The following is a 55900-nucleotide window of genomic DNA, read 5'->3' on the forward strand; positions in this document are numbered from 1 at the left end:
CCTGTGCGCCATGCATGGCTGCGCCTCCGGTCCATGACGGGATCGCGGCAGGAACGCTCTACACAGAAACTTCGTGCAAACTTGTGCTGGCGCTCAAACATGGACGCCGCATTGCCCTCGCACCGATGCTTGCACGATTGATAGCGACCCGGTTGCCTGAATCGGAGCGCGGGGACTGGCTGATCGTGCCGGTCCCGTTGCATCGCTGGCGCCTGTGGCAGCGCGGCTTCAACCAGGCGGCCCTGCTGGCGCGTGAACTTGAGCGTTCAGGGCAGGGCGAGCTCCTCGTCGACGGGCTCAAGCGCATCAAACGCACACCAAGCCTCGGCGGGATGGGGGCAAAAGCACGCGCGAGGATCCTTTCCGGAGCCATCACAGTGCCGCAACCTGAGCGGATCAAGGGACGCGATATCCTGCTCGTCGACGATGTTCTCACTTCGGGCGCAACCAGCACCGCCTGCGTCAAGGCGCTCAAGCGTGCCGGAGCAAGAACGGTCGTCATTGCCTGCTTCGCGCGGGTGCTCGACGAAGCGCTGGGCCATGCCGGATAAACGAAACGCCCGGGATCTTTCGATCCCGGGCGCCACGTGACGAAATACACCGGACCATATTGGTGCAGCCCCCCAGCATACACCAGATCCTATCCCTCATCGTTACCGGGTGCGCCGCATAAAACCCCCATGCGGCTGCGGACCCGGGACCCCCTGAACCTGGCGCTCTCGCGGCACCGTCGTTCCGGTGGACAGGCCACTCATGACCTGTGAGAGCGTTCATCCCGCAAAATGTCCGTTCCTCAAACAGGCTTGTTCCCGTATGTATGATTTTGGGACCAGCTTGTGGTTATCCTGCAACAAGATGTCGCATACCTACAAATCCCGGAGATAACATTGTCCGACGCCAAGACACTTCGCGAAAGCGGAAAGCAATTCATGCCCAAGTTCGACGACAAGGGCTTGCTGACTGCTGTGGTGCTCGACGCCGAATCTTCGCGGGTCCTCATGGTTGCATTCATGGATTCGGTGGCATTGGAAGCGACTATGGAAAGCGGCGAGGCGCATTTCCATTCGCGTTCGCGCGGCAAGCTTTGGAAGAAGGGTGAGACCTCCGGAAATGTCCTGATCGTCGAAGAGATGCTGGTGGACTGTGACCAGGATGCAGTTGTTCTGAAGTGCCGTCCGAAGGGGCCGACGTGCCACACGGGCGCAACCAGTTGCTTCTACCGGGTGCTCGAAGACGGTATTCTCCAACCCGTCAAGTCTTGACGCTTACGTAAACGTTGAGTAGGAAAGCGGCATGACCCAGTCGCTTCCGATTCCAGACAGTGATCGCCGCCATGCAGGGGCGCATCTCGAACGGCCCGACAAGCTAGAGCGCGAGCAATTCTCGATTTCCGATCTCACCAGCGAGTTCGGCTGTACGGCCCGCGCGCTTCGGTTCTACGAAGACGAAGGCCTCATAGCACCCTCGCGTGTCGGACTGACCCGTATCTATTCTAAGCGCGATCGCGCCCGACTTGCTTGGATCATGCGAGCCAAGAACGTCGGATTCTCGTTGACCGAGATTCGCGAGATGATCGACCTTTACGATCTCGACGACGGTCGTGCCGAACAGCGCCGCGTGACGCTTGAGAAGTGCAAGAGGCACGTAGCCAAGTTGAAGGCACAGCGTGCCGACATCGACAGTTCCATCAAGGAACTGACCGAGTTCATTTCGCTTGTTGAAGAACAGGTCGACTAACTCTTTCTTCCCCGGCGAGACGCCAGAAAAACAACCTCTCTCCAAGGACAAAAAATGCCCACCTATACCGCACCCACCCGCGACACGCGTTTCATCATCAATGAAGTGCTCGACCTCGCCAGCTACGGCAACTTGCCGGGCTTCGAGATGGCCACCGATGACGTGACCGATGCGGTCATTAATGAAGGCGGCAAGTTCTGTGCCGAGGTTCTCGCGCCGCTCAACCGCGTTGGCGACGAGCATGGCTGCGTGCGCAATGAAGACGGTTCGGTAACCACGCCTCCGGGTTTCAAGGAAGCTTTCGATCAGTTCCGCGAGGCAGGCTGGGGCACGCTCGCGCATTCGGAAGAATTCGGCGGGCAGGGCATGCCGCATGTCCTCGGCTTCGTGATGGAAGAGTTCATCTCCAGCGCGAACCAGGCTTTCGGCATGTATCCGGGCCTCACCAACGGCGCGATCAGCGCTCTGGTTGCCAAGGGTTCGGAAGAGCAGAAGGCGATGTACCTGCCGAAGATGGTCTCGGGAGAATGGACCGGCACCATGAACCTGACCGAGCCGCATTGCGGTACCGACCTCGGCATGATCCGCACCAAGGCGGAACCGCAGGCTGATGGCAGCTACGCGATCACCGGCACCAAGATTTTCATCTCGGCCGGCGAACACGACATGAGCGAGAACATCATCCACCTGGTTCTCGCCAAGACGCCGGGCGCACCCGACAGCACGAAGGGTATTTCACTGTTCGTGGTGCCGAAGTTCATCGTCAACGAGGACGGTACTCCGGGCGAGCGCAACGGCGTGATGTGCGGTTCGATCGAACACAAGATGGGCATTCACGGCAACTCGACCTGCGTGCTGAATTACGACGGCGCCAAGGGCTGGCTCGTCGGTGAAGAGAACAAGGGCCTCGCTGCCATGTTCATCATGATGAATGCTGCGCGTCTCGGCGTTGGCATCCAGGGCCTGAGCCAGGCTGAAGTCGCCTATCAAAACGCCGTCGCGTATGCGCTCGATCGTCGTCAGGGCCGCGCCCTGACCGGTCCGGCAGAACCCGAGGCACAGGCCGATCCGATCTTCGTCCACCCCGATGTTCGCCGCATGCTGATGGACGCGAAGTCCTTCACCGAAGGTATGCGCGCTCTTGCCCTTTGGGGCGGCCTCCTGGTCGACCTGACGCACAAGGCGCAAACCGATGAAGAGCGCGAGGAAGCAGATCTCCTGCTTGGCCTGATGACCCCGGTCATCAAGGGCTACGGCACCGACAAGGGTTATGAAGTCGCAACCAACATGCAGCAGGTCTTCGGTGGCCACGGCTACATCGAGGAATGGGGCATGAGCCAGTTCGTTCGCGACGCCCGTATCGCACAGATCTACGAAGGTACCAACGGCGTTCAGGCCATGGACCTTTGCGGCCGCAAGCTCGCCCAGAAGGGCGGCGCAGCGGTGCAGGCTTTCTTCAAGCACGTCGGCGAGGAAATCGCTGCTGCAAAGGAAGTCGACGAGCTGAAGGAAATGGCAGAGCAGCTCGAAAAGGCACTCGGCCAGCAGCAGGCCGCGACCATGTGGTTCATGAACAACGCCATGCAGAACCCGAACCACCTCGGCGCGGGCGCGCATCATTACATGCACATCATGGGCATCGTGACGCTTGGCCTGATGTGGCTGAAGATGTCGAAGGTCGCCGCAGCGAAGCTCGCCAGCGCGGGCGACGACAAGGCGTTCTACGAACAGAAACTCGCCACCGCGCGCTATTACATGGACCGTTACCTGCCCGACGCCGGCGCGCTGCGCCGCAAGCTCGAAGCGGGCAGCGACAGCCTAATGGCCCTCGGAGAGGACGCATTCGCGACCGCCGCCTGAGGCAGTAGGCCACGACACAAGAAAGGGCGCCTCCCTCGCGGGTGGCGCCCTTTTCGTTTGGCCTTTCAGCCGGCTCAGTCGCCCGCGAGTTCGACCTCTTCGGGTTTCACGTAGGTGTCGAACCAGTCGATCATTTCGGCCAGCGTGTGGAGCACGCTTTCGCTACCGCGATAGCCGTGGCTCTCGTGCGGGAGCATGACCAGCCTTGCGGTGCCTCCGGTGCCCTTGATCGCCGCGAACATGCGTTCGGACTGCTGCGGGAAGGTACCCGAGTTGTTGTCCTTTTCGCCGTGGATCAGCAGCATCGGCTCGTTGATCTGGTTCGCCGCCATGAAGGGCGAGAGCTTGTAGTAGGTTTCGGGAGTGTCCCAGAAGATCCGGCGTTCGGACTGGAAACCGAATGGCGTGAGCGTGCGGTTGTACGCACCCGAACGCGCGATACCTGCGCGGAAGATGTCGCTCTGCGCCAAGAGGTGCGCCGTCATGAATGCGCCATAGCTATGGCCGCCCACGCCGACACGCTCGCCGTCACCAAAGCCGCGTCGGACGCTCTCGTCGACGGCTGCCTGTGCCGAGGCGACGATCTGCTCGATGAAGGTGTCGTTCACTGTCTCGGGATCGTCACCGATGACCGGCATCGCGGCGCGGTCCATCACGGCATAGCCCTCCATCAGGAAGAACAGGTGGGAATAGCCCCCCACGCGGGTGAAGCGATACTTGGAATCGCGCACTTGGCCTGCCGTTGCTGCGTCGTTGAACTCGCGCGGATAGGCCCAGACGACCACCGGCAGCTTATCACCCTCCTTGTAGCTCGGCGGGAGATAGAGCGTCGCGGTGAGGTCCACCCCGTCGGAACGCTTATAGGTGATGAGCTCGCGCTCGATCCCGCTGAGTTCGGGATGCGGATCCTTGAATTCCGTGAGGAATCTGGCTTCGCCAGCCTCATGGAGGCGGAAGTTGCCGGGGTTCGTCGGGCTTTCGTAATAGGTGAGGAAGCCCGAGGCATCGTCGCCGGTCAGACCGACGACATACTCGAAGTTCTCGCCCGAGTTTCGCCATATCTCGCTCGTTTCGGTCGTGGCCAGATCGAAGCGACGCAGGAACGGACGATAGCCCTCGGGCGTCGCGCCCATGCCGCTCATGGTCAGCTGGCCGTCGTCAACCTTGGCGACGTAGTATCCGGCATCGTTCGGCACCGTGATCGGATTGCCCGGATCGGCGTAGACATCCTGGTAGTTGCGGATGTTGAGCATGCGGGCAGGATCGCTGCCTGTCACGTCGACCAGCGTCTGTCGCACTTCGCGGGTGTCGCGGTCATAGTCGACCACGATCAGGTCGTCGCTGTCCTCGAGGCCGATCCACCCCGAATACCGGTCTTCCAGCTTGGCGATTTCGCGCGGGGCGCCGTCGAAGGGGGCAGCAAGCGTATATACCGCGTCGCGAAGATCGGTTTCCACGCGGGGATCACCGCCGTCCTGAGCTTCTGCCCAGACGAGAAGCGCATCCTCGTTGGGGTGCCATCCCACGGAGCGCCGTCCAGTCGGAACACCCTGCACAGGCAGGTTATCTGCCAAGGGCTGCTCGGCGATTGTCTGCACGAGCTTGCCGTCCGTCGTATAGACCGCCGTCGTCGTCGGGAAACGATAGTAGGGAACCTGGTAGGAGAACGGTTTCTCCAGCCAGCTCGCAAGCAGGTATTTGCCGTCGGGCGAGGGTGCGATGCCGGTGTAGATGCGCGGCGGCAGGATCGCTGTGCCTTTGCCGTTGCGGAGATCGAACAGGCGGGGTTCGCTTTTGACGAGCCATTCGAACAGGCGCTCGTCATAGGCATCCTTCAGCAGGTCCTGATAGGTCCGCGTCTGGGCCTCTTCACCGCCGGTTGCGTCCTGGATGGCCGGGCCGACGGGTGTCAGGCTCTCAACGGGCTTGGCGCCTCGGCCTTCGGGGATGGCTAGCGCCAGCAGCTTGCCGTCGGGCATCCAGCGAGGTTCGGCAAAGATCGCATTGACCCCCTCGCGCATCAGCGTGGTGACTTCGCCGCTCCCAACGTCGAGCACCATGAGCGCCATTCCATCGGCCAGCGTGTTGGTGAAGGCGATCTTGCTTCCGTCGGGCGCCCAATTGATATCCGAAATGTCCGCATCGGCAGGAAGCGTAACACGGCGGGTTTCACCGCTCGCGACGTCCTGCAGCATGAGGCCTACGACATTTCGCGGATTGTGGCGGTCATTGATTGCAGCATCGAGGCGGAGACCGGCGAGACGTTCCATAGGCTTCGCCAACTCGGAGACCGGAGGTAGCGCCTCGCTCTCCATCAGCAGCATCGTGAACCCGTCTGGAGAGAGCGAAACCCCGGGGGAGGGCGCACGCGTCACGATATCGGCAATAGCGGCCGGAGGCGTGTCGTAGGTCGATTGTGCGGCGAGCGGCGCGGCAATGGTCGCAGCAGCAAGCGCTGCGATGCTGGCGAAAGTCTTCATAAAAGGCAGTCCCTCCTCTTCGCGTATTCCCAGAGGGTTAGCGCGCTGCGGGAGGAACTGCCAATGCCTTCGTGGTGAGGTGTAAGCCCTTCGTGGAAAAGCGCTTATTCGGTGGGCAGGAAGTCCGGCACCGAGAGGTAGCGCTCGCCCGTGTCATAGTTGAAGCCCATGACCCGCGTGCCTGCGTCAAGTTCGGGCAGCTTCTTCGCGATGGCCGCAAGAGTAGCACCGCTTGAGATGCCGACGAGCAGGCCTTCCTTGGCAGCGCAGCGACGTGCCCATTCCTTGGCATCTTCGGGCTCGACCTGAATCGCGCCATCGATGGCCTGAGTGTGCAGGTTCTCAGGAACGAAGCCGGCGCCGATACCCTGGATCGGATGCGGGCCGGGCTGGCCGCCGCTGATGACGGGCGAAAGCGTGGGCTCGACTGCATAGGCCTTCATACCGGGCCACGTTTCCTTCAGCATCTCTGCGCAGCCCGTGAGGTGGCCGCCGGTGCCGACACCGGTGATCATCAGGTCGATCGGACTGTCGGCGAAGTCCGCGAGGATTTCCTTGGCCGTTGTCCGCTTGTGGACTTCGAAATTCGACGGGTTGTCGAACTGGCTCGGCATCCATGCGCCATCGATCTGATCGACGAGTTCTTCGGCGCGCTGGATGGCGCCCTTCATGCCACCTTCCTTGGGTGTCAGGTCGAAGGTCGCTCCGTAAGCGAGCATCAGGCGGCGACGCTCGAGGCTCATGCTTTCCGGCATCACGAGGATGAGCTTGTAGCCCTTGACCGCCGCCGCCATTGCGAGGCCGATACCGGTGTTGCCGCTGGTCGGCTCCACGATGGTCCCGCCAGGCTTCAGCTTGCCGGCTTTTTCTGCATCCTCGACCATGGCGAGGCCGATGCGGTCCTTGATCGAACCGCCGGGATTTGCGCGCTCGCTCTTCACCCAGACCTCGTGGTCCGGAAACAGGCGCGAGAGGCGGATGTGGGGGGTGCCGCCGATGGTTTCGAGGACGGACTGGGCTTTCATGGCGTCTGCTCCTGCAGCTTTTCTTCTGGGGTTGGTTCTAGCAATTCTTCAGGCGGATCAAAGGTCCGCGTAGTGCGCAGGACCGGGAAAATCCGGCTCCACAAAGCGACCGTGGCGATTGCCCCGGCGCCGCCGCTGACCACCGCTGCTACGGGACCTATCGCATAGGCGAGGCTGCCGGAAAAGAAGTCGCCGAATTCATTGGAGGCGCTGATGGTCAGCAGGCTGACCGAAGAAACGCGTCCGCGCTTCTCGTCCGGAGTGTGCAGCTGAATAAGCGACTGGCGGATATAGACGCTGAACATGTCTGCCGCGCCGACGATAAACAGCATTGCCAGGCTGAGCGGCATGGAGGTCGAGAAACCGAAGACGATCGTTGCGAGCCCGAACATAGCCACTGCCCAGAGCATCTTGGGGCCAACATTGGCCTTCAGCGGCCTGAAGCTGAACCACAGGGCGGTCAGCGCGGCTCCGACAGCAGGAGCCATGGCCAACTGCGCGAGGCCCGTTTCTCCGACTTCCAGGATGTCGCGGGCGTAGACCGGGAAGAGCGCAGTCGCCCCAGCGAGGAAGACGGCGAAAAGGTCAAGCGTGATCGCGCCGAGTACCATCTTGTTGCGCACCACATAGCGGAGACCTTCCACCATGGCATGGATCGGTCGTTGGTTCTGCCGACGCGGTGGCTGTGGGACCTTGCCAATGAAGGAAAGCGAAGTTGCGGAGAAGAGGAACAGGCCGACCGCTGCGGCATAGGGCAGGGCAGGCACGACAGCGTAGAGGTAGCCGCCAAGTGCTGGCCCGACGATCATGCCGACCTGCCACGAGATGCTTGAGAGCGCGATCGCATTGGGCAGGATCGTCTTGGGAACGAGGTTCGGCGCAAGGGCGGAGAATGCTGGCCCTGCAAAGGCACGCGAGATGCCGAGTAGGATGGCTATGCCGAAAATCCAGGTGAGCGAGATCGTCTCGCTCCAGGTGAGCCAGGCGAGCATGCCTGCGCACAGCAGCTGCAACAGGACCATCAGGCGGCCGAGGTTGCGCCGGTCGAAATGGTCGGCGGCCCAGCCGGAGAACGGGGTCAGGATGAACAGCGGGACAAATTGCAACAGGCCGATAAGCGCAAGCTGGCCCGAAGCCTCGCCCACGCTCATGCCGCCATCGCGTGCGATGTTGTAGGTCTGCCAACCGATGATGAGCATCATCGCATATTGCGCGAGCGTCATCGTCAGGCGCGAAAGCCAGTAGGCGCGGAAATTCGGGATCCGCAGCGGCGATGTTTCAGGGGAAGTGTCGGCGGCGGAAGTCACGCCAGACGCATGGCAGGCGCCCCTTCGCTTGTGAAGAGACGCCTGCTTTTGAATTCAGAACTGAATGTTGGCGATCAGCGCATCTTGCGCAGGCGCGGATTGGGCTGGATCGTGTCGATAAGCGCCAGGAAGTCGTCCACGCGGATGATCCGTTCGAACTGGAAGCCCGCGCGATTGTCGCGGCACCAGATGCAATAGGCCTCGATACGGCCGATGACCGGGAGGCGAACGACGATGCGCTCGCCGCGGTTCACACCGTCGGCGTCATCGATCATGAAACCGTTGGCGGATATGTTCGCGATATGCATGCGCATGTCGCCCTTGCCGAAATGCTCGGCAATGACGGGATGGTCGACCGGATGGCGCGCCATGCGGCGCTGGTCGGTAACGCTGAGTTGTGCTCCGGCACTCATGCGACGTGAACCCTCTTGTTATTTCTCTATGACCCGTTCCCTAATCGCCCAGAAAGGCTGATAATTGGTAAACCGGCAGGTCACTTTTCCTGCGGGGAGGGTATCCCGCGAGGGAAATCAGCGGCGTAGGATGCAGTGCTTCTTCTTGCCGAGAGAGAGCTTCACCTCGCCGCCTTCCTCGATTTCGACGAGGTGGCCGGGGTCCGAAACCGTTTGGCCGCCAAGCTTCACGGCGCCCTCGGCAAGCTTGCGCTTTGCCTCACCGTTCGAGGCCGTGAAGCCGATCGCGGTGAGCGCCGCGCCGATGCGCATGCCTTCCGCGCCGACCGAGAGTGTCGGCAGGTCTTCACCGGCACCACCGCCGGCAAAGGTTTCGGCCGCGGTCTTGGCCGCAGTCTCTGCGGCTTCGCGGCCACGTACGAGCGTGGTTACTTCGTTGGCGAGCACTGTCTTGGCATCGTTGATCTGGGCGCCCTCGAGCGATTCGAGGCGCTCGATCTCTTCGAGCGGCATGTCGGTGAAGAGACGCAGGAAGCGGCCCACGTCGCGGTCGTCGACGTTGCGCCAGTATTGCCAGAAATCGTAGCTCGGCAGCTGTGCCTCGTTCAGCCAGACGGCACCTGCGGCGGTCTTGCCCATCTTCGCCCCGTCTGCGGTGGTAAGCAGCGGTGTGGTCAAGCCGAAGAGCTCGCGGCCGTCCATGCGGCGGGCAAGCTCCATGCCGTTGACAATATTGCCCCACTGGTCGCTTCCGCCCATCTGCAGGCGGCATTCGTAGCGCTGCGCCAGCTCGCGAAAGTCGTAAGCCTGCAGGATCATGTAATTGAATTCGAGGAAGGTCAGCGGCTGCTCGCGGTCGAGGCGCAGCTTCACCGAATCGAAGGTCAGCATGCGGTTGACCGTGAAGTGCGGGCCGACGTCGCGCAGCAGTGCGATGTAACCGAGCTGGCTCAGCCATTCGTCATTGTTGACCATGACTGCATCGGTCGGGCCATCGCCGAAGGTGAGAAGGCGTTCGAACACTTCGCGAATACCGGCGATGTTCGCATCGATATCAGCGTCCGTAAGCATCTTGCGGCTCTCATCCTTGCCGGACGGATCGCCCACCTTGGTCGTCCCGCCGCCCATGACCACGATCGGCTTGTGGCCAGCCTGCTGGAGGCGGCGCAGCATCATGATCTGGACGAGGCTGCCGACGTGAAGGCTTGGCGCGGTCGCGTCGAAACCGATATAGCCCGGCACGACCTGCCGCGCGGCAAGGGCGTCCAGTCCTTCCGCATCGGTAATCTGGTGGATATAGCCGCGCTCTTCGAGCAGACGCAGGAGTTCGGATTTGTAGGTGCTCATGACGGAGCGCCCGCTAGCATGGGTATTTGTAATTGGAAACGCATGAACTGAGCGCGCACCGCGCCTATCCGCCGTTGATGGTCTCGGCGGTCCGCGCGAGTGTCATCACGCGCGACGAGAACTGGCTGCGCCTGCGCTGGCGGATCGAGGGCTCGGGCAAGCTCGTCGTGCCGCCGTTTGCTGGGCGGGGCAGGGCCGACGAATTGTGGCGTACAACCTGTTTCGAGCTCTTCCTCAAACCTGACGGGGGCGAGGCCTACAGCGAATTCAATCTCTCGCCTTCTGAACGCTGGGCGACTTACGATTTCTCCTCGCGCCGTGACGGGATGGAAGATCGGCCCGCTCCCCGCGAGCCCGATTGCACGATGCGCCAGGGCAGCAGCTTCGCAATCTTCGATGCGGCAATCCCCGCAGCGGCGCTCCCTCAGGGCGATTGCGATGCCGGTCTGACCTGCGTTCTGGAGGAGGATGGCGGCATCAAAAGCTTTTGGGCGCTCTGCCACCCAAAAGACGAGCCCGATTTTCACGATCCGGCTTGCTTCACCGCGCGGCTTCCGGCACGCACAACCGCATGAAATTCGGCATAGACCGCCTCCTCACCGAAGACGATCTGCGCGCACCGCTGGAAGGCCGGCGTGTCTCGCTCATCGCTCATCCCGCTTCGGTCACCGCACAACTCGATCACTCGCTCGACGCCCTCATCGAGAAGGGCGTGAACGTGACTTCGGCCTTTGGTCCGCAGCACGGCCTCAAGGGCGACAAGCAGGACAATATGGTCGAGACCGAGGACGAGACAGATCCCCGGTATAACATTCCCGTATTCAGCCTCTATGGTGAAGTGCGCCGCCCGACCGGCCAGATGATGTCGAGCGCGGACGTATTCCTCTATGACCTGCAGGACCTCGGCTGCCGTATCTACACCTTCGTCACGACGCTGCTCTACCTGCTGCAGGAAGCCGAAAAGGCGGGAAAATCGGTCTGGGTCCTGGATCGTCCCAATCCGGCAGGAGGTCCGGTTGAAGGAACCCTGCTGCTGCCCGGGCAGGAAAGCTTCGTCGGCGCCGCGCCGATGGTGATGCGTCACGGTATGACCATGGGCGAGATGGGGCACTGGTTCGTCAAGCACTTCAACCTGGATGTCGATTATCGCGTTATCGAGATGGAAGGTTGGAAGCCCGGCAAGGCGCCCGGATTCGGTTGGCCGCATGACCGGGTCTGGATCAATCCGAGCCCCAACGCCGCGAGCCTCAACATGGCGCGTGCCTATGCCGGCACGGTCATGCTGGAAGGAACAACGCTGAGTGAGGGCCGGGGGACAACTCGCCCGCTCGAGGTCCTGTTCGGTGCGCCCGACATCGATGCCGCTGCGGTCCTCGCGGAAATGAAATCGCTCGCACCGGCGTGGCTACGTGGCTGCCATTTGCGCGAATGCTGGTTCGAACCGACTTTCCACAAGCATGCAGGAACGCTCTGTAACGGGTTGATGATCCACGCAGAAGATCCCTTCTACGATCATCATGAGTTCAAGCCTTGGCGACTGCAGGCGCTTGCTTTCAAGGCGATCCGCAATCTCTATCCCGGCTACGAGATCTGGCGCGATTTCCCCTACGAGTACGAGTTTGACAGGCTCGCGATCGACGTGATCAACGGCGGTCCGGCGCTACGCGAATGGGTGGACGACAGTGAGGCAGAGGCCGGCGATCTCGATGCCATTGCGGGTGCTGACGAGCAGGCCTGGCGCGAGACCATCGCGCCGCATCTCATCTACGGTTGAGCAGAAGCCTTATTTGGCGGGAACGAGTTTCGGCTCGCCGGCGGGCTCTGGGAGCGGGCGGACATCGTCCGTATTCTCGCGCATTACGAGCACGCTGCACCCGTCGATACGGTGGTCGACTGCGGCAATGTGCATTGCCTCGTCGGGTTCACTGGTGTCCTCTTCAAGTTCAGGCTGGCCGGTTTCTTCGCGCACTTGGCGAATACGGTCGCGGCAGTTCTCGTCCTCCGCAGTCGCCTCTTCTATGGTCTCCCACCGGGAAGCGGGTTCTTCATAGGCGGGCATGTCGAGTTTGCTGTGCGCCTCGGGTCTAGGAGCGTCCTGAGCGCTGGCGATACCAGCTGCCATACCGCCTCCAAGCAGCGTCAAAGCGAAAAGTGACAGGTTTTTCATGATGTTCTCCCCGGTGCTTCGCCGAGGCTAAGCCGAGGAAGCTAGACCGAAGATGAATGTCTGGCTCAGCTGCCCTGCTTGCGGCTCAATTCGCGCATGGCGTCATCCAGCCCCTCAAGCGAGAGCGGGTACATCCGGTCGTTGACGAGCTGCTTCATCACCTTGGTCGACTGTGAGTAGCCCCACTGTTTCTCGGGAACCGGGTTGAGCCAGACGGTGGCCGGATAGGTGTTCACCACCCGCTGCATCCAGGTTGCCCCGGCTTCCTCGTTCATATGCTCGACGCTGCCACCCGGATGCGTGATCTCGTATGGGCTCATCGCAGCATCGCCGACGAAGACGACCTTGTAATCGTGGCCGTATTTGTGGAGCACGTCCCAAGTTTTGGTTCGTTCCTGCCAGCGGCGGCGGTTGTCCTTCCACACACCTTCATAAAGACAGTTGTGGAAGTAGAAGAACTCGAGGTTCTTGAACTCGCTGGTCGCGGCGCTGAACAGCTCTTCGGTGATCTTGATGAAGGGGTCCATCGATCCGCCGACATCGAGGAAGAGCAGCAGCTTCACGGCATTATGCCGCTCGGGACGCATGTGGATATCGAGCCAGCCCTGCTTGGCGGTGCCGTCGATCGTCGCGTCGAGATCGAGCTCGTCGGCCGCACCTTCACGGGCGAAGCGGCGCAAGCGGCGCAGCGCCATCTTGATATTGCGAGTGCCAAGTTCCTTCGTGTTGTCGAGGTTCTTGAATTCGCGCTTGTCCCAAACCTTGAGCGCGCGCTTGTGCTTGCTCTCGCCGCCGATCCGCACGCCTTCGGGATTGTAGCCCGAGTTGCCGAAGGGCGAGGTTCCGCCGGTGCCGATCCACTTGTTGCCGCCCTGGTGGCGCTTTTCCTGTTCCTCGAGCCGCTTCTTCAGCGTCTCCATGATCTCGTCCCAGTCGCCCAGGCTCTTGATCGCCTCCATCTCTTCTTCGGAGAGAAACTTCTCGGCGACAGCCTTCAGCCAGTCTTCGGGAATATCGACGGGGTTTTGGCCATAATCGGTGAGGATGCCTTTGAAGACTTTCGAGAAGACCTGGTCGAACCGGTCGATCAGGCCTTCGTCCTTCACGAAGGTCGCGCGGCTAAGATAGTAAAAGCTCTCCGGCGTCTGCTCGATAACCTCGCGATCGAGGGCTTCGAGCAGGGTGAGGTGCTCCTTGAAACTGGCGGGAATGCCCGCGGCGCGCAGCTCGTCGACGAAATTGAAGAACATGAACCCTGCCTAGGGAAAAGCGATGCCGGAGGCCAGTGGCAAAACGCAACTGGAGGCGAGACCAACATTTTGTAGATTTTCGCCAGTCTTAATTCGCTGATAACCATTATCTCGTACTGACCAGCGTGCAAAAAGACCAAAAAGGGGTCAGCACATATGGAACTGAATGCCATCGATGCGCGGGGAGCATCGGCGCTGGATAAAATTCCCGAGGCCTGCGGCAAGGTTACCGTCGGATGTTCGGATGTCGCCGGGATCGTCCAGGCAGTGATCGACAGCTCGGGCGTGCTGCGCGCCGAACACATCGAGCTGCAGGGTACCGTCAAGGAACTGGAAGCGGATCAGCGCAAGGTCGCAGAAGCAAGCGACGAAGCGCGGCTTCTGTCCGCACGCGCCATCGAACGACTGGGGCTCGGCACAAGCCAGATCCAGTCCTCGCTGCAGCAGATCACCGACCTGCTCGACCTCGTCGAAACGCTTGCAACCCATGTCACGGGCTTTGCCGCCGCGATGGACCAGGTGAAGCGCTGCTCGCAGGACATCGAGCAGATCGCGGAAACCACCAACATCCTCGCTCTCAACGCTACCATCGAAGCGATGCGAGCGGGCGAGGCCGGTCGCACCTTTGCCGTGGTCGCCAACGAGGTGAAGACCCTCGCCGGCGAGACCCGCAAGGCTACTGACGAGATCAGCGACGTTATCGAGACGCTCGGCAGCGAGGCCTCGACCGTGATCGAGCGCATCGAGGCAGGCGCGAAGGCATCGAACGAGGCCAAGTCCTCTGTAGCCAGCATCGATGCAACCATCGCCGGCGTCAGCCAGCTGGTGGAAGAAGTCGACCAGCAGAATGACCAGATCACCCGCGCAACCGGCATGATGACGGAGCACGTCGACCGCGTGTCGTCGGTTCTGGACAGCTATGACCGCGCGGCGAACGAGAACGAGGAACGCCTCGCCACTGCACACGACCGCATCGAGGATCTCGAGCTCACGGCGAGCGAGATGTTCGATCGCATCGTCAAGGCAGGCCTGTCGCCTCAGGACAGCCAGCTCGTCGAGCGTGCGCTCGAGCATGCAAAGAACCTGTCGAAGATTGCCGAGGAAGCGATCGCTCGCGGCGATATCACGATGGAAGAGCTGTTCGACACGAATTACGTGCCGGTGCAGGGGACCAACCCGCAGCTCTATCGCAGCAAGGCCAGCGACTGGGCGGATAACAACTGGCGCCCGGTGATCGACGAGGTCGTCTCGGAAGGCGGCGCGATCAAGATGTGTTCGCCTGCCGATATGAACGGCTTCCTGCCGACCCACGTGTCCGAGCGTTCGCGCAAGCCGACCGGCGATGTCACGCACGACACGACCTACTGCCGCAATGGCCGTATCCTGCTCGATACAATCGACAAGAAGGCCAAGAAGAACAATGACGACTACATGATGGCCGTCTACCGCCAGGAAGGCGACGGCACGAACTACCTCGTGGTTCGCAACGTCTACGTCCCGCTGTACATCAACGGACGTCGCTGGGGCGATTCCGAACTCGCTTACAGCTTCGGCTGATCACCAGATCCCCAAGAAAAAGGGCCGGGAAGCACAATCAGCTTTCCGGCCCTTTTTTGTGTGACTGACGCGCGATCAGGTCTGGCGGCGCGCCATGAAGGCAAGGCGTTCGAACATCATCACGTCCTGCTCGTTCTTGAGCAGCGCACCGTGCAGCGGCGGGATGGCGCTGTTGGGATTGCTGTCCTGGAGGACTTCGAGCGGCATGTCCTCGTTGAGAAGAAGTTTCAGCCAGTCGAGCAGTTCGCTGGTGCTGGGCTTCTTCTTGAGGCCGGGCACGTCACGCAGCTCGTAGAAGATTTCCATCGCCTTGGTGACGAGGTTCTTCTGGATATCGGGGAAGTGCACCTCGATAATGTCGCGCATCGTGTCGCGATCGGGAAACTTGATGTAGTGGAAGAAGCAACGGCGCAGGAACGCGTCGGGCAGCTCCTTCTCGTTGTTCGAGGTGATGACCACGATCGGGCGTTCTTTTGCCTCGATCCGTTCATGCGTCTCGTAAACGTCGAAGCTCATGCGATCGAGTTCCTGGAGGAGATCGTTCGGGAACTCGATGTCGGCCTTGTCGATCTCGTCGATCAGCAGGACCGGAAGCTGTTCGGAAGTGAAGGCTTCCCACAGTTTGCCCTTCTTGATGTAGTTCGAGATGTCGTGAACGCGCTCGTCGCCGAGCTGGCCGTCGCGCAGGCGAGCCACCGCGTCATACTCGTAGAGACCTTGTTGTGCCTTGGTGGTGGACTTCACATTCCACTCGATCAGGGGGGCATCGATGGCCTTTGCGATTTCGTGCGCCAGCACCGTCTTGCCGGTGCCGGGTTCGCCTTTCACGAGCAACGGGCGGCGCAGCGTGACTGCGGCGTTGACAGCGACCTTGAGATCGTCGGTCGCGATGTAGGAGCTGGTACCTTCAAAGCGGGTCGGTTCGGACATCGGTTTTCCCTTGCAACTTTACGTTTGCGTTAGGGGCAAGTGCCAGAGCACGCAAGGGCGCTCCGGCACTCCAAGTCTCAGGCGCGGTCGAGAGCACCGATTTCGCGGTCGATCTTCTTCGCGGCAAAGAGGTTCAGCCAGCCCACGAAGATGAAGAATGCAGCGGTGGCGGCGACTTTCATCCAGACCCCGTCGATTGCCACGGCCCAGCCCTGGACCTCCGCAACCTTTGCGGTGACCACGAGGTAGAAGCCGAGCAGGCCGGGTACGAACGGGGCGAGGTACCACTTGGGCACGCTGCGAAGCAGGTCGCGTTGACGGACGAGTTGCGCACGCAGGTGTTCGCGGCAGGTCTGTTCGGGAACGCGGGGTTGTGGGCTGCCATGGCGATGAAGCTTCGCAATCACGAAGATCGCCGCGATCCCGATCGCTAGACCAGCAGCGGCGAACAGCCACTCGCCAACGGAGGCGGAAATGATGGTCATTGCGCCGAACAGGACGATGACGAGACCGCCCGCAGCATATTCGATCACGTTGCGGCGCCGGATTTTCCTCTCAAAGGACGTGGCGCGGGCTTGGCAAGCATCCGGCTCGCTGAAGGATGCGGCGGCGTTCTGGGAGGTCCAGAAGGAGAAAGGATTTTCGGTCATCGGACGGTCTCCTGAGGAGGGGCGGGGGAGGGAGCGGTTTCGGTCTCGAATTCGGAAGCCAGAGCGGTCTTGAGGCGGTGTATTCGGGTCGTGACGCTGCCGGGGGAAAGGCCGGTCACGTCGGCGATATCCTTTCCGCTTTCGCCCTCGAGCCAGAGCAGCATGACCTGAGCGTCGAGCGTTGGCAGGCGTCGGATCATTCGCTGGGCGCGGGCAACGGCGTGGTTTTCTGCCGCGGATCGCTCGGCGTCACCGGGTTCGGGAAGGTCCTCGATCTCGTCGAGCGCCAGGGGCGTCTTCCTCCGGCTCTCGCGCAGGCGGTGCTCCGCGGCCACATTATGCGCCACCCGGTAAACCCAGGTCTTGAGCGCGCATTGCCCCGCGAAGCGAGCGAAGCTGCGAAACAGCTCGCAATGAATATCCTGTTCGAGATCGCGCGCTTTCTCTCCGTCATACTCCATGGCCCGCGCCAGGCGGGCGATGGCCGGGGCGAAAATTTCGCCGGCTTCGCGATACAGATCGTGTTGATTTGCTACGGTCATGTATCCTTAGTCCGTCCCCGAGCGTATTTCTCACACGCCGGGCCAAAAAATCCCGCCACCAAGGCCTCAGCCGAGAATGGGAGTGATGATGCCGACCGAGAATATCTCCATCAAGACCGACGCCGGTCACGAGCTGACCGGATCGCTCGAACTGCCCACCGGACTGGTAAGGGGCGCGGCGCTGTTCGCGCATTGCTTCACCTGCACGAAGAACAGCAAGGCGGCCGTCACTGTCGCTCGCGCTTTGGCGGGGGAGGGCATCGCGACGCTCCGCTTCGACTTCACCGGCCTCGGCGGAAGTGGAGGCGATTTCGGCCGCGCGGGATTTGCTGCCGACGTATCGGACCTCGTTGCGGCGGCGGAAGAACTTATCGAGCGCTTCTCCGCACCCATCCTGCTTGTCGGTCACAGCCTCGGAGGCGCCGCAGTCCTGGCTGCTGCGGACCAGATCGGTTTCGAACGGATCGCGGCAATCGCGACGCTAGGCGCACCTTCCGACGTTCCGCATGTGCTGCACAATATCGACGGTGATATCGAGCAGATCCGCGAACAAGGGGAAGGCGAGGTCAAGATAGGCGGCCGCGCGTTCACCCTGGGGCGCGAATTCATCGAGAAGGTGGAGAACACGGACCTGCTCGCCGAGGTAGGTCGCCTCCGCAAACCGCTCATGTTCCTCCATTCACCGATCGACGACATCGTCGGCATCGAACATGCCAGCGCTCTCTTCCAGGCCGCCAAACATCCGAAGAGTTTTGTCAGCCTGGAGGGTGCCGACCACCTGCTCGTCCGCGAGGAAGATGCGCGGTTCGTCGCCAGCGTTATTGCCGGTTGGGCGCATCGCTACCTTCCACTGCGCGACGACTGGCCGATGCCCGAGGAAGGCATCGTCGCCTGCAGCGGCCACGGCAAGTTCGGAACCGAGGTCCACACCGTCAGCCACCGCTTCATTGCCGACGAACCGAAGAGCTATGGCGGCGACGACACAGGACCCACGCCATACGATCTGCTCAACGCGGCTCTCGGCACCTGCACGGCCATGACGATGAAGATGTATGCCGATCGCAAGGGCTGGCCGCTGGAGGGTGTGAGCGTGGAAGTCACGCATGAACGCAACCATGGAGACAAGTGCGACCATGTGGAGGCGATGGAGGAGGGCAAGCAGTTGCAGGCGCTCAACCGGGTAATCGCCATCCGCGGGGATCTCGATGAAGATCAGCGCACCCGCCTGATCGAGATCGCGGACAAGTGCCCCGTTCACCGTACGCTGGAGGGCGAACTCCACGTTCACACCAGCACGCGTGAGGATTGAGCTCAGACCTGGATCACGAGCAGGGTGAAGCCGAGTGTGACGGCCAGCATAAAGATGGTCGCGATACGCCATCCCCTTGCGGAACTCTGGATGCCGCTTTCCCACGCGTGAAAACCGATCATTGCGGTAAGCAGCAGTGCGGCACCGCCGAGGATTACCCGGGGCAATGCGAGGAGGCCTGCAAGCAAAGCGAAAAGTACGGGCTGAAGGATGATCTGCAGGATCAGCGCTCGGGTGAACCACACGATCGGCACCGGGCGATAGGTGCTGTCGGGCACTTCCCAGTCCGGCAGGAAAACGTCGGGCCGCGAGATGCGACGATCCTGGTAGATGATGTCTTCTTCGCGCGGGTCGGGGTAACGCCCGTCAGGCATCGATCATCTCGCGGTCGAATTCGCCCGCGTTGTTCTGGATGAAATTGAAGCGGTGCTCGGGATTGCGGCCCATCAGCTGATCAACCAGCTCCTTCACCACCGCGCGCTGCTCGAATTCGCTGGGCAGGGTGATGCGGATAAGGCTGCGCGTTTCCGGGTCCATCGTGGTCTCGCGCAGCTGCTGCGGGTTCATCTCGCCGAGGCCCTTGAAGCGGCCGACCTCGACCTTCTTGCCCTTGAAGACCGTCTCTTCGAGCTCCTTGCGATGCTCGTCGTCGCGCGCGTAGTGGCTCTCCTTGCCGGCAGTCAGCTTGTAGAGCGGGGGCTGGGCGAGATAGAGGCGTCCGTCGCGCACGATCTCCGCCATCTCCTGGAAGAAGAAGGTCATCAGCAGCGTGGCGATATGCGCACCGTCGACGTCGGCGTCGGTCATGATAATGATGCGGTCGTAGCGCAGGTTTTCCGGATCGCAGTCCTTCCGTGTCCCGCAGCCCATGGCGAGCGTGAGATCGGCGATTTCGCTGTTCGCGCGGATCTTGTCCGCCGTCGCGCTCGCGACGTTGAGGATCTTGCCGCGGATCGGAAGGATTGCCTGCGTCTTGCGATTGCGCGCCTGCTTCGCGCTTCCGCCTGCCGAGTCGCCCTCGACGATGAAGAGTTCGGTCTCGCCGTCGCCTTCACCGGAACAGTCGGTCAGCTTGCCGGGCAGGCGCAGCTTCTTGGCGTTCGTCGCGGTCTTACGCTTGATCTCGCGTTCCTGCTTGCGGCGCAGGCGCTCGTCCATCCGCTCCATTACCTGGCCCAGCAGCGCCTTGCCGCGGTCCATGTTGTCGGAGAGGAAATGGTCGAAGTGATCGCGAACCGCGTTCTCGACCAGTCGCGCAGCCTCGGGCGAGGTCAGGCGGTCCTTGGTCTGGCTCTGGAACTGCGGATCACGGATGAAGACGCTCAGCATGGTCTCTGCGCCAGACATGATGTCGTCGGCAGTGAGGTCCTTTGCTTTCTTCGTTCCGGTAAGCTCGCCGAAGGCACGCAAGCCCTTGGTCAAAGCTGCGCGAAGGCCCTGCTCGTGCGTTCCGCCGTCAGGGGTGGGGACCGTGTTACAATACCAGCTGGTCGAACCTTCGGAGTAGAGCGGCCAGGCGATCGCCCATTCGACGCTGCCCTGCTGCACACCGTCTTCGCTTTCCGGGAAGTCCTGCTTGCCCGCGAAGGGCTGCGCGGTGACGCATTCGCGCCCGCCGAGCTGTTCGGTCAGGTGATCTGCGAGGCCGCCCGGGAACTTGAATACGGCTTCGGCCGGCACGTCCTCCGACGCCAGCGCGTCGGCGCATTTCCAGCGGATTTCCACGCCCGCGAACAGATAGGCCTTCGAGCGGGCGAGCTTGAATAGGCGCTTTGGATTGAACTTGCGGTCGCCGAAAATCTCGGTGTCGGGCACGAAGGTGACCGTGGTGCCGCGCCGGTTCGGGGTCGACCCGATCTCCTCGATTTTGCCCTTCGGTGCGCCCTTGGAAAATTCCTGCGCGTACAGCGTCTTGTCGCGAGCAACCTCGACACGCGTGTAGTCCGACAGCGCGTTGACCACGCTGACGCCCACGCCGTGCAGGCCGCCGCTGGTGGCATAAGCCTTGCCCGAGAACTTGCCGCCCGAGTGGAGCGTGGTGAGGATCACCTCGAGCGTCGACTTGCCCGGATACTTGGGATGCTCGCCAACGGGTATACCGCGGCCATTGTCCGAAATGGTGACGCGATTTCCTTCGTCGAGGCGCATTTCGATGCGGCTCGCGTGGCCTGCAACCGCCTCGTCCATCGCATTGTCGAGCACCTCGGCGACCAGATGGTGCAGCGCACGGTCATCGGTGCCCCCGATGTACATGCCGGGTCGGCGGCGCACAGGCTCGAGGCCCTCGAGGACCTCAATCGAGGAAGCGTCATAATCGCCGGAAGATGTCGGCGTGTTTTCGAACAGATCGTCGGACATGGCTGCAAGCTATATCGCGTGCAAATTCCCGCGCACAAGAAGGCGCGTGACGTTATCCGCCTGTCAGAAGCCTGCCGGTGCAGCCGATACGACCGAAACGTCCCCGCTCTGCACTTCGCGCACTTCCATCGCACGTTCGACGACCCCGTTACGCTGGAAACGGAAAGGACCGTCCATGCCGTCGAAGCCGCCTGCCTGATAGAGCAGGTTCAGGGGAAAATCGCGGCCCACGCGCCAGTCGCGCGTCGCGCGCAGGGTGAGCAGGACGGCATCGTAGCCAAGCGTTGCGACGCGGTAAGGCTGGCCGCCGAAGCGCTCTTCGTAGCTGTTGACGAAACCGCCGTAGCGACTGTCGGTCACGGCGGAGAAAAGCGCGCCCCTCAGCGAGGAGGACCGCAGGACGGCGCTATCGCCGCTCCATCGTTCGGTACCGAGGATCTGGAGGCCATCGGAGTTGACCGCTCCGGCGCCCCGGATCGAGTTGCTGCCACCATCGGCGATGAGTACGGTGTCGAAGCCGCCGCGCTGCTTCAGTCGCCCGGCAGCGCTGACCACCGAGGTGTTAGTACGGGCATAACGTTCGCCGGTCACATATCGACCGCCATATTCGGACAGAGCATTGCGGAGAGCTGCCTCGGCGCGGTTGCCGTAGTCGCCGTCGGGCGCGAGGATCGCGAACCCGCTCGATCCCTGGCTACGTGCATACTGTACGCTGCGGGCAATCGACTGTTCGGGAATGTGACCCATCACGAACACGCCCGGGCCTGCAATCGTGGTGTCGTTCGAGAAACTGATGATCGGGACTGCTGTGCCCTCGGTCTCGGCGCGGACCGAGACGACATTGCTGCCGAGCAGCGGGCCGAGGATCAGCTTGTTGCCGTCTGCCAGAGCGCGGCGTGCCGCCGACTGCGGGCCCTGCGCGGTGTCATATGTGGTGATGCGCAGGTTGTCGGCACCGGTGTCGAGAATCGCCATGGTCGTCGCATTGGCGATCGACTGACCGACTTCGCCGTTCTGGCCCGACAAGGGAACGAGCAGGGCGACGCGGTGCCGCGCTTCGTCTTCAGGGAGGGCGGTCGCGCTCGGTTCCGGCGTGGGAGTGCCCGAAGTGGGCGTATCCGCCGTCTTCGGGATGATAGAACAACCCGACAGCAGGACTGCGCCTGCTGCCACCATTAGATTACGCCGGTTCACAAATGCGCGCTTCATCTTGCCGCGTCCCTCATTGGTAGTTCATGGAAGGAAGGTGAGCGACAAAGCGCCTTCCCTTTCGGACCGCCTTACACCCGGTCTTTATCTTGTCGCCACCCCTATCGGGAATCTCGGCGATATTACGTTTCGGGCCGCCGATATCCTGAAGCGCTGCGATGGCGTGGCCTGCGAGGACACGCGGGTTACGGGCAAGCTGCTGAAGCATCTGGGCATTTCCAAGCCCATGTGGCGGTACGATGACCATAGCGAACTTCGCGACCGGCAAAGGCTCGTCGAGTCGATGCGAGAAAAGGCTGTGGCGCTGGTGACCGATGCGGGAACGCCGATGATTTCCGATCCCGGCTATCGCCTCGTCAACGATTGCCGGCTCGAGGGCATCCCGGTGACGAGCCTTCCCGGGGCCTGTGCGGCGGTGGTCGGCCTGACGCTCTCGGGCCTTCCCAACGACCGTTTCCTCTTCGCAGGCTTCCTGCCCGCCAAGGACAAGGCGCGGCGCGAGACGCTTGAAGAGCTTGCTCAGATCCATGCGACGCTGATCTTCTACGAGACCGGGCCGCGCCTGCTGAAGTCACTTGTCGCGCTCGGCCAGGTCATGCCCGAACGGGAGATCGCAGTCGCGCGCGAGCTCACCAAGCTGCACGAGGAGTGTCGCCGTGGCCTCTCGGACGGATTGCTCGCCTATTACGAGGCCAATCCGCCAAAGGGCGAGATCGTCCTGCTGGTCGGCCCACCGGCCGAAGAGGTGCCTAGCGATGCGGATGCCGAGGCCATGCTGCGCGAGGCACTGGCCACGATGAAGACGAGCCAGGCCGCCGCGCATGTCGCGAAGGCGACCGGTCTCGACCGCAAGACGCTTTATGCCCGCGCGATGGAGATCAAGGCCGAATGAAGCGCCAGCTTGCAGAGCGCAGCGGCCGCGACGGTGAACGCCGCGCCGCTTTCTGGCTTCGCGCCAAGGGCTGGCAGATACTCGACGAGCGGGTGAAAACCCCTGCGGGCGAGATTGATCTCATCGCCAAGCGCGGAAAGCTGGTTGCTTTCGTCGAGGTTAAATGGCGCCGCAAGCGCGAGGAACTCGATCACGCGATCGACCAGCATCGTCTTTCGCGGGTCGCAGCGGCCGCTGAAGCGGTTGCTCATCGCTATGCCGGGGAGGGCGAGGACATCCGGGTGGACGTGATCCTCCTTGCGCCTGGCGCGTTCCCTCGCCACATCGCCAATGCCTGGCAACCCTGAAGGAATATCCATGCCGATACGCGTCGCCGTCCAGATGGACCCGCTCGAAAGCATCAATATCGCGGGCGACAGTTCCTTTGCCCTGATGCTCTCTGCGCAGGAGCGGGGTCACGAAGTCTGGCACTATGACGTCGGCAGCATCGCGTGGGAAAGTGACGGGACTCCCTCGGGCAAGATCACCGCTCACGCTGCTCCGGTCACCGTGCAGCGCGTGGAGGGCGACCATTTCACCGCCGGCGAGCGCCGCAGGATCGACCTTGCGAAGGATATCGACGTCATCCTGATGCGGCAGGATCCGCCGTTCCACCTCGGGTATATCAGCGCCGCATTCCTGCTCGACCGCCTGAATGGCACGACACTGGTTGTGAACGACCCGCGTGAAGTCGTGAACGCACCGGAAAAGATGTTCGTCCTCGACTATTCGCGTTTCATGCCGCCCACGATGATCGCGCGGCATCTCGACGATCTGCGCGCCTTCCAGCGCAAGCACGGTTCGGTCGTAATCAAGCCGCTGCACGGCAATGGCGGGAAGGCCATTTTCCGCCTCGACGAAAAGGGTACCAATCTTTCCGCGCTGAGCGAGGTCTTCGACCAGACCTGGCCCGAGCCGCACATGATCCAGCCGTTCCTTCCAGAGGTTGCCGAAGGCGACAAGCGGATCGTGCTGGTCGACGGGGAATTTGCAGGCGCAATCAACCGCTTCCCGGGCGAAGGTGAGTTTCGTTCGAGATCTCGCGCAGGGCGGCTATGCCGAGGCAGCGACACTCACCGATCGCGAGCAGGAGATTTGTGAAGCTATGGGGCCCGAACTCAAGCGTCGTGGCCTCGTTTTCGTCGGCATCGACGTCATCGGCGGCAAGTGGCTCACCGAGATCAACGTCACCTCGCCAACCGGCATCGTAGCAATCGACAAATTCAACGGAACCGACACACCAGGGCGCATCTGGGACGCTATCGAGAGCAAGCTGTGAACATCGACAATGGTTTCACCCGAATTCTGGCCTTGCTTGCGTGCATCGGTTTCCTGGTATTCGGGATCATTCGTGTGGTCGTGGGAAGCGGAATGCTGGCCCAGACCATGAACTATGTTGATTATACGGAATTCGCTGCAGCGATCACCGACACGAGCGAGTTTCTCGCCTTGAATGCAGAAAGAAGCCTCTACGCTTTCAACCTTCACACCTATTTGGTCTATATCGTCGCGATGGGGCTCGTCGTGACGACCGGTGCAATCGGGGCTTTGCGACGGAAGAGCTGGGGCGTGAAGCTGATCGCTCTCTACCTTGCGATGCACGCTGCGCTTTTCGTGAATTACGTGACGATCAATCCGAAGATCTGGCTCCTGATCGTCGGTATTGTCCTGTGCGCTCTGATTGCTGTGGTCAGGAAACCCAAGCCAGCCTAGTCTTCGCGCTCTCGCGGGTGGGCATTGCGATAGGTGTCGAGCAGGCTCGCTGCATCGACCTTCGTGTAAATCTGTGTCGACCCCAGGCTCGCATGGCCGAGCAATTCCTGCAGGCTGCGCAGATCGGCTCCCGCCCCCAGCAGATGCGTTGCGAAACTGTGGCGCAAGGCGTGCGGGGTGGCGGTATCGGGAAGGCCGAGCGCCCGCCGGGCGCGCGCGGTCGCTTTCTGAACCACGCCCTGTGACAGCGGCCCGCCCTTGACCCCTCGAAAGAGCGGATCCTGCGGTCCGAACGTCCAGGGCGACTTGCGCACATAGTCGTCGAGCGCCTCACGTATAAGCGGGACGATTGGCACGACCCTCTGCTTGTTGCCCTTGCCGGTGACGGTCAGCGTCTCGCCAAGAGGCAGCACGCTCCCGTCAAGCGACAGGGCTTCCGAAATACGCATGCCGGCACCGTACAGGAGCAGCAGGACGGCGCGATCGCGAGCGCCGATCCAGCCGTCGGCCGCAAGCGCCTCTACCGTCTCTGCAAGCCCCATGGCATCATCGGGTGAGACGGGGCGGGGCAGCCCTTTCTTCAAGCGCGGTCCGCGCAGCCGCGGCGGTTCGGTCACCTCGTGGCCGGCCTGCACCTTGGCAAAGCTGATGAACCCCTTGAGCGCCGAGAGCTCGCGCGCGGCCGATGCGTTCGTCAGGCCGTCAGCCCGCCGCGCGGCGAGATGTGTGCGCAGCTTGCCGGCCGGAAGGGCCGCCACCGCGTCGAATGTCTCGATATCCAGCCGACTCAGTAGCCGCTCGGCCGCCTTGTGATAGGCGCGCACCGTATGTGGCGAACGCCTGAGGCCGAGCGAGAGGTGGTCGTGCCAGGCCCGGAGGATATCGGCGCGGCTCAACTGCTCACCAGTTCCGCAGGCACCAGTTCGCCGAGCAGCGCGTCGAGCAAGGGCATTCCGGCATCGGTGACGCCGAAACGCTCGCCATCTTGCCAAGTGAGGCCGAGCCCGCAGTAGAGGTCGCGCTTTTTCGCGTCCACGAGCTGCCCGGCGGGGATGCCGAACCTTCGCGATATGCCGCCCAGATCGACGCCTTCTGTCAGCCGAAGGCCCATAAGCAAGGCCTCGGAGGCTTGTTCGCGTCTGCCAAGTGGCCGGGCTTCGACGATGCCGTCTCCCTGCTTGCCGATAGCGGCGAGGAAGTTTTCAGGCTTCTTGTGCCGCAGGGTCGCAATCCCGTCACGTCGCCCATGCGCACCCGGGCCGATGCCGTGATAATCTAGATAGCGCCAGTAGGTGAGGTTGTGCCTGCTTTCTTCACCGGCACGGGCGTGATTGCTGATCTCGTAGGCGGGCAGGCCTGCGGCGGCCGTCATTTCGCGCGTGAGGGCGAAGAGATCGGCGGCCGGATCGTCATCGAGCGGATCGAACACACCGCGCCTCACATCGGTGGCGAAGCGCGTCGTCGGTTCGATCGTCAACTGGTAGAGCGACATGTGCGAGGTGCCGAGTGCCAGCGCCTCGGCCAGCTCCTGCCGCCAATCCTCGGGCGTCTGGTCGGGACGGGCATAGATGAGGTCGATCGAGACACGTGCGAAATGCTTCTGCGCGATCGCAACCGCGTCGAGGGCTTCTTGCGCCCCATGAAGGCGCCCTAGGAATTTAAGCACATCGTCGTGCAAGCTCTGCACGCCGAGCGACACGCGGTTGATACCCGCGCTCGCGAGGTGTGCGAAGTTTGCCGCTTCTACCGAGGAGGGGTTACCCTCCAGCGTGATCTCGATCTCGGGTGCAAAGCCCCACAGGCGCTCGGCCTCTTTCAACAATAACGCCACGAGGGCAGGCGGCATTAGCGATGGCGTTCCCCCGCCGAAGAAGATGCTGGCGAGCGGCTCTAGGCTGTCGGCAGCTGCGTGATCCGCTCGCATGTCGGCAAGCAACGCAGCCTCCCAAGCGGCCATGTCCGTTCGATCGCGGACGTGGCTGTTGAAGTCGCAATAGGGGCATTTCGCGAGGCAGAATGGCCAGTGGATGTAAAGCGATCGCGCCAAGGTCTGCCTTCACGTCAAATTAAGCGGGAGTTTGTTCTATAGCGCTGCATGGACGGGTCGAAAATCATCATCGCTGCGCTGGCCGGATTGGCTGCGCTCTCTGCCACGGGTGTTGCCGTTTCCGCAAGCGCGCGAGAGAGCGGCGCCGAGCAGGCATATTACGACAATCGCATGAGCGACCGGCTCGCGGTCCGGCTGCTTGATGCCCACAATCGCGAGCGGGAAAGCCTTGGCTTGCCGCGACTCAAGTGGAACCGCGCACTGGAGCGCGAGGCCGGTGACTGGGGCCGCGAACTCGCGCGCAAGGGCAGGCTCGAACATGCCGACAATAAGCGCCGCAACGGCACTGGCGAGAACCTCTGGATGGGCAGCGCCGGTCAATGGGACGTTCTGAGCGGCCTGAAGATGATGATCGACGAAAAGCGCATGTACCGGCACGGTAACTTCCCCGAGATTTCGACCACGGGGAAATGGGCCGATGTCGCGCATTACACGCAGATCGTCTGGCGCGACACGCAGGAGGTCGGCTGCTCGGTGGTCACCGACGGGGGCTGGGATGTGCTGGTCTGCCGCTACTGGCCTGCAGGAAACGTCTGGGGCCAGAAGGCTTACTGATTAGCCGAACTGCTCTGCAGTGAGCTTGGCAAATGCATCGGCCCGGTGGCTGATGGCGTGCTTCTCTTCCGGATCGATCTCAGCAAAGGTCTGCTCGCGACCCTTGGCTACGAAGACCGGATCATAACCGAAGCCCATTTCGCCGCGTGGTGGCCAGGTCAGCGTCCCTGGTGCGGTGCCTTCGTAAACCGCCTGCTCTCCATCCGGCCAGGCGATCGCCAGCACGCAATGGAAGGCGCAGGAGCGGTCGACGTCCGCGCCTTTCTGTTGGAGCATCCCCTCGACCTTGCCCATGGCCATATACCAATCGCGCCCCGGATCGCCTTCGAACCACTGCCGTTCGGCCCAGTCCGCCGTGTAGACACCCGGGCGGCCTTCCAGAGCATCAACTGACAAACCGCTATCGTCGGCAAGGGCAGGGAGGCCTGAAGCCTCCGCCGCCGCTCGTGCCTTGATGAGGGCGTTCTCGACGAAGGTCGTGCCAGTTTCCGCCGGTTCGGGCAGGCCCAACGAACCTGCGGAGATGCACTTGACGCCATAAGGGGCAAGCAGCGCGGAAATCTCCTTGAGCTTGCCCTCGTTATGCGTGGCGATCACGAGGCTGCCCGAACCGATGCGTCGTGTCATGCGCGGGTCGCCTCGTCCTGCGCGCGGAAGATGTCCGCGCAGCCCATCTGCGCGAGGCGCAGAAGTCGCAGGAAGGCTTCCTCGTCGTAGGGAGCGCCTTCGGCCGTAGCCTGTGCCTCGGCGATCTTGCCGCCTTCGATCAGCACGAAGTTGGCATCGGCATCGGCGTTGCTGTCCTCAGGGTAGTCGAGGTCGAGCACCGGGGTGCCGTTGTAAATCCCGCAGGAAATCGCCGCGACTTTTGCGGTGATCGGATCCTCGACGATGTCGCCCGACTTCATCAGGCCGTTCACCGCGAGGCGCAGCGCGACCCATGCGCCCGAAATCGAGGCTGTGCGCGTGCCGCCATCTGCCTGAATGACGTCGCAATCGAGCGTAATCTGGCGTTCGCCGAGCTTCTTCATATCCACGACAGCGCGCAAACTACGCCCGATAAGGCGCTGGATTTCCTGAGTTCTGCCGCTCTGCTTGCCCTTGGCAGCTTCGCGCTGGCCGCGGGTGTGCGTCGCGCGCGGGAGCATCGAGTATTCACCGGTAACCCAGCCTTCGCCCTTGCCGCGCAGCCACGGCGGAATGCGTTCTTCGACGCTGGCGGTGCACAAAACGCGGGTCTCTCCGAAGCTGATCAGGCAGCTGCCCTCGGCGTGTTTCGTGTATCCGGTCTCGATGGTGATGGCGCGCATTTCGTCGGGCGCGCGTCCTGAAGGTCGCATCAATGTCTCCAATGCAGTCGAGATCTCTGGTGAGCGGATTAGGACCAAGCCCCTTGAGGCCGCAAGGGGAGTGGCTAGATAGGACACATGAATTCCTCGCCGCTCACCGATTTGTCAGACCGCGCCCGCGAAATCTTCCGCCTCGTGGTGGAAGGTTATCTCGAAAGCGGCTCTCCGGTGGGGTCGAAAGCACTTGCGGGCGAGGGCGGGGTGAACCTCTCGCCCGCCTCGATCCGCTCCGTGCTCGCGGAGCTGGAACAACGCGGGCTCCTTGCTGCGCCGCATACGAGCGCAGGCCGTATGCCGACAGACAGCGGGCTGCGCCTCTTCGTTGACGCGATGATGCAGGTGGCAGAGCCCACCGCGCAGGAGCGTGCGGCGATCGAACAGCGGATCGGCGAGCCCGGACCGATCGAACGCGCGCTCGAACAAACCAGCGCCTTGCTCTCCGATCTTTCGGGTGCTGCCGGAATGGTCATGGTCCCGCGCCGCGAGCCACGCCTTGCGCAGGTCTCGCTGACGGCTCTCGATGCAAATCGCGTGCTGGCCGTGCTCGTAGGCGAAGACGGCAATGTCGAGAACCGCATCCTTGCGCTTCCTGCAGAGGCTCTCGGCACCTCGCTAGAACAGGCAAGCAATTTCCTCACGGCCAAGGCCGAGGGCCACACGTTGGCCGAGGCGGCACGACTGGTCGAACAGGAAATCGCCAGCGGTCGAAGCGCGCTTGACGAGGCCAGTCGCGATCTCGTGGCCCGCGGACTTGCGACTTGGACGGAGGATGCCTCCAACCGGCCCGTCCTGATCGTACGCGGTCAGGCGAACCTCCTCGACGAGACTGCGCTGTCGGATATCGAGCGGGTGCGTTCGCTCCTCGATGACCTGGAAAACAAGCAATCGGTCTCCAGCCTTCTCGAGAGCGCACGCGAGGCCGAGGCCATGCGGATCTTCATCGGCAGCGAGAACCGTCTCTTCTCGCTTTCGGGCTCTTCGGTCATTGCCTCGCCCTATCGCGACCGCGATGGAAAAGTGGTCGGCGTGCTGGGCGTGATCGGCCCGACTCGGTTGAATTACGCGCGTGTCGTCCCCATGGTGGACTTCACGGCCCGCTCCTTGGGCAAACGAATTGGATGACAGGGTTTTCTCAGTGAACGACGATAAGATGAAAGAACCGCAGGACAACGCGGTCGATGAAGAAGTAGCGCGCGAGATGGAAGGCGTGCCCGAGCACCTGCGTGACGATGGCGGCGAAGACGAAGCCGACAACGCGGACGATGCTCTGGAACAGGCTCTCGAAAGCCTGCGCGGCGATCTCGAAGCGGCCAAGCAGGATGCGCTCTATGCCCGCGCCGAGACCCAGAACGTGCGGCGCCGCATGGAAAAGGACGTGCAGGATGCGCGCAACTATGCCGCGACCGGCTTTGCACGCGACATCCTCAGCGTTGCCGACAACCTTGGCCGCGCACTCGACGCAATCCCCGCCGAACAGCGTGGGGACGAGAAGCTTAAGGGCTTCATCGCCGGGATCGAGGCCACGCAGCGCGAGCTGGAGAAGGTCTTCAGCCAGAACGGCATCACGCGGATCGCCGCAAAGGGCATGCCGCTCGATCCGAACCAGCACCAGGCCATGATGGAGATCCCGACCGAGGATGCAGAACCCGGCACCATCGTGCAGGAAATGCAGGCTGGCTACATGATCAAGGATCGCCTGCTGCGCCCCGCGATGGTCGGCGTGGCGAAGAAGCCGGACTGATAATCGACTGTTTGGGAGAGGAACGATGAGGACAGCCATTCTCGGAGCGGCGGTCCTCGCCGCCTCTGCATTTGCGATGCCGCTATCTGCGCAGGAAAGCGCGGACGAGAAGCTGGCGGCGCTAGGTGACAGCTACCAGGACTATCAGCTCGCCCAATACGGCTTTGTCGAGGGCGAGGGTGGTGGCACGCGGCAGGGTGACCGGCTCTGGTCGGTGACGCCCGAGTCCGAGCGCGCGCGCGCTGCCCGTTACGCACAGTTTCTGGAGCAGCTATCTGCGCTCGAGCAGGAAGGCCTTTCCGACGCTGCGACCACCGATGCGCTCGTCCTTCGCACCCTGCTCGAGAGCAATATCGGCGATGTCCGCTTTGCCGAGTGGGAGATGCCCTTCAACAGCGACAGCAACTTCTGGTCCTATCTTGCAGGCAGTCGCGGTTTCGGCAGCGTCGAGGACTACGAGAATTACATCGGCCGGATGAACGATATCCCGCGGTATTTTGCGGAGCATACCGCCAATGCGCGTTCCGGACTTGATCGCGGCTTTTCGGTTCCCCGAGTGACCCTTGAAGGTCGCGACGTTTCGATTGCCTCCTATGTCGTCGACGATCCGGAAGAGAGCCCGTTCTGGCGGCCTTTTGCGGACATGCCGGAGAGCATTCCGGCCGAGGATCGTGAGCGGTTGAAAGCTGCCGGACGGGCCGCCATCCGCGACAGCGTGACGCCCGCCTATGCCGACTGGCTTGCCTTCTTCCGGGGCGAGTACATGGCCCGCGCCCGAACCAGCCTTGGCGCGAGCGAGTTTCCTGAAGGCGCCGAATTCTACGCTCAGCAGATCCGCCAGTACACCACGCTCGACCTGAGTGCTGAGGAGATCCACAAGATCGGCCTCGTCGAAGTCGCGCGGATCACGGCGGAGATGGAAAAGGCCAAAGCCGACGCAGGTTTCGAGGGTACCCTAGAAGAGTTCATCACCTTCCTGCGCACCGATCCGCAATTCGTGGCCGATACGCCGGACGAGTTGATGGGTGTCGCTGCCTACACCGCCAAGCGCGTCGACGACAAGCTGGGCGAGTATTTCGGCTTCCTGCCCCGCTATCGGCACGGCCTTCGCCCGGTCGATCCGGCGATCGCGCCGTTCTATACAGCGGGCAGGGGCGGCCTCGAGTTCTGCCAGATCAACACGCACGATTTGCCGTCGCGCCCGGTCTACAACATTCCCGCGCTGACCATGCACGAGTGTGCGCCCGGGCACTCCTTCCAGGCAGCCATCGCACTCGAGCGAGAAGCTGCCCCGCGCTTCCGCCGCCAGACCTATTTCTCCGGATTTGGCGAGGGCTGGGGGCTCTATACCGAGTATCTCGGCAACGAGATGGGCATCTACCGCAATCCCTACGAGCGTTTCGGCCAGCTATCCTACGAAATGTGGCGCGCCGCGCGGCTCGTGATCGATACCGGTCTTCACCACTATGGCTGGACCCGCGAACAGGCGGTCGATTACCTCTCCAGCCACACGGCACTGTCGGACCGGGAAGTAGGGACGGAGATCGATCGCTACATCAGCTGGCCGGGGCAGGCACTGGCTTACAAGCTCGGCGAAATGACCATGCGTCGCGTCCGGGCGAAGGCAGAAGCAGAGCTTGGCGAGGACTTTGACATCCGCAAGTTCCACGATGTCGTGCTTTCGCTTGGATCGGTACCGCTGCCCGCGCTCGAGGAGCGGATTGATGCCTTCATAGCCGATGGCGGGCAGGGCCTGCCCGGAGTGACTTACAACTAGCTACCCTATCTGCAGCGCGAGAGGTCATTGAGGTAGGGCTCCAGAATGTGCCGCTTGTCGTCTGCCCATAGGCCGTAGACTCTGTCCTCTTGAATGGGGCTGGTGGCATATTCGCTCGCCCGCCGGAGAAACATGCGACCGTCCGCTGGACAGAATTTCTGGAGATTGGTCAATTCGAGGAAGTTGGTCACCGAGGCATATTCGGCTCTGCGCATGCGCTCTTCCTCGCGCTCATCCCTTGCGCGCTCGCGCGCACGCTCGTCGGTCCGCGCAGAACTGCGAAGCATTTCCTCTTCCCGTCTCAGCCTCGAGGCTTCGGCTCGGATGGTGCGAGATCCAGCCGGAGCATAGGCGGCAAGACCGGGTGAGGCGGTGGTATCCCCAGTCCTGGCGCGGTCCACTATCCTAGGGTCAGGCCCGCTATCGACGGCTGCGCCAACTACCGCCGTACCAAAAGCAGCGGCCCGCTCGATTATCGATTCCCGAGGTTGATATCCGGGTTCATCCTGTACCGGTTCCACAAGCAGAAGGTTGACGAGCATGGCAGCGTCGCTTGCGTCCTCCACCACATCGCGCAGTTCGCAAGGGTACGACAGGACGCGCTCGTTGGTGGCCACTATCGCGGCTTGGTCAACGACACACTGGATCCGGTCTACAGAGAGTGCGGGGTGTGTTGCCCTAACCTCGGCGAGGGCCGTTTCGACGAGCGCCTGACGGTCTACATCAACCTGCGCATTCAAGACCGAAGCTCCCGAGAACAGGGAGATTGTCAGGGCGAAAATGGGAAAGGTCGCTCTCATCGCATGTCTCCCGAATTGCGGGGCGCTTTTCCGAGAGCGAACCTTTCCTTATGATGAATGCGCCACTCAGTCAGCAGCGCAATCCCGCCTCAAAGCTAGACAAGCACTTGCGCGCGGTTCTCGTCGCGGTGCTTCTTGAGGTACTTCATAAAGGGCGTGCCGCCTGTACCCACATCGGGATCGTTCCCGGCGATCGAGCCTGCCTGCTTGTTGATATAGCTGGCCGCATATTCGAGGTGCCGCGTACGGAAGCGGGCAGCCTGTTCGAGGCAGGCATTAAACGCGTCCTTGAGCTCACGGTTGTCGCTCGCGCTCACGAAATCACGAAGCGTCGAATGCTTGGCGAGATCTTCGATGAAGCGGCGATGCTCGACCGGGCGATAGTGGTGCAGCTCGTCGAGGAAGCTCTTGAGCGGATCATCGCTATGGCCGACCTGGAAAAGCGCATCCATCGCCGGGACGATTGATGACTGCGAACCGGTCTGCCCGCGGAATGCCTGCGGCTTGCCTTCGAACTTGTCGATCCCCTCGTAAACGAGACCGCCCCCTTCGAGCGCGGGGTTGTTCGCCCAGCCATGGATATAGGGACGTACACGATGGAAGTAGATGTACGGATCGCACTGCTCGGGCATGCGCGCGAAGTGGCCGTAGATACGCTCCCACGCCTGATCCATTTCAATCAGGAGACGCGTTGCTTCCGCCTCGTCGCCTTCCCTCGCGATCGTGACCAGCTTGGCGGCATTGTCGAGCAGGACGCCGGCCTCAGCTTCGATGGCGACGTGGACCAGCACGAACCAATTCTCGTCTGCACCACCCATGAAGTTCTGGTGCATTACCACGTTTTCGAGGCTGATCGGACCCGACTTGTCGAGCCGGTACCAGTTGTCGAGCACATAGCCCGAGTAGGGCAGCAAGGGTGCCTGGCCGAGGCGGTCTGCAAGGGCGCAGATCGGGCGGCCGAGATTTGAAGGAAGTTGCTGCGGCGGTTCTGCTTCACCCCAGACATATGCCTGTACGATGAAGGAATAATGCACCATCGCCGTGCGGACTTCTTCTTCGGGTGCATCCTTGACCCAGTTTTCGATGCCTGGATCGGGCAACTGGTCGAGGAAGTGACGGACGCGGCCGGTGGTCAGAAGTCCTGACAGGATGCCGGCGGCCTTTGTGATCGGTGCGAATTTCTCGGGAAGCGTGATCTCGTCGATCTCGTAATGCGAAAGGTAGCCGCGCTCGCGGCTCATACCGTAGTCTTTAAGCTCCATTGTGATGACTCATCGCCGGTCGCGGGTTGGGCCGACCGGTCAATGCTTGCATTCGTATCCACTGAAACCGGTTTGCTCAAATGGGAGCAGTGGAAAACTGCGGATTCCGCAGCGTCAGCGCGCGGCGCCCGGGAAATTCACCAAGAGATCATATGCCGCTGGATCGGACGCACCCGCGATCTTCACACCGTTGCGAAGCCAGAAGGCGTGTTTCACGATCTCGGCCTGCTGCTCGATGCCATATCTGTCGAGCGACCAGCCCGGCTTGAGCGAATAGTCATAGCGTGCCCAGGGCATGCGATGGGTGACCAGATACCAGTTGCCCTTCGTCTGCGTCTGCCAGACGTGGACGAGTTCGTGGATCAGAAGCCCCTGCCGGATCACACTCTCTTTCGAGAAATCGTCGCAGTAGTTTTCCGAGTTGGGATGGAAGTGCAGGTGGCCGCGGGGAGCCATGGTGATCCGGCGGGGCTGGAATGGAAACCATTTCCTCCGCCGGATCGTGACTTTCGTATAGTCGATCGCATCGCCGAAGACGGTGCGAGCGAGGGCGATTTCAGCCGTGGTCAGTGGCCTGTCGCCGCCCACCGGACATGCCGGCGGCACGGCTTCATCGTGGCTTTCGACCCCGAGTGTATCGCGCAGATCGTTCAGCGATCATCCCCCGCGGCCTGCGCGGTCGCTTCGAAAGAATGACGCCTGCCACCAGCAGCAATCAGCGTCACCTTGGTGGTGTCGCCTACTGCGAAGCCCTCGGCCAGGTCGAAGGCCATGACGTGCTTTCCGCCGGGCTCGAACGAAACCGAGCCTCCGGTTTCCACCATGACGGGCGGCGCTTCGCCCATGACCATTTTACCGTCCCACTCCATCATGTCGTGAACTTCTGCACGCGCAGCCTGCTCGACCTCGGCACCGCGAAACGCGAGATTGCGGTCGCTGTTGTTGGCGAGTTCGAAATAGACGGCTGCCGGATTCCCCGCGACAGGAGGGAGCATCAGGCGAGCATCGGAAATTTCCACGCCCTCGATGGTGTCTTCGGCTGCGACCTCTGCGGGTTCTTCCGCTTCGCCACCACAAGCTGCAAGGCCAAGCGAGGCGCTGGCAAGCAGGATGGCAGCGTAAATTGGCTTCTTCATTGGTTATTTTCCCTCTCGTGACAGAGCGAAAAAACTAGCGTGGTGCATCCCTTGTGCCAAGGAAAAGCGCTCCTATATCGCCCATGTAATACACCGTTTTATCGAGCCGCCGATCGGTTTTGCCAGATACGGGAAACCAGCTGTGCGGCGTCCAACGACCTGTAAGAGATGGGGAAACCATGAGCAAAGTAATCGGTATCGACCTCGGCACCACCAACAGCTGTGTCGCCGTGATGGACGGCGGCAAGCCCAAGGTCATCGAGAATTCCGAAGGCGCGCGTACGACGCCCTCGATCGTCGCCTTCACCAAGGACAGCGAGCGCCTGATCGGCCAGCCTGCCAAGCGCCAGGCGGTCACCAACCCCGACAACACGCTGTTCGCGATCAAGCGCCTCATCGGCCGCCGCTTCGACGATCCGATGACCAAGAAGGACATGGATCTCGTCCCCTATGACATCGTCAAGGGCAAGAACGGCGACGCATGGGTCGAAGCTGGTGGCGAGGAATACAGCCCTTCGCAGATCTCGGCCTTCATCCTCCAGAAGATGAAGGAAACCGCAGAAAGCTATCTCGGCGAAGACGTGAAGCAGGCGGTCATCACCGTTCCGGCTTACTTCAACGACGCCCAGCGACAGGCAACCAAGGACGCCGGCCAGATCGCCGGTCTCGAAGTACTGCGCATCATCAACGAACCGACGGCAGCGGCGCTCGCCTATGGCCTCGACAAGGACGACGGCAAAACCATCGCCGTTTACGACCTTGGCGGCGGTACGTTCGACATCTCGATCCTCGAGATCGGTGACGGCGTCTTCGAAGTGAAGTCGACCAATGGCGACACCTTCCTCGGTGGTGAAGACTTCGACAGCGCAATCGTCGAATACCTCGCCGACCAATTCAAGAAGAAGGAAAACATGGACCTGCGGACCGACAAGCTCGCTCTGCAGCGCTTGAAGGAAGCCGCCGAAAAGGCGAAGATCGAGCTCAGCTCGGCGCAGACTACGGAAGTGAACCTGCCCTTCATCACGGCCCGCATGGAAGGCGGCGCGTCCACTCCGCTCCACCTCGTGGAAACGATCAGCCGCGCAGACCTCGAAAAGATGGTCGGCGACCTGATCAAGCGCACGCTCGAACCGTGCAAGAAGGCACTGGCCGATGCCGGCGTCTCGAAGGACGAGATCGACGAAGTGATCATGGTCGGCGGTATGACCCGCATGCCCAAGGTCCGCGAAACGGTCGAGGAATTCTTCGGCTCGAAGCCGCACACCGGCGTGAACCCCGATGAAGTCGTTGCCATGGGTGCTGCCATCCAGGCCGGCGTTCTCCAGGGCGACGTGAAGGACGTGCTGCTGCTCGACGTGACCCCGCTTTCGCTGGGTATCGAAACGCTTGGCGGCATCATGACCAAGATGATTGATCGTAACACGACGATCCCGACCAAGAAGAGCCAGACCTACTCGACTGCCGAGGACAACCAGCAGGCGGTGACGATCCGCGTGTTCCAGGGCGAGCGCGAGATGGCGAGCGATAACAAGCTGCTCGGCCAGTTCGACCTCGTCGGTATCCCGCCCGCACCGCGCGGCGTGCCACAGATCGAGGTCACTTTCGACATCGACGCCAACGGCATTGTGAACGTGTCGGCCAAGGACAAGGGCACGGGCAAGGAACAGCAGATCCGCATCCAGGCTTCGGGCGGTCTTTCGGACAGCGACATCGAACAGATGGTCCAGGACGCCGAGAAGTTTGCCGACGAGGACAAGAAGCGCCGCGAAGGTGCGGAGGCCCGTAACCAGGCGGACAGCCTCGTCCACGCCACCGAGAAGCAGCTCGAAGAGCATGGCGACAAGATCGACGCATCGCTGAAGAGCGAAGTCGAAGAGAAGGTCGCTGCACTCAAGACTGCGCTCGAAGGCGACGATGCAGCTGACATCAACGCCAAGGCCCAGGACCTGTCGCAGAGCGCGATGAAGATGGGCCAGTCGATTTACGAGCAGGAGCAGGCGAATGCCGCTTCGGATGCTCCGGAAGGCGGCGACGCCGGTTCGGACAGCTCGTCGGAGGAAGAGGTGGTCGACGCCGAATTCTCCGAAGTCGACGAAGACGCGAAGAACTGAGACGCCTGATGAAAACCACGCCCCCACCGGTGCAAATCCGCGCCGGTGGGGGCTAGGTTTTGGGCGGGGGACAGCATGTCAGCTACCGAAGTCGATTTTTACGAACTGCTTGGCGTGAGCCGCAACGCCGATGGCGCTACCATCAAGAGCGCCTATCGCAAGCTCGCGATGAAGCATCACCCGGACAAGAACCCGGGCTGCACCGAGAGCGAAGCCAAGTTCAAAGCGATCAGTGTCGCCTATGATTGCCTGAAGGACCCGCAGAAGCGCGCGGCCTACGATCAGTATGGCCATGCCGCATTCCAGAACGGCGGGCCCGGCGGCGGTCACGGCAATGCCGATTTCGGCGATATCGGCGATATCTTCGAGACCATTTTCGGCTCTGCCTTCGGTGGCGCGGGCGGCCGCGCACGTCCGCGGCGTGGTGCGGACCTGCGCTACGATATGGAAATAGGCCTGGAAGAGGCCTTCCATGGCAAGTCGAGCGAGATCGAAATCGAGGTCAGCAAGGCCTGCGATACCTGCCACGGTTCGGGCGCGACGCCCGGAACGCGGGCGCGGACCTGCAACCTGTGCGGCGGGCAGGGCAATGTCCGCGCGAAGCAGGGCTTTTTCGTCGTCGAACGCCCGTGCCCCAATTGCCATGGCGCCGGCGAGATCATCACTAGCCCGTGCCGCGATTGCCGCGGCGAAGGGCGCGTTGACGTCCCGCAGAAGCTCGAGGTCGATATCCCACCGGGCGTCGATACCGGCACGCGCATCCGCCTGTCGGGCAAGGGCGAGGCGGGACCGCGCGGCGCACCAGCGGGTGACCTCTACATCTTCGTCCACGTGAAGCAGCACGCGATCTTCCAGCGCGAGGGCACGACACTCGCCACGCGTGTGCCTATCAGCTTCACCAAGGCCGCGCTCGGCGGTTCGATCGAGATTCCGGGCCTCGATGGCGAAGAGCTGACCCTCGAAATTCCGGCCGGCATCCAGTCGGGCAAGCAGCTGCGCCAGCGCGGCGCTGGCATGCCTGTGCTTCAGGGGCGCGGTCGCGGCGACATGGTGGTCGAGATCGCCGTCGAGACGCCGACCAAGCTCAGCAAGGAACAGCGCGAACTGCTCGAACAGTTCCGCGCCACCGAGACCGGCGACGAATGTCCCGAGAGCCGCGGCTTCTTCGACAAGCTTAAAACCGCCTTCGGAGGGTAACCGGGCAGCGCTCGACAGCGAAGGCTTCCCCGACTAGCGATTGACGCGAAAGGGGAAGAGGAATGCATTTCAAGGTAATTGCAGCAGGCACTGTGCTTATGGCGCTTGGCGCGCCGGCCGCTGCGCAGCGCGACTTCAGCGAAGTCGAGATCACCACCGAGGAACTCGCTCCCGGGATTGCGGTGCTTTACGGGGCCGGCGGAAACATCGGCGTCAGCCACGGCGAAGACGGTACGGTCCTCATCGACGACCAGTTCGCACCGCTCACGCAAAAGATCGAGACGGCGATTGCCGACCTTGGCGCGACGCCCGTGCGCTTCGTCGTCAACACGCATTGGCATGGCGATCACACCGGAGGGAACGAGAACCTCGGTGAGAAGGGCGCTCTCATCTTCGCCCATCACAATGTGCGAACGCGCCTCGCAAAAGGGCGCGAGGGCGAGCGACCCATCCCGCCGGCACCCGAGGCGGCGCTACCTGTCGTCACATACGAACAGGGTGTCAGCTTCCATCTCAACGGCGAGCGTGTCGACGTAATGTTCGTCGGCGGTGGCCATACCGATGGCGACAGCGTGGTTCACTGGACCAAAAGCAATGTCGTCCACATGGGCGATCTTTACTTCAAGATTCCGGGCTATCCCTACATCGACACAGGTTCCGGCGGGAATGTCATCCATGCGATGAACTCGCTCGACGCTGTCATCCGCATGATCGACGACGAGACCAAGGTCATCCCCGGCCACGGCCCGATGTCGAACAAGGCCGAACTCGTCGCCTATCGTGCGATGATGGGCGACGCGGTGTCGCGAGTAAGGGCACTGCGCGATGCCGGCAATTCCGTCGAAGAAGCGGTGGCCGCAAAACCGCTCGCCGGGTTCAACAGGGGCGAAGGTTTCATCGGGCCCGACCAGTTCGTGACCGCGATCTACACCAGCCTCGACCAGGCCAAATAGACTTCAGCGCATCCGGTCGAGCACTTCGGCGCGGATGCCGTCGAGCATGCCTGGATCACAGCGTTGTGCCTGTGCCTCCTCGTCGAGAATGGCGAGGAAGGCATCGCGCTTGAACGCCCTGCAGGTTCCTTCGGCCATAGGTGTGTCCAACGTCGAGCAAACCAGGTCGATCATCCGCTCGGCTCCGTGGAGACGGCCCCACAGGTAATCGTTCTCACGGTACGAGCGGCTGAAGAAAGCGCCGAAGTTATAGAATTCGATACCGCGCAACGTCGCGCGCGTGCCGCCTTCGCGGATGCTGCGCGCGTCGTCGGGGCTGATCCTGTCCACCTTGACTGGATCGAACTCCGTAAGGCCCTCGTTGCGCAGCAGGGGAAGCGTCGCGACGTCGTAAAACGGGAAGCCGAGATAGGCGAAAAGCATGCGCCGCCTCAGGTGATCGGGCATGTCCGCCAGAGCCTCGGCGAGCATTTCTTCCGCATGGTCGTCTTCGTTGGGCAGGAGCCGCCGCGCCTCGATATGGTCGAGCACGCCAGAGGGATCGACGAGCACGTTTTCCGCGAGGGCCGGGAAATCGTCCCCCAGCGAGGCGAGGCTCTCCTTCTCGAAATAGAGCGCGAGGATCTTGTAGATCGCATCTCGGCCCTTCTCGAGCGCGTCATCGGGAATGTCCGGGTCGGCTTCCCAATCGCGGGCCAGCCTGCGGGCGAGGAGCCTCAAGCGCCGGATGCGAAAGCCGATATCGTGTTCGCGGAAGAAACGGATCGCGTCGGGTGTTGCGCCGCCCTTCGGTCCGACGAGGACATCGAGTCCGCGATACCGGAGTTCCTCGCGCAGCACGTGCTCGATCGGGATGTGATCGGACAGGTGTAACGCAGGGGCCGCTTCCCAGGTCAGCTTCGCGAGGCGGATAACGATCCCGCTCAGTTTCGCCTGCGCATAGGAATGGAAGGCGTATCCCGCTTGTTCCGCCGCTGCCTGCTGGGCCTTCTGTCGCCATGCCTTGAGCCGCTTTGGCGTAGGATTATCGAGGAACAGCGTGTAGCCGAACAGCTTTTCGACCGTCCGCTCCACCTCAGGGCGCAATGCGCTGACGATACGCGACAGGCGTGCAGCCTCGCGGCTCTGTTCCTCGAGCTGTTCGAGGTTGTCGCGGATCGGTTGTTCGCGCGGGATGGTCGAAAGCGAACCGAAGATCGCGGAGAAGAACCCCACTTCGTGCCGGGACCGCGCGTGCCGTTCACCGAACCTGTCGGGCCGCGGGTCGACATAGACGAAACGGCGGTCGACCTCGCGCTGGGCAGGTCGACCTTGCAGCGCCGCCATTGCGCCGCCAAAAGGCTTGTTCACTAGAACCGAGCCGTCGATCAGCGAAACGCTCTCGACATTGTCGCGCATGACATGGACCGGCATGATCCGGTCGAGGAATTCATCCCGGCTATGCCACGCACGGCCGGTGCTTTCCGCAAGCCGATCGATCTCGTTCACCTGTAGCGGCGGAAATGCGCCAGGGAAGCTGGCTGTTGCCCTCGCAGCGAAGACAAGCTCCATCGGGTCGGCGAGGTTTTCGCCCCCGGCAATCGGCGTCTTGCGCCTGAATGAAATGGGCATGCGGTGCTCGCTATCCTCGACCACCGGCGGGCTGTTCAGTTTGAGTAGCTCGAGATGGCCGAAGAAGTCGGTCGCGGTGACGAATAGGTCGAGCGGATGGCCCGGCGGCAGGAGCGGCTCCTCCTTTTCGGTCTGCTCCATCGCTGCGAATGCGCGCTCGAGCAAGCTCGAAAAGCCGAAGCCCGAGAAGGGCGGTTCGAACCATCGACCACGGATGAGGTGCGATACCTTGCGGCGCACCTCGCTACGCGTTTCGGGAGCAACCTCGGTCGCGATTTCGGTGCCCGGCCGGCTTAGCAGCCAGCTTGCAAACGGTTGCGCCCAGAACTTGCCGCCCGCCCAGCGGATCTTGGCATCGGGATGGGTGAGCTCGTCCACATCCGCCACTTCGAGCCAGAGGTCGGTCAGCGGCTCGAGGCTCTGCCCTGAGTAGATGGCCTGCGCGAGGAAAACCGCGTTGATACCGCCTGCGCTGGCACCACTGCAGATGTCCGGCAGCACGCGAAGCCGCGGTCCGCCATGCTCCTCCAGATGCTTCAGGAGATCGAGATAGACCTGGTGTATCCCGTCGCGCGCTTCGTGTCCTGCGTGGAAATCGCGGCTAGCGCGGGCCAATTGCCACAACTCGCGCATGACCCCGTGCATATAGACCGCCAGGCTTACCCCGCCGTAGCAGACCAGCGCGATCCTCAGTTCCTTCTGCCGCATCGCTATTCGTTGTGCACAGTTGCGCGGCAAAGGCAATTGCGTTCCTCAAATGTTCTGTTAGTGAATTGGCATGGCGAAACCGAAGAAACGCTATGTCTGTCAGGCCTGTGGGTCGGTATCTCACCGCTGGCAGGGCCAATGCGCCGACTGCGCGGAATGGAACACCCTTGCCGAGGATGCGCCTGCAACGGTGTTCTCGCTCAAGCACGACTTGTCGAGTGGGGGCAGGGCGGTGGAGTTCGTCGATCTCGACAAGCCTGGTGAGGTTCCTATCCGCCAGAAAACCGGCCTGGCGGAATTCGACCGCGCTCTCGGCGGCGGGCTCGTGCCGGGCAGCGCCATCCTCATGGGCGGCGATCCGGGGATCGGCAAATCGACGCTGCTGCTGCAGGCCGCAGCCAAGGTTGCGCGCGAAGGGCACGGCGTCGTCTATGTGAGCGGCGAGGAAGCGGCAGGCCAGGTCCGGATGCGTGCGGCGCGGCTCGGCCTTTCGGATGCGCCGGTAAAGCTCGCTGCGGCAACCGGTGTGCGGGACATTCTTACGACGCTCGGCAGCATGGAGATGCCCAAGCTGTTGGTGATCGATTCCATCCAGACCATGCACTCCGACACGATCGAGGGTGCTCCCGGAACGGTGAGCCAGGTTCGCGGCTGCGCCTTCGAACTGATCCGTTACGCCAAGGAAAACGGCGTCGCGCTGGTGCTCGTCGGCCACGTGACCAAGGACGGCAATATCGCCGGGCCGCGCGTGCTTGAACACATGGTCGATGTCGTCATGAGCTTCGAGGGCGAACGCAGCCATCAGTACCGCATCCTGCGCGCGCTCAAGAACCGCTTCGGCGCAGTTGACGAGATCGGTGTATTCGCGATGGCGGGCGACGGCCTCGAAGAGGTCGAGAATCCATCCATGCTGTTTCTGTCCGGGCGAGAGCAGCCGATGGCAGGAAGCGCCGTATTCCCGGCCATGGAAGGAACCCGGCCGGTGCTGGTAGAGATCCAGGCACTTATCGTGAAACTGCAATCGGGTGCGACGCCGCGCCGTGCTGTCGTCGGTTGGGATAATGGTCGGCTTGCCATGCTGCTAGCCGTGCTGGAGTCGCGCTGCGGCCTCTCGTTCAGCTCGGCGGAAGTCTACCTCAACGTGGCAGGGGGTTATCGCCTGTCCGATCCTGCTGCGGATCTCGCAGTGGCTGCGGCATTGGTCAGCGCGCTCGCGGACAAACCCTTGCCGGATCGCAGCGTCTGGCTCGGCGAAGTCAGCCTTGCCGGTGAAGTCCGCCCGGTCGCCCATGGCGGAATTAGGCTGAAAGAAGCAGCAAAGCTCGGATTTGAAAAGGGTTTCGGCCCGTCCGACACGAAGAACGCTTCGGCAGAACTGCAATATTCGGGCTTGGGACAACTGGCCAACCTCGTTGACCGGGTGATGAGCAGTTAATAAAGCCCCAACCCTGAGGGGTTAATAGGGTTTTATGACGGGTTTCGATTTCATCGTACTGTTTATCGTGGCGATTGCTGCGATCGGTGGCTTCCTGCGGGGATTTCTGCAGGAGATCCTGTCGCTCGGCGCATGGATCCTCGCAGCTTTCGCCATCCGCTATCTCCACACGCCGCTAACCATCGCGATGCAGGACGTGATCGGGGCGAGTATCGCAACTTCGGTCATGGCCTTCGTCATGCTCCTGCTCATCCCCTACGCGGCAATGAAGGTCATTGCGAATAATGTCGGGAAAGCTTCGCGCAATTCCGTCCTCGGCCCGATCGACCGCGTGCTCGGTTTCGGCTTCGGTGCCCTCAAGGGTTTCGTGATTGTCGTCGTCGGATTTTCGCTCCTCGTGCTCGGCTATGACCGCGTATGGGATTACCGCGGCCGTCCGGTGTGGATCACGACCGCGCAGAGCTATGAATTGGTCGATGGTGGCTCCCGCTCGCTGGTCGAAGTCCTCGCCCAGAGGCGCGCTGCGCTGCGCGGGGAAGAGGCCGAGGCCGAAGCGGAAGCAGAAGCAGAGTGACAAGCCCCCCGGGCGGCGCGCTTTATTCTCCGGCCCTGCTGGCGCTTGCCGTCGAGCTGGCCTCCTATCCTTTCGACCCCGCCGCGCTACTAATCGGAGAAGCGCATTCGCGCAGCTGCGGTAGTACCATCCGAATTTCTTCGGATGAGGGTTTCGAGAACCTCGGCCTGAAAGTGACTGCCTGTGCCGTAGGACAGGCCTCCGCCGCGATCTTTGCCCGGCACGTTCGCGGGAATGACGGCGCGGAGATCCAGACGGCACTTGCGGAAATCATCGATTGGCTTGCGGGCGAGGGCGATACGCCCACTTGGCCAGATGTCGCGATGCTTGAGGCTGCCCGCGCGTATCCCGGGCGGCATGGCGCAATACTCTTGCCGTGGAGAGCCGCGATTGATGCGCTTTCCAAGGCGTCGCCCCCTCGCTAAACCGCACCCAACCTACCGGAGAGAGGGGAGCGGGAGTTTCATGGCAGGCGGTAAAACGGTCACGCAGCGCGAGCCGAGCGAGAAGGAAATCAAGCTCGTCATCGGCGCCAGTAGCGCAGGCACCGTATTCGAGTGGTACGACTTCTTCATCTACGGCACGCTGGCCTACATCCTGAAGGATGCCTTTTACGACGTAGATAACGAGACCCTCGGGCTGCTCCTCGTCTGGTCGACCTTCGCGGTCGGCTTCGCTTTCCGCCCGATCGGTGCGATCCTCTTCGGCTTCCTCGGGGACAGATTGGGCAGGAAATATACATTCCTCGTGACCGTGACCTTGATGGGCATCGCCACGGCAGGAGTGGGCCTCATTCCGACAGTGGCCACTATCGGCATTGCAGCCCCCATTATCGTCATCATCCTGCGCGTGCTTCAGGGCCTCGCGCTGGGCGGCGAATACGGCGGCGCGGCGATCTATGTCGCCGAGCATGCTCCGCCTGAAAAGCGCGGGTTTTACACCAGCTTCATCCAGGCGAGTGTTGCGGGCGGCTTTGTCCTCTCGATCGCCGTCGTGCTGGCGTGCCGTTTCCTCATCCCGGAAGATGATTTTGTGTCATGGGGCTGGCGCGTGCCGTTCCTGCTGTCGATCATCCTGCTCGGCATTTCGCTGTGGATGCGCCTGAAACTGTCCGAAAGCCCCGTCTTCCAGGCGATGAAGGAGGCGGGCGAGACCGCGCATAATCCCTTCGTCGAAAGCTTTACCTACCCGGGTAACAAGAAGCGTATTTTCGTCGCGCTGTTCGGTGTGACGGGCATTCTGACCACGATCTGGTACACGGCATTCTTCAGCGGCATGAGCTTCCTTCGCGGCCCAATGCATGTCGACGATCTCACGGTCGAGCTTATCCTGTTCGTTTCCGGACTGATCGCCATGACCTTCTATATTCTGATCGGGAAATGGTCCGATTCGGTCGGACGCAAGAAGCCGATCATCATCGGTGCCGTGGCGACGCTCGCGCTGCTATTCCCGGCCTTCTGGACGCTTGGGAGTCTTGCCAATCCGGCGCTGTCCGAAGCTGCCGAGAGAACGCCAATCACTGTCTCGGGACCCGTATGCACCACCGATCCCTTCGCGGACCTGTTCGACCGCGAGCAAAGCGATTGCGGCAAGATCCTCGAGACGCTCACCGCCTCTGGCGTTCCTTACGAACTGACAGAAGGCAGCGAACTGCAGCTCGCCGCGGGCGGAGAAGCGATCGCGATCGATCCTGTGTGGTTCGAAGACGGTGCGGCCCGCCGCGACGGAATTCGCGGGGCGCTCAGCAAATACGGCTTCGACTTCAGCAAACAGCAGCCGGCATTCGCCAATATCCTCGGCATCGTGGCGGTTCTGCTCGGCCTCGGGATGCTTTCGGCCCTGACCTATGGTTCGGTCGCCGCACTTCTGTCGGAAATGTTCCCGGCCCGCATCCGTTACAGCTCCATGTCGATTCCCTATCACATAGGCGCGGGCTATCTCGGCGGCTTCCTGCCGCTGATCGCGGGCGTCATCGTGGCGAGCACCGGCAATATCTATTCCGGCCTCTGGTACACCTGGGTCGTGGTGGCATTCGGTGTCGTCATCGCATGGTGGGGCCTGCCGAGCGGTCCGCCGACGGATTTCGAGGATTCGGGTGAAGCTCCGCCCGTCTCGCCTGTAACCCCGTGACACTGACCCCGCCGCCTACGCTCAAGCTACGCATCGACCGCACCGCGCTCGCGGATAACTGGCGGGCACTCGACCGGTTGTCGGACAAGGCAAGAGCTGGTGCTGCGGTCAAAGCTGATTGTTACGGCCTCGGAGTGGAACACTGTGTGCCGACCTTGCGCGATGCGGGGTGCCGCGACTTCTTCGTCGCGCACTGGAGCGAAGTGCCGGCAGTTCTCGAGCACGTTCCGCCCGAACAGCTTGCGGTGCTGCATGGCCCGATCAACGAGGCGGAGGTCGCCTTCGCTAAGGAGACCGGCGCCATCCCCGTGATCGATTCCCTCCACCAGGCACGCCTCTGGAAGGAGGGTGGGGGAGGGCCCTGCCACCTGATGGTCGACAGCGGGATCAACCGGCTCGGAGTCGCGCGCAAGAATATCGGCGATCCGGTGATCCAATCGCTCGATGTGCAGGTACTCCTTAGCCATCTCGCATGTGCCGACGAAGACAGCGACATGAATGCTGAGCAGCTGGCCGATTTCAACGAGGCGCGCGGCGCTGTCACACACCGCGAGGCAAGCCTTGCCAATAGTGCGGGCATTGCCTTGGGCGAGGCGTACCATTTCGACCTCACGCGGCCGGGACTTGCACTTTACGGTGGCGTACCGCGGCCTGAACTTGCCGGTGAGATACTGCAGGTCGCCTATCCCTATGCCGCCGTGATCCAGGTGCGCGAACTCTCAGCGGGCGACACGGTCGGCTACAATGCGACCTTCACCGCGCCTGAGGACATGCGCGTGGGCGTGCTCTCGCTCGGCTATGCAGATGGCATCCTGCGAGCATGGTCTGGAGCATCCTTCCAGCGGGGCAATGCATCGCTTCCCATCCTCGGAAAAGTGTCGATGGACATGATCGTAATCGACCTTGCCGAAGCGCCCGATATTGCCGAGGGCGACTGGGTCGAACTGCCCTATCACCTCCCCGATGCTGCGCAGCAAACCTCTCTATCGCAATACGAATTGCTTACCGTTCTGGGACACCGGTTCCAACGTTGATCAGTTCATGTTGCGCTGCACATTGTGCAGGTGCTAAGCACCATCGCATTGCACAAACAACGCACGCTTGGGGAGAGCGAAAATATGGCAAAGCGGACCGCCGATGGCGAACCGATCATCATCAAGAAGTACGCCAACCGGCGTCTCTACAATACCGATACTTCGAGCTACATCACGCTCGACGATCTGGCGAAGATGGTCCGCGAAAATGTCGACTTTCAGGTCCTCGACGCGAAGAGCGGTGACGACATCACCCATACGATCCTCACGCAGATCATCGTCGAGGAAGAGAGCCAGGGCGGCCAGCAGATGCTGCCGGTCAGCTTCCTGCGCGACCTGATCAGCATGTACGGCAATTCGATGCAGTCGATGATGCCGAGCTATCTCGAAGCAAGCATGGCGAACTTCCGCAAGAACCGCGAACAGCTGCAGGCAGCCTTTGCCAAGGGTATCGAGGCAAACCCGCTCGCCAAGATGGCCGAGGCCAACTTCAAGATGATGCAGAACGCCGCGGAGGCCTTCATTCCCGTTACGCGCAAGGGCGCGGATGCGACGAAGAAGGCAGCCGACGACGAACTGGCACAGATGCGCCAGCAGATGGCTGCCATGCAGAAGAAGCTCGACGAGCTGAGCAAGTAGTCGACCCGCTTCGCGCGACACGCTAGGGGCGGGCGCAAATCCAACTTTGAAGTGAGAATCGCTCCGTGGCCCAGATCCGCCATGCATTGAACACCAAGCGCGCCGACGACTTCGCCGCCTGGTACCAGGAAGTCATCTCCGCAGCCGAAATGGCCGAGGAATCGGGAGTTCGTGGCTGCATGGTCATCCGGCCGTGGGGCTATGGTATCTGGGAGCGCATGCAGCGCCTGCTCGATGACCGGATCAAGGCCACCGGCCATTCGAACGCCTATTTCCCGATCTTCATCCCGCTCTCCAATTTCGAGCGCGAAGCCGAGCATGTCGAAGGTTTCGCCAAGGAAATGGCGGTCGTCACGCACCACCGCCTGATTGCTGGGCCCGATGGCGGCCTGATCCCCGATCCCGAAGCCAAGCTCGAAGAACCGCTGGTCGTTCGTCCGACCTCGGAAACAATCATCGGCGATGCCATGGCGCGCTGGGTGCAGAGCTGGCGCGACCTTCCGCTGAAGCTCAACCAGTGGGCAAACGTCGTGCGCTGGGAAATGCGCACCCGCATGTTCCTGCGCACCAGCGAATTCCTCTGGCAGGAAGGCCACACCGCCCATGCGGACGAGGTTGAAGCCAAGGAGCACACGCTCACCATGCTCGAGGTTTACCGCGCCTTTGCGGACGAAGATCTCGCGCTGGCCGTGATCCCCGGCGAGAAGCCGGAGAACGAGCGCTTCCCCGGTGCAGTCGAAACCTGGTCGATCGAGGCCATGATGCAGGACGGCAAGGCGCTGCAGGCCGGCACCAGCCACTATCTCGGCACCAACTTCGCCAAGGCCTCGGGCATCAAGTTCCAGAACAAGGAAGGCAGCGAGAGTCTCTGCCATACGACCAGCTGGGGTGTTTCGACCCGCATGGTCGGCGGCGTCATCATGACGCATGGCGATGACGACGGCCTGCGCTTGCCGCCCAAGATCGCTCCGCAGCAGGTCGTGATCCTTCCGATGCTGCGCGACAAGCCCGAAGACGAGGCGCTGATCGACTATTGCGAGGCCCTGCGTGCTACGCTTGCGAGCCAGCACGTCCTTGGCGAACCGCTGCGCGTCCTACTGGACACCCGTCCGGGCAAGGCTGCGGCCAAGCGCTGGGACTATGTCCGCAAGGGCGCCCCGATCATCATCGAAGTCGGTGGCCGCGACATGGAAAACGGCGTCGTCAGCTTGCTGCGCCGCGACAGGCTTTGGAACGAGGAAAACGGCAAGCCCGCTTTCCAGACTCCGACGCGCGAAGTCGCCGGGCAGACTGTCCCCGATATCCTCGCCGACATGCAGTCCGCTTTCCTCACCGAAGCGGCCGAGCGTCGCGAAGCGAACATCACCCGCGGCGTGACCAGCTTCGAAGAGGTCGAGAAGTTCTTCTCTTCCTCGCGCTATCCCGGCTGGGTCGAGGTGCAGTGGTCGAAGCCCACCGGCGATGCACTGGAGAAGGTTGTCGAACGCCTCAAGGAGCACAAGCTCACCATCCGCAACGTGCCGATGGATACCGCGCCCGTTGACGGCGAGTGCATCTTTACCGGCGCGCCCGCGACCGAACGCGTGCTCCTTGCCAAGGCATATTGATCGCCAAGGCGTGACATGCGCTCCCGCCATCCCCATATGGCGGCAATGAAAAAACAGAACAGAACAGGGCGGCCGCAGGGGCTGCCCTCAAAAACGCAAATACTCGAATTCATCCAGAGCTCCGACCGACCCGCAGGCAAGCGAGAAATCGCCAAGGCCTTCGGCATCAAGGGGCAGGAAAAGATCGCGCTGAAGAAGCGCCTCAAGGACATGGCCGAAGAAGGCCTGATCGACGGCAGGAAGACCGCCTATCACCGCATGGGCGGCGTGCCGAAGGTGACCGTGCTCAAGGTCGTCGAGATCGAGGACGGCGAACCGATTGCCGTCCCCGAAAACTGGGACCCCGACAGCAAGGACAAGCCGCCGCGCCTGGTCGTGAAGGAAAGCAAGAAGGTTGCAGCGCTCAAGCGCGGCGATCGCTTCCTCGCGCGTACCGAAGAGCGCGGGAAGGGGTGGATTGCCCACCCGATGAAGAAGCTGCCTGCCCGCACCGAGGGCCTGATGGGTGTCGTCGAGTTCGACGGCGGCGGAAAGCCCTGGCTTGCACCGGTCGACAAGCGCGTCCGCAATTCATCCCCCATCGGCGATCTGGGCGAAGCGAACGAGGGCGACCTCGTGCTGGCCGAGCCCATGGGCAAGTCGCCTCGTGCAAAGGTGAAGGTGGTCGAGGTCATCGGCGATCCGCTCGCTCCAAAGAGCTTCAGCCTGATCGCCATCGCGAAGCACGGCATTCCGCACATCTTCCCGCAGGAAGCGCTCGACGAAGCGCAGCATGTCGCCGAACTCCCGCTGAGCGAGGAAAAGCGCGAGGACCTGCGCGATATGCCGATCCTCGCCATCGATCCCGCGGATGCTCGCGACCACGATGATGCCATCTGGGCCGAACCCGACGGGAAGGGCGGCTACAATGCGATTGTCGCGATTGCCGACGTCAGCTTTTACGTCCGTCCGGGCGGCGCACTCGACAAGGAAGCGAGGAAGCGCGGAAACTCGGTCTATTTCCCCGACCGCGTCGTACCGATGCTGCCGGAAATCCTGTCCGCAGATGTCTGCTCGCTGGTCGAGCACGAGGACCGTGCGGCCATGGCCTGCCACCTGCATATCTCGCCCGAGGGCAAGGTCACCAAGTGGCGTTTCACCAGGGCAATCGTGCGGCTTGCCGCCAATATTGCCTATGAGGACGCACAGAAGGCCATCGACGATGGCAGCGCGGACGATGTGCTCAAGGACCTTTGGGGAGCATGGAAACTCCTCTTCGAGGCACGGCAGGCGCGCGACCCGCTCGATCTGGAACTGCCCGAGCGACAGGTCCGCCTTAATGACGAGGGTCAGATCGAGGAAATCGCCGTGCGCGAACGCCTCGATGCGCATCGCGTGGTCGAAGACTTCATGATCGCTGCCAATGTCGCGGCGGCAAAGGCGCTCGAGGAAAAGGCAGCTCCGGTGGTTTACCGCGTCCACGAGACGCCGAGCCGCGAAAAGCTGATGGCGTTCAAGGAATACCTCGCAAGCCAGGGCCGCCCCTTCGCGATGGGCCAGGTGATTACCCCCGGAATCTTCAACCGGATGCTCAAGGACATCTCGGATCCTGCTGAAAAGGCACTGATTATGGAGGCGGTCCTGCGCAGCCAGACGCAGGCTTACTACGGGCCGGCAAACGCCGGTCACTTCGGCCTCGCACTGGGCAGCTATGCCCACTTCACCTCGCCGATCCGCCGCTATGCCGACCTTCTGGTGCACCGCGCGTTGGTCGATTCCTACAAGCTCGAACAGCCCAAGCCGAAGGGAAAGATCCCCGAGAGTTCGGGCCTATCGGACCGCGATCGCACGGCTCTCAACCAGATCACCGACGCAATCAGCCAGACCGAGCGCCGCGCAATGGAAGCAGAGCGCGACACGATCGACCGCTATGTCGCAGCCTGGCTGTCCGGCCGTGTTGGCGAGACATTCGATACGCGCATAACGGGCGTCCAGGGCTTCGGCTTCTTCGCGACCATCGAGAACCTCGGCGGCGACGGGCTGGTCCCGGTCTCCACGCTGGGCCGCGAGTATTTCCGCTACGATGAAGGCGCGCAGGAGCTAACCGGCGAGGACAGCGGCAAGACCTATGCCGTCGGCGACAGGCTCAAGCTCAAGCTCGCCGAGGCGAACCCGCTGACCGGTGCGCTCAAATTCGAAGTGCCCGACAGCGACGGCTCAGGTATCGAGAAGCGCGGTTTCCGGCCCCCGCCCAAGAAACAGCACTTCCAGAAAGGTAAGGGCGCCCCGCGCCAGTCACATGCAAAGGGCAAGCGAGGGCGTCCGGGCAACATCCGGCACCAGGGACGCAAGAAGAAGTAGGAGGAACGGGCGAGGGGGATTTCCATTGATGGGTCAAAGGAGAAACCCCCATGCTCGTACCCGGAAAAGCTGTCCCCGAACTCGACCTACCGCTGACCATCGATGCGCGTTTCGAACTGGCGAAGCAGAGCCCCGATGCCTTCACCATGCTCGTCTTCTATCGCGGCAAGCACTGCCCGATCTGCAAGAAGTACCTCGAGGAACTCGGCAGCAAGCTGGGCAAGTTCACCCAGAAGGGCATCAATGTCTTCGCCGTCTCGATGGACAGCCCCGAACGCGCCGCGGTCTCTCACGAGGAATGGGACACGGGCGACCTACCGCTCGCTCATTCGATGAGCGAGGATACGGCGCGCGAATGGGGTCTCTTCATCTCGGAAAAGCGCGAAGGTAGTGGCGAGCCCGATACGTTCAGCGAACCGGGCCTCTTCCTCGTGAAGCCCGACGGCACGCTTCACTTCGCAGTGGTCCAGAATGCGCCGTTCACGCGCCCCGATCTCGACGACCTGTTGAGCGGCCTTACTTTTACCCTCGAGAACGATTACCCGACGCGCGGCACGCTGACCTGATCGGTCAGGCCAACTCGTCCAACTGCTCGCGGGTGAGATTGCCGGGCACGATATAGACCGGGCAAGGAAGGGCATTCGCATGCACTGCGAAGTGGCTAACCAGCGGGTTCTTCCCGCCTTCCTTGGCCGTGCTCAACACGAGTGCGGCGATCGAGCCGTGATCCTCGATATACTTGCGGATAACTTCGGCGGGTGAACCGGGTTTGACGGTGATGACGGGCATCTTGCCCATTTCGCCGAAAATATTGCCGGCAGCGTTGTTGGCCATAACCTCGGCGCGTTCGCGGGCTTCCTGCTCGATCGTCGCCTGTACGCCCCCGAATGCGTTGAAGGTCTGCTGCGGTACCAATGCGAGGATATGCACCGAACCACCGGTCTTCATCGCACGCAGCGAGGCAAAGCGCAGGGCAAGCTTCGCTTCCTCGGTTTCGTCCATTACGACCAGATATATTCTCAAAGATCCCGCTCCCTCTTTGCGCCAAGGGCTACCCGCTAATTCGTATTCTGCGCAAGGACCTTGCTAGGGCGGGCCAAATTGGCCAGAGACCTGCAAAACACTCTCCCCAGCGAGGACGTAACGTCAGAACATGCCCACGCCGATCAAGATGCCCGCACTGTCGCCCACCATGGAAGAGGGCACGCTCGCCAAATGGCTGGTGAAGCCGGGTGACACGGTTTCCGCCGGTGACATCATGGCCGAGATCGAAACCGACAAGGCGACGATGGAATTCGAAGCCGTCGATGAAGGCGTGATCGCCTCGATCGCGGTCGAGGAAGGCACCGAGGGCGTGAAGGTCGGCACGGTCATCGCCATGCTCGCCGAAGAAGGCGAAGATCTCGAGGAAGCAGCCGCTGCTGCACCTGCTGGCGATGCGGCTCCCGCACCAGCTCCGGCCGAAGCGAAGGAAGAGGCTGCTCCAGCTCCCGCTCCCGCGCCTGCGTCTGCACCGGCTCCGGCACCCGCCGCTGCGAAAAGCGACGATGGCAATCGCATCAAAGCTTCGCCGCTCGCTCGCCGCATTGCGGAGCAGAAGGGTCTCGACCTGTCCACCATCACCGGTTCAGGTCCGGGCGGCCGCATCGTGAAGGCCGATGTCGAGGATGCGAAGCCCGGCGCTGTACCTGCGAAGGAAGCTGCCGCACCTGCACCCGCTCCCGCGAAGCCCGCTACCATGGGCGGCGATCTCGATGCGCCCTACGAAGCGCAGAAGCTCAACAATGTCCGCAAGGTCATCGCGCGTCGCCTTACCGAGGCCAAGCAGACCATTCCGCATATCTACCTCACCGTGGACGTGCGCCTCGACGCGCTGCTCAAGCTGCGCAGCGAGCTCAACAAGAGCCTCGAGGCGGACGGCATCAAGCTGTCGGTGAACGACCTGCTCATCAAGGCGCAGGCCCGTGCGCTGCAGCGCGTGCCGCTGTGCAATGTCAGCTTCCAGGGCGACGAACTCTACCAGTACACGCGCGAAGATATTTCGGTCGCAGTCGCGGCGCCTTCGGGCCTGATCACGCCGATCATTCGCGACGCAGGCCGCAAGGGCCTCGCGCAGATCAGCACCGAGATGAAGGAACTTGCGGGCAAGGCGCGCGACGGCAAGCTGCAGCCACATGAATTCCAGGGCGGCACCGCCTCGCTCTCGAACCTCGGCATGTTCGGCACCAAGCAGTTCGACGCGGTGATCAATCCGCCGCAGGCGATGATCCTCGCGGTCGGCGCGGGCGAACAGCGTCCCTACGTGATCGACGGCGCACTTGGCGTCGCCACCGTGATGAGCGCCACCGGCAGCTTCGACCACCGCGCCATCGACGGCGCGGACGGCGCACAGTTCATGCAGGCCTTCCAGCAGCTGGTGGAGAACCCGATGGGGCTGGTGGTTTGATCGCCCGCCACATCCCCAAACTCCTTGTAATCAGCGTGGCCGCGGCCTTGGCTGCGTGGCTGACGGCCTTCGGCCTCCTGTCCGGCGACAGCGGTCCCGGTTTCGACGAGATCGTAAAGATGTTCGGTCCGGCACTCGTTGCAACGCTGCTGATCGGCTTTCCTGTAGCGACGCTGGTCGTCGCATTTTCAGGTCGGCAACTGGCCCGGTCGGTCGAGACCCTCGCAATCACCGTCCTGCTCGTCTGCGTGATGCTGCTGCTCTCCGCCTACTGGATCGCTGGCAGTTTCGGCATCCTGTTCTTCGGCCTCCCGAGCGTCATGGCCGCATTGACCTACGCCGTGCTCGGCTGGTTCTGGATCCTTCGCCCAATGCGCGAGAACGGCAATGTCTAGTCCTGCCATGCCGAAGCGATTTGCCGTTGCTACTGCAGCACTTCTTGTCGCTGCCTGTGCGCAGGAAGCCGAGCGTGACGATTCCCCGCCGACGCCGCTCGATCGCGGCTCGCAGATCTCCGAGCGTCCGGTCAGCATCGGGTTCAACGGGCCGCGCTTTGCCGCCTGTCCGAGCTTCGGCGAAGTCGTCAATATTCGCGCCGGCGAGGACAGCTTCCTCTCTGTGCGCGAGGCGCCTGCAAACAGCGCGGCGGAAGTCGACCAGCTCTCGCTCGGAGCCATCGTTTCGATGTGCCAGAATACCGGCGGCTGGGTCGGGATTGTCTATGCACCGCAGGATGACCCCGAGCTCGATTGCGGCACCTCTTCCTCGGTTCCGGACGTGCGCGAATATGAGGGCCCCTGCAGTTCGGGCTGGGTCCGTGACGATTATCTGCGCCTGAGGACGGACCGCCGATGAGCGCACGCGAGCCCTTTATCCGCGTCACCGCCATGCCCGTCGACACCAATCCCTATGGCGGCGTATTTGGCGGGTGGCTGATGAGCCAGATGGCGCTTGGAGCAGGCTCGCTCGCGAGCCGTGAGGGCAGGGGTAAGGCCGTAGTTGTCTCGGCGACGGATTTCGCCTTCCCTGGAGCGATGCAGGTTGGTGACGAGCTGTCGGTCTATTGCGATATCGCCGCCACCGGAAACACCTCACTCACTATCACTGCCGAGGCGATTGCTCGCGAGCGCAACGGCGAGGCCGAGACCAAGGTGGCGCAGGGCACGTTCAAATTCGTGCTGCTCGACGAGAACAATCGCCCCCGCGCGGTAGGCGAGCGCTGGGCATGAGCGCTGTCCTACACACCGCCTCCGATGGCATGGTGATCGCATGAGCAGCGCCGCCATCCCGCATCCGAATACCTATTCCGTTTCCCCTTGCGGCCCGAGCGCGCTTTTTAACGCCAGGACCGTGTTCCATCCGTTCCATCCTGTCGGACCAACCGAAGGCTAAATCCAAATGGCTACCAATTACGACGTCATCGTTCTCGGCTCCGGACCCGGCGGCTATGTCGCTGCCATCCGCTGCGCTCAGCTGGGCCTGAAGACCGCCATCGTCGAACGCGAGCTGCTCGGCGGCATCTGCCTCAACTGGGGTTGTATCCCGACCAAGGCGCTGCTGCGCTCGGCGGAGATCCTGCACTATGCGCAGCATGCGAGCGATT

55 protein-coding genes and 2 pseudogenes (2 of these 57 cut by a window edge) are annotated in these 55900 nt (G+C 62.2%); 34 read left to right on the forward strand and 23 right to left on the reverse strand.

Features of this window, described 5'->3' with window-relative positions; translation table 11 throughout:
- The 5 genes and pseudogenes from ACZ1G8_RS12695 to ACZ1G8_RS12715 form a co-directional block, all read left to right on the forward strand.
- Positions 1–5: pseudogene (locus ACZ1G8_RS12695) on the forward strand (double zinc ribbon domain-containing protein) (its annotated part extends 217 nt beyond the left edge of the window); the annotation flags it as partial.
- Positions 6–14: 9 nt separating this feature from the next.
- Complete coding sequence (locus ACZ1G8_RS12700; protein ID WP_472681253.1) at positions 15–551, forward strand: ComF family protein; 537 nt, start codon at positions 15–17, stop codon at positions 549–551.
- Positions 552–887: 336 nt separating this feature from the next.
- Positions 888–1262, forward strand: a complete 375-nt coding sequence (gene hisI, locus ACZ1G8_RS12705; protein WP_472679705.1) for a phosphoribosyl-AMP cyclohydrolase — start codon at positions 888–890, stop codon at positions 1260–1262.
- Between the two features lie 31 nt (positions 1263–1293).
- On the forward strand, positions 1294–1737 hold the full coding sequence (locus tag ACZ1G8_RS12710) for a MerR family transcriptional regulator (protein WP_472679706.1): 444 nt from the start codon (positions 1294–1296) through the stop codon (positions 1735–1737).
- Between the two features lie 54 nt (positions 1738–1791).
- Entirely contained in the window at positions 1792–3597 is a 1806-nt protein-coding gene (locus ACZ1G8_RS12715; protein WP_472679707.1) for an acyl-CoA dehydrogenase C-terminal domain-containing protein, read from the forward strand.
- A 74-nt stretch (positions 3598–3671) separates the two neighbouring features.
- Here ACZ1G8_RS12715 and ACZ1G8_RS12720 read toward each other — a convergent pair whose 3' ends face one another.
- The 5 genes from ACZ1G8_RS12720 to tyrS form a co-directional block, all read right to left on the reverse strand.
- A complete protein-coding gene (locus tag ACZ1G8_RS12720; RefSeq protein ID WP_472679708.1) occupies positions 3672–6077 on the reverse strand; it encodes an alpha/beta hydrolase family protein in 2406 nt (801 codons plus the stop codon).
- Positions 6078–6181: 104 nt separating this feature from the next.
- On the reverse strand, positions 6182–7102 hold the full coding sequence (gene cysK, locus ACZ1G8_RS12725) for a cysteine synthase A (protein WP_472679709.1): 921 nt from the start codon (positions 7100–7102) through the stop codon (positions 6182–6184).
- Entirely contained in the window at positions 7099–8325 is a 1227-nt protein-coding gene (locus ACZ1G8_RS12730) for an MFS transporter (protein ID WP_472681254.1), read from the reverse strand. Before ACZ1G8_RS12730 ends, cysK begins: the two co-directional genes overlap by 4 nt.
- A 158-nt stretch (positions 8326–8483) precedes the next feature.
- On the reverse strand, positions 8484–8822 hold the full coding sequence (locus ACZ1G8_RS12735; RefSeq protein WP_221428493.1) for a PilZ domain-containing protein: 339 nt from the start codon (positions 8820–8822) through the stop codon (positions 8484–8486).
- 117 nt (positions 8823–8939) lie between these two features.
- On the reverse strand, positions 8940–10169 hold the full coding sequence (tyrS, locus tag ACZ1G8_RS12740; protein WP_472679710.1) for a tyrosine--tRNA ligase: 1230 nt from the start codon (positions 10167–10169) through the stop codon (positions 8940–8942).
- Positions 10170–10201: 32 nt separating this feature from the next.
- Between tyrS and ACZ1G8_RS12745 the strand changes: the two genes are divergently transcribed.
- Together ACZ1G8_RS12745 and ACZ1G8_RS12750 are read left to right on the forward strand one after the other, a co-directional pair.
- Positions 10202–10744, forward strand: coding sequence for a DOMON-like domain-containing protein (locus ACZ1G8_RS12745; protein WP_472679711.1), 543 nt, complete (start codon positions 10202–10204; stop codon positions 10742–10744).
- A complete protein-coding gene (locus ACZ1G8_RS12750; RefSeq protein WP_472679712.1) occupies positions 10741–11943 on the forward strand; it encodes an exo-beta-N-acetylmuramidase NamZ family protein in 1203 nt (400 codons plus the stop codon). The genes ACZ1G8_RS12745 and ACZ1G8_RS12750 overlap by 4 nt, the downstream gene beginning before the upstream one ends.
- A 9-nt stretch (positions 11944–11952) precedes the next feature.
- Here the strand turns inward: ACZ1G8_RS12750 and ACZ1G8_RS12755 are convergent, their stop codons facing one another.
- Complete coding sequence (locus ACZ1G8_RS12755; protein ID WP_472679713.1) at positions 11953–12336, reverse strand: hypothetical protein; 384 nt, start codon at positions 12334–12336, stop codon at positions 11953–11955.
- Between the two features lie 65 nt (positions 12337–12401).
- Positions 12402–13586, reverse strand: coding sequence for a vWA domain-containing protein (locus ACZ1G8_RS12760; RefSeq protein WP_472679714.1), 1185 nt, complete (start codon positions 13584–13586; stop codon positions 12402–12404).
- 156 nt (positions 13587–13742) lie between these two features.
- On the opposite strand from ACZ1G8_RS12760, the gene ACZ1G8_RS12765 reads away from it, so the two are divergent.
- Complete coding sequence (locus tag ACZ1G8_RS12765) at positions 13743–15143, forward strand: methyl-accepting chemotaxis protein (RefSeq protein WP_472679715.1); 1401 nt, start codon at positions 13743–13745, stop codon at positions 15141–15143.
- A 75-nt stretch (positions 15144–15218) separates the two neighbouring features.
- Here the strand turns inward: ACZ1G8_RS12765 and ACZ1G8_RS12770 are convergent, their stop codons facing one another.
- The 3 genes from ACZ1G8_RS12770 to ACZ1G8_RS12780 all read right to left on the reverse strand — a co-directional run bounded on the left by ACZ1G8_RS12770 (position 15219) and on the right by ACZ1G8_RS12780 (position 17265).
- A complete protein-coding gene (locus ACZ1G8_RS12770) occupies positions 15219–16073 on the reverse strand; it encodes an AAA family ATPase (protein WP_221428487.1) in 855 nt (284 codons plus the stop codon).
- A 77-nt stretch (positions 16074–16150) separates the two neighbouring features.
- Entirely contained in the window at positions 16151–16723 is a 573-nt protein-coding gene (locus tag ACZ1G8_RS12775; RefSeq protein WP_472679716.1) for a hypothetical protein, read from the reverse strand.
- The gene (locus tag ACZ1G8_RS12780) at positions 16720–17265 is read right to left on the reverse strand and encodes an RNA polymerase sigma factor (RefSeq protein WP_472679717.1); all 546 of its coding nucleotides are present in this window, start codon (positions 17263–17265) and stop codon (positions 16720–16722) included. Before ACZ1G8_RS12780 ends, ACZ1G8_RS12775 begins: the two co-directional genes overlap by 4 nt.
- Positions 17266–17350: 85 nt before the next feature.
- Between ACZ1G8_RS12780 and ACZ1G8_RS12785 the strand changes: the two genes are divergently transcribed.
- On the forward strand, positions 17351–18574 hold the full coding sequence (locus ACZ1G8_RS12785) for a bifunctional alpha/beta hydrolase/OsmC family protein (RefSeq protein WP_472681256.1): 1224 nt from the start codon (positions 17351–17353) through the stop codon (positions 18572–18574).
- A gap of 2 nt (positions 18575–18576) precedes the next feature.
- Here the strand turns inward: ACZ1G8_RS12785 and ACZ1G8_RS12790 are convergent, their stop codons facing one another.
- The 3 genes from ACZ1G8_RS12790 to ACZ1G8_RS12800 all read right to left on the reverse strand — a co-directional run bounded on the left by ACZ1G8_RS12790 (position 18577) and on the right by ACZ1G8_RS12800 (position 22141).
- Positions 18577–18948: a hypothetical protein gene (locus ACZ1G8_RS12790; protein WP_472679718.1), complete on the reverse strand. Its 372-nt coding sequence runs from the start codon at positions 18946–18948 to the stop codon at positions 18577–18579.
- Entirely contained in the window at positions 18941–20932 is a 1992-nt protein-coding gene (gene parE / locus ACZ1G8_RS12795; RefSeq protein WP_472679719.1) for a DNA topoisomerase IV subunit B, read from the reverse strand. The genes ACZ1G8_RS12790 and parE overlap by 8 nt, the downstream gene beginning before the upstream one ends.
- A gap of 63 nt (positions 20933–20995) precedes the next feature.
- A complete protein-coding gene (locus ACZ1G8_RS12800; protein ID WP_472679720.1) occupies positions 20996–22141 on the reverse strand; it encodes a penicillin-binding protein activator in 1146 nt (381 codons plus the stop codon).
- 37 nt (positions 22142–22178) lie between these two features.
- Here ACZ1G8_RS12800 and rsmI point away from each other — a divergent pair, with 37 nt between their 5' ends.
- The 4 genes and pseudogenes from rsmI (at position 22179) to ACZ1G8_RS12820 (ending at position 24785) form a co-directional block, all read left to right on the forward strand.
- Positions 22179–23033: a 16S rRNA (cytidine(1402)-2'-O)-methyltransferase gene (gene rsmI / locus ACZ1G8_RS12805; protein ID WP_472679721.1), complete on the forward strand. Its 855-nt coding sequence runs from the start codon at positions 22179–22181 to the stop codon at positions 23031–23033.
- Positions 23030–23380, forward strand: coding sequence for a YraN family protein (locus tag ACZ1G8_RS12810; RefSeq protein ID WP_472679722.1), 351 nt, complete (start codon positions 23030–23032; stop codon positions 23378–23380). The genes rsmI and ACZ1G8_RS12810 overlap by 4 nt, the downstream gene beginning before the upstream one ends.
- 10 nt (positions 23381–23390) lie before the next feature.
- A pseudogene (gshB, locus tag ACZ1G8_RS12815) lies at positions 23391–24351 on the forward strand (glutathione synthase).
- Positions 24348–24785 carry a hypothetical protein gene (locus ACZ1G8_RS12820; protein ID WP_472679723.1) on the forward strand — a complete coding sequence of 146 codons (438 nt, stop codon included), beginning with the start codon at positions 24348–24350 and terminating at the stop codon, positions 24783–24785. Before gshB ends, ACZ1G8_RS12820 begins: the two are co-directional and overlap by 4 nt.
- On the opposite strand, the gene ACZ1G8_RS12825 is transcribed toward ACZ1G8_RS12820, so the two are convergent.
- Together ACZ1G8_RS12825 and hemW are read right to left on the reverse strand one after the other, a co-directional pair.
- On the reverse strand, positions 24782–25681 hold the full coding sequence (locus tag ACZ1G8_RS12825; RefSeq protein ID WP_472679724.1) for a tyrosine recombinase XerC: 900 nt from the start codon (positions 25679–25681) through the stop codon (positions 24782–24784). The genes ACZ1G8_RS12820 and ACZ1G8_RS12825 overlap by 4 nt on opposite strands.
- The gene (gene hemW / locus ACZ1G8_RS12830; RefSeq protein WP_472679725.1) at positions 25678–26832 is read right to left on the reverse strand and encodes a radical SAM family heme chaperone HemW; all 1155 of its coding nucleotides are present in this window, start codon (positions 26830–26832) and stop codon (positions 25678–25680) included. The genes ACZ1G8_RS12825 and hemW overlap by 4 nt, the downstream gene beginning before the upstream one ends.
- 48 nt (positions 26833–26880) lie before the next feature.
- On the opposite strand from hemW, the gene ACZ1G8_RS12835 reads away from it, so the two are divergent.
- Entirely contained in the window at positions 26881–27447 is a 567-nt protein-coding gene (locus tag ACZ1G8_RS12835) for a CAP domain-containing protein (RefSeq protein WP_472679726.1), read from the forward strand.
- Here the strand turns inward: ACZ1G8_RS12835 and rdgB are convergent, their stop codons facing one another.
- Both rdgB and rph read right to left on the reverse strand, forming a co-directional pair.
- The gene (gene rdgB, locus ACZ1G8_RS12840) at positions 27448–28074 is read right to left on the reverse strand and encodes an RdgB/HAM1 family non-canonical purine NTP pyrophosphatase (protein ID WP_472679727.1); all 627 of its coding nucleotides are present in this window, start codon (positions 28072–28074) and stop codon (positions 27448–27450) included. It lies immediately after the preceding gene.
- Positions 28071–28787 (reverse strand): ribonuclease PH, encoded by a 717-nt coding sequence (gene rph, locus ACZ1G8_RS12845; RefSeq protein WP_221428473.1) that lies wholly within the window; start codon positions 28785–28787, stop codon positions 28071–28073. Before rph ends, rdgB begins: the two co-directional genes overlap by 4 nt.
- Positions 28788–28874: 87 nt before the next feature.
- Between rph and hrcA the strand changes: the two genes are divergently transcribed.
- The 3 genes from hrcA to ACZ1G8_RS12860 are packed head-to-tail and all read left to right on the forward strand — an operon-like array spanning position 28875 to position 32314.
- A complete protein-coding gene (hrcA, locus tag ACZ1G8_RS12850) occupies positions 28875–29918 on the forward strand; it encodes a heat-inducible transcriptional repressor HrcA (protein WP_472679728.1) in 1044 nt (347 codons plus the stop codon).
- 28 nt (positions 29919–29946) lie between these two features.
- Entirely contained in the window at positions 29947–30537 is a 591-nt protein-coding gene (gene grpE, locus ACZ1G8_RS12855) for a nucleotide exchange factor GrpE (RefSeq protein ID WP_472681258.1), read from the forward strand.
- 25 nt (positions 30538–30562) lie between these two features.
- Entirely contained in the window at positions 30563–32314 is a 1752-nt protein-coding gene (locus ACZ1G8_RS12860; protein WP_472679729.1) for a DUF885 domain-containing protein, read from the forward strand.
- Between the two features lie 5 nt (positions 32315–32319).
- Here the strand turns inward: ACZ1G8_RS12860 and ACZ1G8_RS12865 are convergent, their stop codons facing one another.
- The 4 genes from ACZ1G8_RS12865 to ACZ1G8_RS12880 all read right to left on the reverse strand — a co-directional run bounded on the left by ACZ1G8_RS12865 (position 32320) and on the right by ACZ1G8_RS12880 (position 35512).
- Entirely contained in the window at positions 32320–33114 is a 795-nt protein-coding gene (locus tag ACZ1G8_RS12865) for a hypothetical protein (RefSeq protein WP_472679730.1), read from the reverse strand.
- A 95-nt stretch (positions 33115–33209) separates the two neighbouring features.
- Complete coding sequence (locus ACZ1G8_RS12870; RefSeq protein ID WP_472679731.1) at positions 33210–34376, reverse strand: PrnB family protein; 1167 nt, start codon at positions 34374–34376, stop codon at positions 33210–33212.
- Between the two features lie 114 nt (positions 34377–34490).
- On the reverse strand, positions 34491–34982 hold the full coding sequence (locus ACZ1G8_RS12875) for a vgr related protein (protein WP_472679732.1): 492 nt from the start codon (positions 34980–34982) through the stop codon (positions 34491–34493).
- Positions 34983–35026: 44 nt separating this feature from the next.
- Positions 35027–35512 (reverse strand): copper chaperone PCu(A)C, encoded by a 486-nt coding sequence (locus ACZ1G8_RS12880; protein ID WP_472679733.1) that lies wholly within the window; start codon positions 35510–35512, stop codon positions 35027–35029.
- Positions 35513–35691: 179 nt separating this feature from the next.
- Here ACZ1G8_RS12880 and dnaK point away from each other — a divergent pair, with 179 nt between their 5' ends.
- The 3 genes from dnaK (at position 35692) to ACZ1G8_RS12895 (ending at position 39773) form a co-directional block, all read left to right on the forward strand.
- Positions 35692–37623, forward strand: coding sequence for a molecular chaperone DnaK (gene dnaK / locus ACZ1G8_RS12885; protein WP_472679734.1), 1932 nt, complete (start codon positions 35692–35694; stop codon positions 37621–37623).
- A 75-nt stretch (positions 37624–37698) separates the two neighbouring features.
- Positions 37699–38820: a molecular chaperone DnaJ gene (gene dnaJ / locus ACZ1G8_RS12890; RefSeq protein WP_472679735.1), complete on the forward strand. Its 1122-nt coding sequence runs from the start codon at positions 37699–37701 to the stop codon at positions 38818–38820.
- Positions 38821–38882: 62 nt separating this feature from the next.
- Positions 38883–39773: an MBL fold metallo-hydrolase gene (locus ACZ1G8_RS12895; protein WP_472679736.1), complete on the forward strand. Its 891-nt coding sequence runs from the start codon at positions 38883–38885 to the stop codon at positions 39771–39773.
- Positions 39774–39776: 3 nt separating this feature from the next.
- Here ACZ1G8_RS12895 and ACZ1G8_RS12900 read toward each other — a convergent pair whose 3' ends face one another.
- Complete coding sequence (locus ACZ1G8_RS12900) at positions 39777–42092, reverse strand: patatin-like protein (protein ID WP_472679737.1); 2316 nt, start codon at positions 42090–42092, stop codon at positions 39777–39779.
- 70 nt (positions 42093–42162) lie between these two features.
- Between ACZ1G8_RS12900 and radA the strand changes: the two genes are divergently transcribed.
- The 9 genes from radA to ACZ1G8_RS12945 all read left to right on the forward strand — a co-directional run bounded on the left by radA (position 42163) and on the right by ACZ1G8_RS12945 (position 52417).
- Positions 42163–43527 (forward strand): DNA repair protein RadA, encoded by a 1365-nt coding sequence (gene radA, locus ACZ1G8_RS12905; protein WP_472679738.1) that lies wholly within the window; start codon positions 42163–42165, stop codon positions 43525–43527.
- Between the two features lie 34 nt (positions 43528–43561).
- Entirely contained in the window at positions 43562–44101 is a 540-nt protein-coding gene (locus ACZ1G8_RS12910) for a CvpA family protein (RefSeq protein WP_472679739.1), read from the forward strand.
- Positions 44098–44526 carry an iron-sulfur cluster assembly scaffold protein gene (locus ACZ1G8_RS12915; protein WP_472679740.1) on the forward strand — a complete coding sequence of 143 codons (429 nt, stop codon included), beginning with the start codon at positions 44098–44100 and terminating at the stop codon, positions 44524–44526. The genes ACZ1G8_RS12910 and ACZ1G8_RS12915 overlap by 4 nt, the downstream gene beginning before the upstream one ends.
- Before the next feature lie 40 nt (positions 44527–44566).
- A complete protein-coding gene (locus tag ACZ1G8_RS12920) occupies positions 44567–46231 on the forward strand; it encodes an MFS transporter (protein WP_472679741.1) in 1665 nt (554 codons plus the stop codon).
- Complete coding sequence (gene alr / locus ACZ1G8_RS12925; protein ID WP_472679742.1) at positions 46228–47265, forward strand: alanine racemase; 1038 nt, start codon at positions 46228–46230, stop codon at positions 47263–47265. The genes ACZ1G8_RS12920 and alr overlap by 4 nt, the downstream gene beginning before the upstream one ends.
- Positions 47266–47349: 84 nt before the next feature.
- Complete coding sequence (phaR, locus tag ACZ1G8_RS12930; protein ID WP_472679743.1) at positions 47350–47904, forward strand: polyhydroxyalkanoate synthesis repressor PhaR; 555 nt, start codon at positions 47350–47352, stop codon at positions 47902–47904.
- 65 nt (positions 47905–47969) lie between these two features.
- Positions 47970–49511 carry a proline--tRNA ligase gene (gene proS / locus ACZ1G8_RS12935; protein WP_472679744.1) on the forward strand — a complete coding sequence of 514 codons (1542 nt, stop codon included), beginning with the start codon at positions 47970–47972 and terminating at the stop codon, positions 49509–49511.
- 36 nt (positions 49512–49547) lie between these two features.
- On the forward strand, positions 49548–51851 hold the full coding sequence (rnr, locus tag ACZ1G8_RS12940; protein ID WP_472679745.1) for a ribonuclease R: 2304 nt from the start codon (positions 49548–49550) through the stop codon (positions 51849–51851).
- Positions 51852–51901: 50 nt separating this feature from the next.
- Positions 51902–52417, forward strand: coding sequence for a peroxiredoxin-like family protein (locus tag ACZ1G8_RS12945; RefSeq protein WP_472679746.1), 516 nt, complete (start codon positions 51902–51904; stop codon positions 52415–52417).
- Positions 52418–52421: 4 nt separating this feature from the next.
- Here ACZ1G8_RS12945 and ACZ1G8_RS12950 read toward each other — a convergent pair whose 3' ends face one another.
- Positions 52422–52874, reverse strand: coding sequence for a universal stress protein (locus tag ACZ1G8_RS12950; RefSeq protein WP_472679747.1), 453 nt, complete (start codon positions 52872–52874; stop codon positions 52422–52424).
- 130 nt (positions 52875–53004) lie between these two features.
- On the opposite strand from ACZ1G8_RS12950, the gene ACZ1G8_RS12955 reads away from it, so the two are divergent.
- The 5 genes from ACZ1G8_RS12955 to lpdA all read left to right on the forward strand — a co-directional run.
- Positions 53005–54297, forward strand: a complete 1293-nt coding sequence (locus ACZ1G8_RS12955) for a pyruvate dehydrogenase complex dihydrolipoamide acetyltransferase (protein WP_472679748.1) — start codon at positions 53005–53007, stop codon at positions 54295–54297.
- A gap of 35 nt (positions 54298–54332) precedes the next feature.
- A complete protein-coding gene (locus ACZ1G8_RS12960) occupies positions 54333–54692 on the forward strand; it encodes a hypothetical protein (protein WP_472679749.1) in 360 nt (119 codons plus the stop codon).
- Positions 54693–54699: 7 nt separating this feature from the next.
- Positions 54700–55152: a hypothetical protein gene (locus ACZ1G8_RS12965; RefSeq protein ID WP_472679750.1), complete on the forward strand. Its 453-nt coding sequence runs from the start codon at positions 54700–54702 to the stop codon at positions 55150–55152.
- Positions 55149–55526: an acyl-CoA thioesterase gene (locus ACZ1G8_RS12970; protein WP_472679751.1), complete on the forward strand. Its 378-nt coding sequence runs from the start codon at positions 55149–55151 to the stop codon at positions 55524–55526. Before ACZ1G8_RS12965 ends, ACZ1G8_RS12970 begins: the two co-directional genes overlap by 4 nt.
- A 169-nt stretch (positions 55527–55695) precedes the next feature.
- Positions 55696–55900 carry the 5' portion of a dihydrolipoyl dehydrogenase gene (gene lpdA / locus ACZ1G8_RS12975; protein ID WP_472679752.1) on the forward strand. 1208 nt of this gene lie beyond the right edge of the window, so 205 of the gene's 1413 nt are visible here — the first part of the coding sequence; the start codon lies at positions 55696–55698; its stop codon lies off the right edge, out of view.

The organism is Qipengyuania sp. BR81-2 (assembly GCF_055693895.1).

Excerpts from the sequence above, each read along its gene's own strand:
- parE (WP_472679719.1), bottom strand. The coding sequence starts at position 20,932 with ATGTCCGACGATCTGTTCGAAAACACGCCGACATCTTCCGGCGATTAT.
- rnr (WP_472679745.1), top strand. The coding sequence starts at position 49,548 with ATGGCGGCAATGAAAAAACAGAACAGAACAGGGCGGCCGCAGGGGCTG.
- ACZ1G8_RS12810 (WP_472679722.1), top strand. The coding sequence starts at position 23,030 with ATGAAGCGCCAGCTTGCAGAGCGCAGCGGCCGCGACGGTGAACGCCGC.
- ACZ1G8_RS12920 (WP_472679741.1), top strand. The coding sequence starts at position 44,567 with ATGGCAGGCGGTAAAACGGTCACGCAGCGCGAGCCGAGCGAGAAGGAA.
- ACZ1G8_RS12880 (WP_472679733.1), bottom strand. The coding sequence starts at position 35,512 with ATGAAGAAGCCAATTTACGCTGCCATCCTGCTTGCCAGCGCCTCGCTT.
- ACZ1G8_RS12865 (WP_472679730.1), bottom strand. The coding sequence starts at position 33,114 with ATGAGAGCGACCTTTCCCATTTTCGCCCTGACAATCTCCCTGTTCTCG.
- tyrS (WP_472679710.1), bottom strand. The coding sequence starts at position 10,169 with ATGAGCACCTACAAATCCGAACTCCTGCGTCTGCTCGAAGAGCGCGGC.
- ACZ1G8_RS12715 (WP_472679707.1), top strand. The coding sequence starts at position 1,792 with ATGCCCACCTATACCGCACCCACCCGCGACACGCGTTTCATCATCAAT.
- grpE (WP_472681258.1), top strand. The coding sequence starts at position 29,947 with ATGAAAGAACCGCAGGACAACGCGGTCGATGAAGAAGTAGCGCGCGAG.
- rph (WP_221428473.1), bottom strand. The coding sequence starts at position 28,787 with ATGCGACCTTCAGGACGCGCGCCCGACGAAATGCGCGCCATCACCATC.
- ACZ1G8_RS12760 (WP_472679714.1), bottom strand. The coding sequence starts at position 13,586 with ATGTTCTTCAATTTCGTCGACGAGCTGCGCGCCGCGGGCATTCCCGCC.
- ACZ1G8_RS12730 (WP_472681254.1), bottom strand. The coding sequence starts at position 8,325 with ATGACGCTCGCGCAATATGCGATGATGCTCATCATCGGTTGGCAGACC.
- ACZ1G8_RS12910 (WP_472679739.1), top strand. The coding sequence starts at position 43,562 with ATGACGGGTTTCGATTTCATCGTACTGTTTATCGTGGCGATTGCTGCG.
- ACZ1G8_RS12945 (WP_472679746.1), top strand. The coding sequence starts at position 51,902 with ATGCTCGTACCCGGAAAAGCTGTCCCCGAACTCGACCTACCGCTGACC.
- ACZ1G8_RS12970 (WP_472679751.1), top strand. The coding sequence starts at position 55,149 with ATGAGCGCACGCGAGCCCTTTATCCGCGTCACCGCCATGCCCGTCGAC.
- ACZ1G8_RS12790 (WP_472679718.1), bottom strand. The coding sequence starts at position 18,948 with ATGCCTGACGGGCGTTACCCCGACCCGCGCGAAGAAGACATCATCTAC.
- ACZ1G8_RS12775 (WP_472679716.1), bottom strand. The coding sequence starts at position 16,723 with ATGACCGAAAATCCTTTCTCCTTCTGGACCTCCCAGAACGCCGCCGCA.
- cysK (WP_472679709.1), bottom strand. The coding sequence starts at position 7,102 with ATGAAAGCCCAGTCCGTCCTCGAAACCATCGGCGGCACCCCCCACATC.
- ACZ1G8_RS12735 (WP_221428493.1), bottom strand. The coding sequence starts at position 8,822 with ATGAGTGCCGGAGCACAACTCAGCGTTACCGACCAGCGCCGCATGGCG.
- ACZ1G8_RS12800 (WP_472679720.1), bottom strand. The coding sequence starts at position 22,141 with ATGAAGCGCGCATTTGTGAACCGGCGTAATCTAATGGTGGCAGCAGGC.
- phaR (WP_472679743.1), top strand. The coding sequence starts at position 47,350 with ATGGCAAAGCGGACCGCCGATGGCGAACCGATCATCATCAAGAAGTAC.
- ACZ1G8_RS12765 (WP_472679715.1), top strand. The coding sequence starts at position 13,743 with ATGGAACTGAATGCCATCGATGCGCGGGGAGCATCGGCGCTGGATAAA.
- ACZ1G8_RS12720 (WP_472679708.1), bottom strand. The coding sequence starts at position 6,077 with ATGAAGACTTTCGCCAGCATCGCAGCGCTTGCTGCTGCGACCATTGCC.
- ACZ1G8_RS12835 (WP_472679726.1), top strand. The coding sequence starts at position 26,881 with ATGGACGGGTCGAAAATCATCATCGCTGCGCTGGCCGGATTGGCTGCG.
- ACZ1G8_RS12750 (WP_472679712.1), top strand. The coding sequence starts at position 10,741 with ATGAAATTCGGCATAGACCGCCTCCTCACCGAAGACGATCTGCGCGCA.
- radA (WP_472679738.1), top strand. The coding sequence starts at position 42,163 with ATGGCGAAACCGAAGAAACGCTATGTCTGTCAGGCCTGTGGGTCGGTA.
- ACZ1G8_RS12895 (WP_472679736.1), top strand. The coding sequence starts at position 38,883 with ATGCATTTCAAGGTAATTGCAGCAGGCACTGTGCTTATGGCGCTTGGC.
- ACZ1G8_RS12870 (WP_472679731.1), bottom strand. The coding sequence starts at position 34,376 with ATGGAGCTTAAAGACTACGGTATGAGCCGCGAGCGCGGCTACCTTTCG.
- hrcA (WP_472679728.1), top strand. The coding sequence starts at position 28,875 with ATGAATTCCTCGCCGCTCACCGATTTGTCAGACCGCGCCCGCGAAATC.
- ACZ1G8_RS12955 (WP_472679748.1), top strand. The coding sequence starts at position 53,005 with ATGCCCACGCCGATCAAGATGCCCGCACTGTCGCCCACCATGGAAGAG.
- dnaJ (WP_472679735.1), top strand. The coding sequence starts at position 37,699 with ATGTCAGCTACCGAAGTCGATTTTTACGAACTGCTTGGCGTGAGCCGC.
- ACZ1G8_RS12860 (WP_472679729.1), top strand. The coding sequence starts at position 30,563 with ATGAGGACAGCCATTCTCGGAGCGGCGGTCCTCGCCGCCTCTGCATTT.
- ACZ1G8_RS12755 (WP_472679713.1), bottom strand. The coding sequence starts at position 12,336 with ATGAAAAACCTGTCACTTTTCGCTTTGACGCTGCTTGGAGGCGGTATG.
- ACZ1G8_RS12965 (WP_472679750.1), top strand. The coding sequence starts at position 54,700 with ATGCCGAAGCGATTTGCCGTTGCTACTGCAGCACTTCTTGTCGCTGCC.
- dnaK (WP_472679734.1), top strand. The coding sequence starts at position 35,692 with ATGAGCAAAGTAATCGGTATCGACCTCGGCACCACCAACAGCTGTGTC.
- ACZ1G8_RS12700 (WP_472681253.1), top strand. The coding sequence starts at position 15 with ATGGCTGCGCCTCCGGTCCATGACGGGATCGCGGCAGGAACGCTCTAC.
- ACZ1G8_RS12710 (WP_472679706.1), top strand. The coding sequence starts at position 1,294 with ATGACCCAGTCGCTTCCGATTCCAGACAGTGATCGCCGCCATGCAGGG.
- ACZ1G8_RS12770 (WP_221428487.1), bottom strand. The coding sequence starts at position 16,073 with ATGTCCGAACCGACCCGCTTTGAAGGTACCAGCTCCTACATCGCGACC.
- rdgB (WP_472679727.1), bottom strand. The coding sequence starts at position 28,074 with ATGACACGACGCATCGGTTCGGGCAGCCTCGTGATCGCCACGCATAAC.
- ACZ1G8_RS12785 (WP_472681256.1), top strand. The coding sequence starts at position 17,351 with ATGATGCCGACCGAGAATATCTCCATCAAGACCGACGCCGGTCACGAG.
- ACZ1G8_RS12780 (WP_472679717.1), bottom strand. The coding sequence starts at position 17,265 with ATGACCGTAGCAAATCAACACGATCTGTATCGCGAAGCCGGCGAAATT.
- ACZ1G8_RS12900 (WP_472679737.1), bottom strand. The coding sequence starts at position 42,092 with ATGCGGCAGAAGGAACTGAGGATCGCGCTGGTCTGCTACGGCGGGGTA.